We start from the raw sequence: 56,506 nt of genomic DNA, 5'->3' as shown, positions 1-56,506 counted from the left end.
CGCGCTGCTGGTCGACAGCGAGGTGCCGCATCTGCAAAAGCTGCGCCAGCAGATGGGCCAGTTCGACGAGCTGCGCGAGCTGCTGGAGAGAGCCATTATCGAGGCGCCGCCGGTATTGGTACGCGATGGCGGCGTGATTGCGCCCGGCTATAACGAAGAGCTGGACGAGTGGCGCGCGCTGGCGGATGGCGCCACCGACTATCTGGACAAGCTGGAAATCCGCGAGCGTGAAAAGCTGGGGCTGGATACGCTCAAGGTCGGCTTCAACGCGGTGCACGGCTACTATATTCAGGTCAGCCGCGGGCAGAGCCATCTGGTGCCGATCAACTACGTACGCCGCCAGACGCTGAAAAACGCCGAGCGCTATATTATCCCCGAGCTGAAAGAGTATGAAGACAAGGTTCTGACCTCGAAAGGCAAAGCGCTGGCGCTGGAGAAAGCGCTTTACGATCAGCTGTTCGATCTGCTGCTGCCGCATCTGGAAGCGCTGCAAAACAGCGCCTCCGCGCTGGCGGAGCTGGACGTGCTGAGCAATCTGGCCGAGCGCGCCTGGACGCTGAACTTTACCTGTCCGACCTTTAGCGACAAGCCGGGTATTAAGCTGGTCGGCGGCCGTCATCCGGTGGTCGAGCAGGTGCTGAAAGAGCCGTTTATCGCCAACCCGCTGACGCTGTCGCCGCAGCGCCGTATGCTGGTGATCACCGGGCCGAACATGGGCGGTAAAAGCACCTATATGCGCCAGGCCGCGCTGATAGCGCTGATGGCCTTTATCGGCAGCTATGTGCCGGCGGAAGAAGCGGTTATCGGGCCGATCGACCGCATCTTTACCCGCGTCGGCGCGGCGGACGATCTCGCATCCGGTCGCTCCACCTTTATGGTGGAGATGACCGAAACCGCCAATATTCTGCATAACGCGACGGAATACAGCCTGGTGCTGATGGATGAGATCGGACGCGGCACCTCAACCTACGACGGACTTTCTCTTGCCTGGGCCTGTGCGGAGAGCCTGGCGAACCGCATCAAGGCGATGACGCTGTTTGCCACGCACTACTTCGAGCTGACCACGCTGGAGGAGAAAATGGAAGGCGTGGCCAACGTGCATCTGGACGCGGTGGAGCATGGCGACACCATTGCCTTTATGCACAGCGTCCAGGATGGCGCGGCCAGCAAGAGCTACGGGTTGGCCGTTGCCGCGCTGGCGGGCGTGCCGAAAGAGGTGATCAAGCGCGCGCGGCAGAAACTGAAAGAGCTGGAGGCCAGCTCCGTCAGCGCCGCCGCAGGCAGTGCCGAAGGGCCGCAGCTGCCGCTGCTGGTTGAGGAGACCTCGCCGGCTGTCGAAGCGCTGGAAGCGCTCGATCCCGATACCCTGTCGCCACGCCAGGCGCTGGAGTGGATCTATCGTCTGAAGTCGCTGGTTTAAGGCTGTTTGATATGCGCTTGCCTATGCTGACGGCCTGCACTATGCCGGAAGATCGCTATAAATTAGCGCTATCAGACCTGATACCCTATTTCGCCAGATTCTGGCGAAATAGATAAGAACGGTGTTCAAGGCCATGCTGTTTTAAAACTAGCGGAGAGTGCTTTACGACACTCTCCGCTAACGTCACAAATCAGATTATCACTGTAATTTCTCTGGTACGGCTGTCGCCTATATCTGCTTCATTCGTTCTTTTAACGTCTCGATAATAAAAGAATTTACTGACGTTTCGTTCTCAGCGGCGGCATGGTTCAAACTTTCGCCAAAGGACTCAGGGTAACGCAGCGTGAAAGTTTTCAGCTTCTCTTGCTGTGCATAAGGTTCGATACCCGCCGCACGACAGTCATCAAGATATTCACGTAACGAGGTTTCCCCCTCATTTATTAAACCCTGTACGCTGTCTGCTACAAAATCACAATAGCCGGTCAAGCCCAAAAACTTACCACGAAAAGCGTTTAACTCCGGCACGAAAGTGACAATTGCTGGTTGCCCGGCAATTTTAATGGTGTTCGATGGCAGAGCTTTGGTCATGGTTTTACTCCTGTACTTTCAAGCCATTCTCGCAGGCTGGCTACAGCGCCTTTATCTGTATCCGGTGATGGATGTGGGCGATGGAAACTGGCAATACTGCCGTTCAGGAAAAACTTGCAGCGCGAACCGCGACCTTCCTTAACTTCACCACCCAGAGCTTTAATCAGCGACTCAATCTCGCTCCACTTAATGCCCGACTGGACAGGCATTTTAAATATCCGTTCGAGCGTCCCTTTTTGCCTCTTCCTGAGTGATGCTATCTGCTCTTTCATTCCCTTGCCCTGTGCAGTCACTTTATGAAGTCATGCTAACACGAACTTTAATGCAGTCAAGAGATGCAGTCACGCATCTGCCTTAATCTTAAAAACGCACTCTCACCGCATAGCCGCAGACACCCGCCTTCTGTCACAGCCTTGCTTGCTCAATGGAACCATCGCCCTCTTCTCTCCCACGTAATGACAGTGATAAAGCGCCGCCCGCGCCGCGCCGTTTTGTCCGCGTCATTTCATCTAATCCAGTGGAGAGCGTTATGAATATGAGAGTGAGTCCCGGAGGGCCAAACAGCGAGGCGATTAACGCGGGGCAATTTTCCGCGCGCTTTAGCAAAACGCAAAGCAGCGATCTCGCTGCCGCGCCGGAAAAATCCAGCCTGCTGCAGTATGGCGGCGCGGAGGGTAAAACCAGCCAGAAAGCCTCAACCGCGTCGCTGAGTTCAGATTATAAAACGCTGATCGATTCGCTGGTGAAACAGGGTCAGGAAGAGTTAAGTAAAATCAAGGAACAGCTGGCTCAGCAGCGCTCTTCTGGCAGCAACGCCGCTGGCGGCAACGGCACAACCGGCAACTTGCAAAACGTGATGTCGCAGCTGCAGATGCTGCTCGACAGTATCGCCAAATTGCTGAAGCAGAGCCAGGAAGGCCAGCAGTCGTCCGGCAACAGCAGCACCGACACCCAGCTTAGCAGCGCGCTGTCGCAGCTGAAGGAGCTGCTCTCTTCGCTGGGCGCCACGGCCACCACGGGCGCTGGCGCGACGACCGGCACTGCCGACGCCACGGGTAACAGCAGCGCACAACCGATGCCGACCAGCGAGAAGGACACCAGCGTCCCGCCTTCCAGCGGCACCCTGTTTAAAAATATGGATGGCGATAATCGCTCTGCCGATCAGATTATCAACGACAACCCGGTGTTGAAAAACCTGGGCAATCAGAAAGATATCAAGCAGAGCGAGCTGAAAAAACAGTTTGGCGACTGGACGGCCAACAATCCCGATGAAAAAAGCCGCGCGCTGGCGGCGAAAAATATGTCCTACTTTTTAAATAACGTGAAGGCGCTGGATAACCGCGAAGGCGGCGATCGCGGCAAGATCTCGACCAACGGTAAAATCGAAGGACTTACCAAAAGCGGCGACGCGCGCCACGGCACCGAAGCGGCGATAGTTAAAGACGTGGCGGAACAGGGACTGGACAAAGCGTTTCCCAAAGACGGCAGGCTGACCACCACCAACGACGAAATGGTTAATCTGAACGGCACCAATAAAAGCGGTTTTCAGGGTATCTGCCTGAAGCTGGGCAAAGCGTTGGCCTTTATTCCGGGCCTCAGCAATGTCCTGACCGGTATGGGTCGCGCGGAAAGCACTAATCCCTGGGATGTGATTAAGGGCGGCATCGTGGGCGGCGTGAAAACCGCGTTCGACGCGCTGAAAGGCGTCGCGCAAGGGCTGCTGACCGGCAAGGTCAGTCCGGTGCAGATGCTGATGAGCGCTTATAAAGGCGCGGTAATGGATACCTACGCTATGCAGGATGTGAAGTCCGACGCGAAGGACAAGGCCAAAGAGATCGTCTGATCGACAGGCAATAAAAAAGCGGTGGTTTTCACCACCGCTTTTCTTAGTCACTCAGCGCATGTTATTCGCGAAACAGGGCTTCAATGTTCAGTCCCTGAGCCTGCAGGATTTCCCGCAGACGACGCAGACCTTCAACCTGAATCTGACGAACACGTTCACGGGTCAAACCAATTTCACGACCCACATCTTCCAGCGTTGCCGCTTCATAGCCCAGCAGGCCAAAGCGACGCGCCAGCACTTCACGCTGTTTGGCGTTCAGTTCGAACAGCCATTTGACGATGCTCTGCTTCATGTCATCGTCCTGGGTGGTATCTTCCGGACCGTTATCTTTCTCGTCGGCCAGGATATCCAGCAGCGCTTTCTCAGAGTCTCCGCCTAACGGCGTGTCAACCGAGGTGATGCGTTCGTTGAGGCGCAGCATACGGCTGACGTCATCAACAGGTTTGTCCAGCTGTTCGGCGATTTCTTCCGCGCTTGGCTCGTGATCCAGCTTGTGGGCCAGTTCGCGTGCGGTACGCAGATAGACGTTCAGCTCTTTAACAATATGGATTGGCAGACGAATAGTACGGGTTTGGTTCATGATTGCCCGTTCAATGGTCTGACGAATCCACCAGGTAGCGTAAGTAGAGAAACGGAACCCACGTTCAGGGTCAAATTTCTCTACCGCGCGGATCAGGCCCAGGTTACCTTCCTCAATCAAATCCAGCAAAGCCAGACCACGATTGCTGTAACGACGAGCGATCTTCACTACCAGACGCAAGTTACTTTCGATCATGCGGCGACGAGACGGAACGTCGCCACGCAGAGCACGACGAGCGAAGAACACCTCTTCCTCAGCCGTAAGGAGCGGAGAATAACCAATCTCTCCCAGGTAGAGCTGCGTCGCATCCAATACGCGTTGCGTGGCGCCTTGTGACAACAGCTCTTCTTCAGCTATATCGTTATCAGCAGGTTCGTTTCCGACAAGAGCCTTCTCATCAAAAATCTCAGCTCCGTTTTCGTCGAATTCCGCGTCTTCATGTAACTCGTTAACTTTCAGCGTATTCTGGCTCATAAGCGGCTCCTACCCGTGATCCCAGGGCAGAACACCAGGGTTCTGCCGGTTTATCGCTGCGGCAAATAGCGCAACGGGTTTACGGATTTCCCCTTGTAACGAATTTCAAAATGCAATCTAACCGAACTGGTGCCGGTACTGCCCATGGTCGCAATTTTCTGACCCGCTTTTACTTCCTGCTGCTCGCGGACCAGCATAGTATCGTTATGGGCATATGCACTCAGGTAGTCATCATTATGTTTGATGATAATCAAGTTGCCATAACCGCGCAGCGCATTCCCGGCGTACACAACGCGCCCTGAGGCGGTTGAAACAACGGGCTGTCCACGCGATCCCGCGATATCGATGCCTTTATTGCCGCCTTCGGAAGCAGAGAAGTTATCGATGATCTTCCCGTCGGTCGGCCAACGCCAGCTGCCTACCGGAGTAGAGCTGTTCGTTGTGCTGCTGACGGTCGGAGCAGTTACCGGCGCTGTCGTCGTTGCGACATTATTTGTACCGGCTGAAGGTAACATTTTTCCTTCACTTGGTTTACCTGAATCCTCAGAATACGTAATAACTGGCTGACGTGCAACCGTTGTGCTCTTCATTTGCGCAGTGGTCGGCTGAGTCGGTACGCCGCCGGCGGTCGCATCGGCAGCGGTGATTGCATTGCCGCCGGTAAGCGTGCCACCGGAGCCGTTACTAACCTGCAACTGCTGGCCAACGTTGAGGCTGTAAGGCGCAGGGATGTTATTTCGGTCTGCCAGATCGCGGAAATCGTTGCCGGTAATCCACGCGATATAGAACAGCGTGTCGCCGCGTTTTACGGTGTAGGTTTCGCCGCTGTAGCTACCTTTCGGAATATTCCCATACGAGCGGTTGTAGACGATCTTGCCATTTTGCATAACAACATTTTCATTTCGTGCGCTGCTGGCCACAGGCGCGACGTTGCCGGAACCGGAGACGATCGGCGGCGGCTGAGTAATCAGTCCGCCGCCGCTGTTGGCGCTGCTGTTACCGCCGACCGAACTGATTGGCGCCTGTGTGTTATCGCTGGAACAGCCAGCTAACCAAAATCCAACCAGCGAAACCGCCGCAATACGGCGTAATTTTACTACCGGGCTTCCCGTGCTCATTGATATCCCCCGCTACGACAAAACGATGAAAACTGTACGACTACGCTCGGCTAAAGCTGCGCCAACAGCATTAAATTCTGAATCATAGGATAGTAACAATATCGACCGCCGCGTGCCATTAACAGATAGAGGTCATTAACAGATACGTACAATTGCCTCGCGGTCAGGCCAGATCGCCCTGCACCAGCGGCACAAAGCGCACCGGTTCAATGGTTTCCACCAGAAACTCGCTGCCTTTGCGGGTAATACGCTTGAGCTGCTGCTGCTCTTCGCCTACCGGCAGCACCATGATGCCGCCTTCATCGAGCTGGTTCATCAGATCGACCGGGATTTCCGGCGGCGCGGCGGTCACGATAATGGCGTCAAAAGGCCCGCGGGAAGGCCAACCCTGCCAGCCATCGCCGTGACGGGTAGAGACATTGTGCAGATCGAGCTGTTTCAGCCGCCGCTTCGCCTGCCACTGCAGGCCTTTAATGCGCTCGACGGAACAAACATGCTGAACAAGATGCGCCAGGATAGCGGTTTGATAGCCGGATCCGGTGCCGATTTCCAGCACCCGCGACTCGGGCTTTAGCGCCAGCAGCGAGGTCATTTTCGCTACGATATAGGGCTGAGAGATGGTCTGGCCGGAACCGATCGGCAGTGCCGTATTGTCCCAGGCTTTATGCTCAAAAGCTTCGTCGACGAAACGCTCGCGCGGCACCGCTTCGATCGCCTTGAGCAGCGCTTCATCGGTTATGCCCTGCTGGCGAAGCTGGGCGAGCAGCGTTTCAATACGGCGGTTTACCATTCGTTTTCAACTCCCGAACTGGCTAACCATGAAGCGACGACCTCCTGCGCGGCATGCGCGGTGAGATCGACGTGGAGCGCGGTTACCGACACAAAGCCTTCCTCGACGGCCGCAAAGTCCGTATCGGGCCCGGCGTCGAGTTTTTCACCCGGCGGCCCAATCCAGTAAAGCGTATGGCCGCGCGGATCCTGCAGCGGGATCGCCTGGTCGCTGGGATGGCGGCTGCCGCAGCGGGTCATGCGGATGCCTTTGATTTCGCTCAGCGGCAGATCCGGCACGTTGACGTTCAGGATGCGGCCGGTGCGCAACGGTTCGCGCTCAAGCGCGCGCAGCAGAGAGCAGGTGACAGCGGCGGCCGTGGCGTAGTGCTCATGACCGTCCAGTGAGACGGCCAGCGCAGGCAGGCCCAGATGTCGGCCTTCCATCGCCGCCGCAACGGTACCGGAATAGATGACGTCGTCGCCCAGGTTTGGCCCGGCATTGATGCCGGAAACGACGATATCAGGGCCGGGCCGCATCAGCGCGTTGACGCCTAAATAGACGCAGTCGGTAGGCGTTCCCATCTGAACCGCAATATCGCCATTGGGGTAGTTAAAAGTGCGGAGCGGCGTTTCCAGCGTCAGCGAGTTAGAGGCGCCGCTGCGGTTGCGGTCAGGCGCCACAACCTGAACTTCTGCGAACTCACGCAGCGCGGCCGCCAGCGTCTGGATACCCGGCGCGTGGATACCGTCGTCGTTACTCAGCAATATTCGCATCTGAAATTAAACCCCTTTTTATCAATCCATTGAGCATCATAGCCTCGCCGGACGCGGTCAGGCGACGGCCGCTTTTCCGGCTACTCGCCAACCTCCGCCTCGCCGTCCGGCTGATTAAGCAGTTCGCGCACCAGGCTGGTGGCGAAGCTGCCCGCCGGCAGCCAGAAAGAAATCTCCAGCGTGACGTCGTCCCACCAGTTCCAGCGCAGATCGCGCGGCACCACCAGCGCGGCGCGCCGCGCCGCCTCGACACGTTCGCGTGCCAGCAGCTCGATCAGCGTCGCCTCGTTCGCCAGGCTCTGCTGTTCGAACGCAAGCGCTTCGCCCTGCGTGCCCGGCTCGCCGCTGCCCGGCAGCGGCGCCGTGACGCGCAGCTCGTTGTTATCCGTACGCGCCTGCAGCGTGCTTAGCTCTTCTTCCATAGCGACAAACCAGCTGCCGCGTCCGGTAAGCTGCAGCGCATCGCCGGGGATCACGCGGGTCAGCGAGCCTACTTTTTCCAGGCGATCGCTGACCACCTGGTTAAATAATGCGCTGCGTGCTGCAGAAAGCAGGAAGCTGCGCTTGTTACGCTCGCGCACGCGGATTTCATCCGCCGCCCAGCGTCGCGCCATCACCAGGTTGTTGTTGGCATGGCCGAAACGCTGCTCGCCGAAGTAGTTCGGGAAGCCGCCCTGCGCTATCTGCTGCAGACGCTGCTCAACGCTCTCGCGATCGGAAATCTGGCGCAGAATAAGCGTAAAGGCGTTGCCCTGCAGCGCGCCGGTGCGCAGCTTGCGGCGATGACGCGCGCTCTCCAGCACCTCGCAGCCTTCCAGCTGAAACGCGGCGAAATCCGGCGTCTCTTTGCCCGGCACGCGCAGACAGAACCACTGTTCCGTTACCGCATGACGATCCTTCATGCCGGCAAAACTGACGTCGCGCGGATGAATTTTAGCGAACTTCGCCAGCGCTTCGGCCACAAAGCGAGTGTTACAGCCGTTCTTACGGATGCGCACCAGCACCTGTTCGCCGTCGCCATCCGGGCGATAGCCCAGATCTTCGATCACTACAAAGTCTTCCGGGTTCGCCTTGACCACGCCGCTGGCGGCAGGCTGGCCGTAGAGCCAGGCGAGCATCAGGCGTCAGCCTTAATCAGCAGCGCCACGGCTTCACAGGCGATGCCTTCGCCGCGTCCCGTAAAGCCCAGCTTTTCGGTGGTGGTGGCTTTGACGTTGACGCAGTCCATGTGGATGTCCAGATCTTCGGCGATATTGATGCGCATCTGCGGCACGTGCGGCAGCATCTTCGGCGCCTGAGCAATGATAGTGACGTCGACGTTGCCCACGCGATAGCCTTTTTTCTCAATCTGGCGCCAGGCTTCGCGCAGCAGTTCGCGGCTGTCGGCGCCTTTGTAAGCGTCGTCGGTATCCGGGAAGAGCTTACCGATATCGCCCAGCGCCGCCGCGCCCAGCAACGCGTCGGTCAGCGCGTGTAGCGCCACGTCGCCGTCGGAATGGGCCAGCAGCCCTTTCTCATAAGGGATCCGTACGCCGCCGATAATCAGCGGGCCTTCGCCGCCAAACGCGTGTACATCAAAACCGTGGCCGATACGCATCATGCGCTCTCCTTATTGTGTAATTGAGTCAGGTAAAACGCGGCCAGCGCCAGATCTTCCGGTCGCGTCACCTTGATATTGTCGCTGCGGCCCGCGATCAGCTCAGGATGGTAGCCGCAATACTCCAGCGCGGAGGCTTCGTCGGTAATGATAGCGCCCTCATGCAACGCTCGCTGCAGGCAGCTGCGTAGCAGTTCAAGAGGAAACAGCTGCGGCGTCAGCGCGTGCCAGAGCGCCTCGCGCTCCACGGTATGGGCGATAGCCGGACTGGCAGGCTGCGCGCGTTTCATGGTGTCGCGTACCGGCGCGGCCAGGATGCCGCCGACCGGGCTGGTGGCGGTAATCGCCAGCAGGCGCGCGAGATCGTCAGGATGCAGACAGGGACGCGCCGCGTCGTGCACCAGCGCCCAGCGGGCTTCCGGCGCCGCTTCCAGTCCCGCCAGCACCGAATCGGCGCGCTCTTTACCGCCCGCCACCCAGCGCACGCGAGGATCCTTCGCTATCGGCAGCGTGAAGAACCAGGGATCGTCCGGCGTGATGGCGACGATAATCTGGTTTACCAGCGGGTGCGCCAGCAGACCGTCAATCGCGTGTTCAAGGATCGTGCGACCATTGATATGAAGATATTGCTTGGGACAGGCCGCCTGCATCCGGCTGCCGACACCGGCAGCGGGCACGACGGCAATCACCTCGGTACCTGCCATAGTCATGTTTTATCGTTGTTGATTGGCCTGCGCTTTTTTGCTGCGATCCGGCACAAGGCGATAGAAGGTCTCGCCGGGCTTGATCATGCCCAGCTCATTGCGCGCGCGCTCTTCGATAGCTTCCGATCCCCCATTGAGGTCGTCGATTTCCGCAAAAAGCCGATCGTTGCGCGCTTTTAATTTGGCGTTACTGCTCTGCTGCACCGCAACATCGTCGTTAACGCGCGTATAGTCATGTAGGCCGTTCTTGCCCAGCCAGAGCGAATATTGCAGCCAGCCGAGTAGTACAAGTAACAGCAGCGTCAGTTTTCCCATCCCCGCCCCCTGAAAAACGGCTCAATCATCCCATAACTTTTCTCCCGACTCCACTGCGGCCGCGAAATAGCGGTCGTTTGGCGAATCGGTGAGCGTTTAACGGCGTAAAACAGCGCCGCCGGGCAACCTTCTGTTACCACCAGGCGCATTCAGACATCAGATTTTGCCGGGGAAAAAGCAAACCCTGCCGCAACGAGCGCGTTTACCAGCCGCTCAGCCAGGTAAACAGCAGCCAGAAGAGACCGATCACCACCACGATGGTCAGCAGCAGCGTCCAGATCAGGTGACCGCGCAGCAGCACGCTGGCGACGATGCCGACCAGCACGGAAACGGGCAGCAGCGCGAGGAAGAAGGGCCAGGTATAGAGGAAGAAAAACAGCGTGTTGGAGCCATAAAGCATAAAAGGGATCGCGAGCGCGAACCAGTAGCAGGCGAAGCCTGCCACTCCACCAGGAAAAGACCAGGCCGGTTCTTCCTGGCGATCGTCTTTGCGGGCCAGCATGGGCGTAACGTTATGCATAAGTATCCTGTTGACGCGTAATACGGCCCGCTCTGAGGCGATTCGCCGTGGCTATCTCAGGCCCTGATAATATCGCGCTCACGCAGCAGATCTAACACTTGCAGGCGTAAATTTGTTACCAATTGTTCGCCATCCAGATGGATTTCTGGTCGTTCCGGCGCCTCGTAAACCGCGTCGATACCGGTGAAATTACGCAGTTCGCCGGCCCGCGCTTTTTTGTAGAGTCCTTTGGGATCGCGCGCTTCGCAGATAGCCAGCGGCGTATCGACAAATATCTCAATAAAGCGCCCTTCCCCGACCATATCGCGCACCATCTGCCGCTCTTCCCGATGCGGCGAGATAAAGGCGCTCAGCACGATTAAGCCTGCGTCGACCATCAGCTTCGCCACTTCGCCAACGCGACGAATATTTTCTTTGCGATCGGCGTCGCTGAAGCCCAGGTCGCGACAAAGCCCGTGGCGCACGTTGTCGCCGTCCAGCAGATAGGTGCTGGCGCCAAGCTGATGCAGCGCCTGCTCCAGCGCGCCCGCTACGGTGGATTTACCGGAGCCGGAAAGCCCGGTAAACCACAGTATCGCGCCCTGATGACCGTGCAGCTGCTCGCGTTCCGCACGCGTTACCGCGTGCGAGTGCCAGACGACGTTTTCATCGTGAGCGGCCATTATTGACCGCCTGAAATATCGCGCGCGCCCCAGTGCGGGAAGTGACGACGCACCAGCGCGTTGAATTCCAGCTCAAAGGCGCTAAAGTCGCTGGCGGTTTGCACGCTATCGGCCTTCGCTTCGCGGATCATGCCTGCGCCGACCGTGACGTTGCTCAGCCGATCGATAAAGATCATGCCGCCGGTTACCGGGTTTTGCTGATAGCTGTCCAGCACCATCGGCTCGTCGAAAGTGATATCGACCAGGCCGATACCGTTCAGCGGCAGGTTATCTACCTCGCGGCGATCCAGGCTGTTGATTTCGACCTGATAGTGAATCTTCTCCACGCGCGCGCGCGTTTTTTTACCGGCAATTTTGACGTCAAAGCTTTGGCCCGGCGACAGCGGCTGCTCGGCCATCCACACCACATCCACGCTGGCCGCCTGTACCGGCTTCAGATCGGCGTCGACGGCCACCAGCAGATCGCCGCGGCTGATATCGATTTCATCTTTCAGCACCAGCGTGATCGCTTCGCCCGCCTGCGCTTCCTGCAGATCGCCGTCAAAAGTGACGATGCGCGCTACGGAGGATTCGACGCCGGATGGCAGCACTTTCACGCGCTGACCAACCGCCACCACGCCGGACGCCAGGGTACCGGCATAGCCGCGGAAATCCAGGTTCGGGCGGTTAACATACTGCACCGGGAAGCGCATCGGCTGCTGCTCCACCACGCGCCTGACCTCGACGGTTTCCAGCACGTCCAGCAGCGTTGGGCCGGTATACCAGCTCATCGCCTGGCTCGCTGAGGCGACGTTTTCGCCTTCCAGCGCCGACAACGGCACAAAGCGGATATCCAGATCGGCCGGCAGCTGCGCGGCGAAATCCAGATAATCCTGTTTGATCTGCTCAAACCTTTCTTCGCTGTATTCCACCAGATCCATTTTATTGACGGCGACTACCAGATGCTTAATACCCAGCAGCGTAGAGATAAAGCTGTGGCGGCGAGTCTGATCCAGCACGCCTTTACGGGCATCGATCAGCAGGATCGCCAGGTCGCAGGTGGAAGCGCCGGTCGCCATGTTGCGGGTGTACTGCTCGTGTCCCGGCGTGTCGGCGATGATAAATTTGCGCTTTTCGGTAGAGAAGTAGCGGTAGGCCACATCGATAGTGATGCCCTGCTCGCGTTCGGCCTGCAGACCATCCACCAGCAGCGCCAGGTCGAGCTTCTCGCCCTGAGTGCCGTGGCGCTTGCTGTCGCTGTGCAGCGAAGAGAGCTGATCTTCATAAATCTGACGGGTATCGTGCAGCAGGCGGCCGATCAGCGTGCTTTTGCCGTCGTCGACGCTGCCGCAGGTCAGAAAGCGCAGCAGGCTTTTGTGCTGCTGGGCGTGCAGCCAGGCTTCCACGCCGCCCTGGTCGGCAATTTGTTGTGCAATGACGTTGTTCATCTCGGCTCCTTAGAAATAACCCTGGCGTTTCTTCAGCTCCATCGAGCCGGACTGATCGCGGTCGATAACGCGCCCCTGACGTTCGCTGGTGGTCGACACCAGCATCTCTTCGATGATGCCCGGCAGCGTCTGCGCTTCGGACTCCACCGCGCCGGTCAGCGGCCAGCAGCCAAGCGTACGGAAACGCACCATGCGCTGCTCGATCACCTCGCCAGGCTGCAGGTCGATGCGATCGTCGTCGATCATCATCAGCATGCCGTCGCGCTCCAGCACCGGACGAGGTGCGGCCAGGTAAAGCGGCACGATTTCGATATTTTCCAGGAAGATGTACTGCCAGATATCCAGCTCGGTCCAGTTAGAGAGCGGGAAGACGCGAATGCTTTCGCCTTTGTTGATCTGGCCGTTGTAGTTGTGCCACAGCTCGGGACGCTGGTTTTTCGGGTCCCAGCGATGAAAACGGTCGCGGAACGAGTAGATACGCTCTTTCGCGCGGGATTTTTCCTCGTCGCGACGCGCGCCGCCGAACGCGGCGTCAAAGCCATATTTGTTCAGCGCCTGCTTCAGCCCTTCGGTTTTCATGATGTCGGTGTGCTTGGCGCTGCCGTGCACGAACGGGTTGATGCCCATCGCCACGCCTTCCGGGTTTTTATGCACCAGCAGCTCCGCGCCGATCTCTTTGATCGTGCGGTCGCGGAATTCATACATCTCACGGAATTTCCAGCCGGTGTCCACATGCAGCAGCGGGAAAGGCAGCGTGCCGGGATAGAACGCCTTGCGCGCCAGGTGCAGCATCACCGATGAGTCTTTGCCGATAGAGTACATCATCACCGGATTGCCGAACTCTGCCGCCACTTCACGGATGATATGGATACTTTCCGCTTCCAGTTGACGCAGGTGGGTGAGTCGTTTTTGATCCATAACTTTTCCTCAAGCCAAATTCACAACGGCGGAAGAGCTAACCGCCCGCTGCGCTGAATGTTGAAACCACGCCAGCTGCTGATGCAGGTTAACCACTTCCCCAATCACTAACAGGGCTGGCGTTGGCGCACGTTGTGCAAGTTGTTCTAATTCCTGTAGCGTGCCGGTCAGCACCTGCTGATCCTGGCGCGTACCGCGACCGATCACCGCAACCGGCGTCTGCGCGTCGCGGCCATGCGCGATAAGCTGCGCGGAGATTTCCGCCGCCTTTACCGTGCCCATATAGATAGCCAGCGTCTGGCGGGCGCGAGCCAGCGACGGCCAGTCCAGTCCTTCGCCGTCGGCGCGGCAGTGGCCGGTGATAAAGAGCACGCTCTGGGCGTGGTCGCGGTGCGTCAGCGGAATACCGGCATAGGCGGTCGCGCCTGCCGCTGCGGTGACGCCCGGCACCACCTGAAAAGGAATGCCCGCTTCTACCGCAGCCTGTAGCTCTTCGCCGCCGCGTCCAAAGATAAAGGGATCGCCGCCTTTCAGGCGCACTACCCGCTTGCCCTTTTTCGCCAGCTCGACCAGCATACGGTTGGTCTCTTCCTGCGGCACGCTGTGCGCGCTGGCGCGTTTGCCAACGCAGATGCGGTCGGCATCGCGACGCACCAGATCGAGGATCTCATCGCTGACCAGATGGTCATAAAGCACCACGTCGGCCTGCTGCATTACCTGCAGCCCACGCAATGTCAGCAGCCCGGCGTCGCCAGGCCCGGCGCCGACCAGGATAATTTCGCCCTGGCTGGCTTCCGGGTTATCCAGCTGATCGGCCAGCGTCTGCTCCGCGCCGACCAGATTGCCGGCAGCGACCTGACTGGCAAAAAGGCCGTTAAACGCCGTTTCCCAGAAGCGGCGGCGCTGCGACATTTTGGTCAAGCGCTCTTTAACCCGATCGCGCCAGCTACCGGCAAGCGCGGCCATCTGGCCCAGGTTGCCCGGCAGCAAAGCTTCCAGCTTTTCGCGCAGCAGTCGCGCCAGCACCGGCGCCGTGCCGCTGGAAGAGATAGCCACCACCAGCGGCGAGCGATCGACAATCGAGGGAAAGATAAAGGAGCATTTAGGCTGGTCATCGACCACGTTTGCGAACAGCCGGCGCTCGCTGGCATCGTCAAAAACGCGGCTGTTGAGTTCGCTGTCGTCGGTGGCGGCGATCACCAGATAAACCTGGTCAAGCTGCGCGCTTTGATAGTCGCTGGCGATCCACTCCACTTCGCCGCTCTCTTTCAGCGCCGTCAGCTCTTCGCACAGCGCCCGCGCGGCAATCTGTACGCGCGCGCCTGCCCGGCGCAGCAGCTCGATTTTACGTGCGGCCACATCGCCGCCGCCGACTACCAGCACCGGTTTGTTCCGGATGTCTGCAAAAAGGGGAAGATAATCCACGTCAGCCTTGCTAAATAACAAAAAGTTAACGGCGACTATAGGGCGACGGCGAAGGCTTATGAAATTACTAATTGGAATGAGTAGTTACCGAATGGAATAACGTAGCGGCAAAGCTACGCACAAAATGTGCTTAACAGAGGAATTTCAGGGGCTTTCAGAAGGATTGTAATTGTGCGGAGCCGGTCACACTTTCATACTGGAGCCGCAAATATTTCCGCTGTATCAAGACAGGATGACGATTAAGGACGCCACATGTTTTCCCGACTTTGCCTGAGCGCGCTACTGGCGCTGGGCTCATTTTCTCCGCTTTACGCGGCGGCCAAAGAGGGCCAGTTCGCCGAGCAGCAGCTGCGGCATATCGCCGCGTATTTTCCGGGCCGCATGGCTGGCAGCCCTGCCGAGATGCTGAACGCCGACTATCTGCAGCAGCAGTTCCAGCAGTGGGGTTATGAAAGCAATAAAAGAGATTTTACCGCCCGCTATCAATACAGGTCGCAGGATGGACACGTTAGCGACCACAGCGTTACCACCACTTCCGTTATCGCCGCGCGCGCAGGCGAGGTGCCGCAGCAGATTGTGGTTCTGGCGGAGGCCGACACTTATTTGCCGTTAAGCGACGAGGATCGGCAAAAAAACCGCGGCGGCCTGACCTTGCAGGGCGCGGATGAAAACGCTTCCGGTCTCGGCGTGATGCTGGAGCTGGCGGAACAGCTAAAATCGGTGCCGCTGCACTACAGCCTGCGCTTTGTGGCGCTGAGCGGCGGCGCGCTGCACGCCGAAGAGGATTACCTCGCCCGCATGAAGCCGGAAGAGAAAAAGAATACGCTGCTGGTGATTAAGCTGAACAACCTGATTGTGGGCAACAGGCTCTGGTTTAACAGCGGCGCCAACACGCCTGAACCTGTGGCGCGACAGACGCGGGATCGCGCGCTGGCGATTGCCCGTGCGGCGCATATTTCGGCCGCTACTTTGGGCAAAGCGGTAAAAAGAGAACCCGCCGTGGAGACGTTCGATAAGGCCGGTATTCCGCTACTGAGCGTTCGCGCCGCCAACTGGGATATCCGAGGACGGCAGCTGCACACCACCAACGTTCATTTTCCGCTGGGAAGCTGTCAGCAGCAGGCGAGCTGCGACAGCCTCGCCTGGATCGATCGCTGGCTACCCAACCGTATTACTCGCCGTACGCAAGAGAGCGTCAGGATCCTGCTGCCGCTGATCCGCGAGTTAGCTAATCCCCAACCTGAAGCCTGAGGAATCTTATGTATATTGTCAGTCTGACCTACAACCAGCCAATAGAAGAAGTAGAAGCGGCGCTGGCGGCCCATCTCGCCTGGCTGGATCACTATTTTAACGACGGCACTTTTATTGCCGCAGGCCGTAAAGATCCGCGTACCGGCGGCGTGATTCTGGTAAAAGATATCGATCGGGCACGGCTGGATGAGATTCTGGCGGAAGATGCGTTTCAGAAGGTGGCTGATTACGAGGTAACTAAGGTCAACGTCACGCGCGGCGCGACAGACTTTTCCGCGCTGGTGGGAATGTAGTTACTTGTCTGAATGCGAAAATGTTCACAGGAACGCCCCTTAATCGGGGCGTTTTTTATTACTCGTGCAGGCCGCACTCGCGCTTGAGGCCGAAAAAGCGGGTTTCTTCTTCCGCCATGCCCGGCTCCCATTTGCGTGTGGTATGCGTGTCGCCGACGGAGAGATAGCCCTGATCCCATAACGGATGGTAGCCCAGGTCATGCTCTTTCAGATACTGATGCACCTGGCGGTTATCCCAGTCGATAATCGGCAGCACTTTAAACACGCCGCGCTGGATGGCCAGCACCGGCAGATTAGCGCGGCTGCCGGACTGTTCACGGCGCAGCCCGGCGAACCAGGTCTGGGCGTTCAGCGTCTGCAGCGCGCGGTTCATCGGTTCGACCTTGTTGATGTCGTTGTAGCGTTCAATGCCTTCCACGCCCTGCTCCCACAGCTTGCCATAGCGCGCTTCCTGCCAGGCCGCGCTCTGCTCGGCGCGAAACACCTTCAGGTTCAGGCCAAGCTTGTCGGTCAGCTCGTCGATAAACTGATAGGTTTCCGGAAACAGATAGCCGGTGTCGGTCAGGATCACCGGAATATCCGGCTTCGCCTGGGTGACCAGGTGCAGGCTTACCGCCGCCTGAATGCCGAAGCTGGAAGAGAGCACCGCTTCGCCAGGCAGATTCTCCAGCGCCCAGATCACGCGATCCTGGGCGGAGAGTTTCTCCAGCCTGGTGTTGATTTCCGCCAGCGCCATTACGCGCTCAACTTTAGGCAGTTCGTTCAGTGCCGAGAGATCGAGTAGAGCCATTTCGCGCCTCCGTTATGCCCAAAAATCGCGGGCCGGATCCAGAACGGGTTCCACCACGCCAGCGCGAATGGTGAAATCGCCAAAGCCTTCGTCCGCTTCACGTTCTTTTGACCAGCGACCCAACAGATGATCAAGGATAGTTAGAATTTCATCTTCGGTGATATTTTCGCGGTACATACGCGGGATGCGCGTCCCCGTGCGGTTGCCGCCCAGGTGCAGGTTGTAGCGTCCCGGCGCCTTGCCGACCAGACCGACTTCCGCCAGCAGCGCGCGGCCGCAGCCGTTAGGGCAGCCGGTAACGCGCAGCACGATATGTTCGTCGCCGACGCCGTGCGCCGTCATCAGCTCTTCCACATGCGTCACAAATGACGGCAGGAAACGCTCAGCTTCCGCCATCGCCAGCGGACAGGTCGGAAACGCCACGCAGGCCATTGAGTTTTCGCGCTGCGCGGTGACGCTTTCCATCAGGCCGTGCTCACGCGCGATGCGTTCGATCGCGGGCTTCTGCTCTTCCGGCACGCCCGCTACGATCAGGTTCTGGTTGGCGGTCAGGCGGAAGTCGCCGGTGTGCACTTTGGCGATCTCGGCCATGCCGGTTTTCAGCGGGCGGCCTGGATAATCCAGCAGACGGCCATTTTCGATAAACAGCGTCAGATGCCAGTTGTTGTCGATGCCTTTCACCCAGCCAAAGCGATCGCCGCGCGTGGTGAATTCGTAAGGTCGAATCGGCTCAAAGGTCAGACCGGCGCGACGCTCGACTTCCTGCTTAAAGGTTTCCACGCCCACACGCTCCAGCGTGTATTTGGTTTTGGCGTTCTTACGGTCGGTACGGTTGCCCCAGTCGCGCTGCGTGGTGACCACCGCTTCCGCCACATCGAGAATTTTTTCTACCGGCAGATAGCCAAATTCGCTGGCGGTGCGCGCATAGGTCGCCTTGTTGCCGTGCTCGATAGAGAGTCCGCCGCCGACCAGCAGGTTAAAGCCAACCAGCCTGCCGTTTTCGGCAATGGCGACAAAGTTCAGGTCGTTGGCGTGCAGATCCACATCATTATGCGGCGGCACCACTACGGTGGTCTTGAACTTACGCGGCAGATAGGTTTCGCCCAGGATCGGCTCTTTATCCGTGGTAGCGACCTTTTCCTGGTCCAGCCAGATTTCCGCGTAGGCGCGGGTTTGCGGCAGCAGATGCTCGGAGAGCTTTTTCGCCCACTCGTAAGCTTCCTGATGCAGCTCGGACTCGACCGGGTTAGAGGTACAAAGCACGTTACGGTTAACGTCGTTGGCGGTCGCCAGCGCATCCAGACCGACTTCATGCAGCATCTGGTGCGCAGGCTTGACGTTGCCTTTCAGAATGCCGTGAAACTGGAAAGTCTGGCGGTTGGTCAGGCGAATGCTGCCGTAGAGCGTATTGTCCGCAGCGAATTTGTCGATCGCCAGCCACTGCGTCGGCGTGATGATGCCGCCAGGCAGACGGCAGCGCAGCATCATCGCATGACGCGGCTCCAGCTTCTGCTCGGCGCGCTCGGCGCGAATATCGCGGTCATCCTGCTGGTACATGCCGTGGAAACGGATCAGCAGGAAGTTATCGCCGGTAAAACCGCCGGTCAGGCCGTTATCCAGATCTTCCGCAATCGTGCCGCGCAGGTAGTTGCTCTCTTTTTTCAGGCGCTCGGCGTCGGTCAGTTTGCCTTCAACCACCAGCGGGCCGGGATATTTTTCATTGCTCATAAGACTGTCTCATTTATATTCGTTAGTGCCGCCGGCGGGCCGCCGACGGGGCGAAGCGGCCTGACTAGTAGACGTCTCGCTGATAGCGGCGTTCGATGCGCAGCTCGCTCAGGAACTCGTCGGCGGTCTCAATATCCATGCCGCCGTACTGCGCGACCACTTCCAGCAGCGCCTGCTCCACATCTTTCGCCATGCGGTTAGCGTCGCCGCAAACGTAGATATGCGCGCCTTCCTGAATCCAGCGCCAGACCTCCGCACCCTTAGCGCGAATTTTGTCCTGCACGTAGACTTTCTGCTGCTGATCGCGCGACCAGGCCAGATCGATATTGGTCAGCAGGCCGTCTTTGACGTAGCGCTGCCACTCCACCTGATAGAGAAAATCTTCGGTAAAATGCGGATTGCCGAAGAAGAGCCAGTTTTTGCCTTCCGCGCCGTCGTTGTCGCGCTGCTGCATAAAGGCGCGGAACGGCGCGATGCCGGTGCCGGGCCCAATCATAATCACCGGCGTTTCCGGATTGGCCGGCAGACGGAAATTGTCGTTATGTTCAATAAAGACGCGAATTTCGCCATCCTCTTCCAGCCGATCGGCCAGGAAGCTGGAAGCGCCGCCCGCGCGGGCACGGCCATCGATTTCGTAACGCACCGCGCCGACGGTGATATGCACTTCGCTCTCGCTTTCCGCCTGGGAGGAAGCGATGGAATAGAGGCGCGGCGTCAGCGGACGCAGCAGTTCGATCAGCTGCTCCGCACGCAGCTCGATCGGTGCCTGGCGTACCATATCCACAATCGGCGTCGTCTGCGCATAGTGCTGCAGACGGCTCTTATCGCTGACCAGAGACAATAACTTTTCGTCACGGCTGAGTTTGCCGTACTGCTCGACGATCTGCGTGGTGTTGACCGTCAGCTCAAAATGCTTTTGCAACGCTTCGTTAAGCGAAAGCGTCGCGCCGTTAACGTCTACCGGCTCGTCGCCTTTCAGCCACAGCAGCTCGACCAGCTCTTTAACCAGCTCAGGATCGTTTTCATACCAGACGCCCAGCGCATCGCCTGGCTGATAGCGCAGGCCGGAATCGCCCAGATCGATTTCGATATGGCGCACGTCTTTGTCGGAGTTGCGGCCGGTGATTTTCTGATTGACGGCCAGGCTGGCGGTCAGCGGCTCCTCTTTAGTGTAGGGGCTGCTGAAAACTTCGTTCACCGTGCCGGTAGCGTTTGCCACGGCAGCGGCTGGCGATTCAGTCGGCACGCGCGCCTTAAGCACCTCGACAATCTTTTTACGCCACTGCTCCGCTTCCGCCGCGTATTCCACATCGGCGTCCACGCGATCCAGCAAGCGCTCGCCGCCCAGCTCGCCCAGCTTGCTGTCGAAATCTTTACCGGCCTGGCTGAAGAATTCATAAGAGGTATCGCCCAGCCCAAAGACGGCGAAGGCGGTGTTGTCCAGCTTCGGCGCTTTCTTCGACATCAGGAATTTGTGCAGCGCCACGGCCTCTTCCGGCGGCTCGCCTTCACCCTGAGTAGAGGTGATGACCACCAGCAGCTTCTCCTGCGCAATCTGCTTGAATTTGTAATCGCCCGCGTTAACCAGGTTTACGTTCAGCTTCGCCGCCAGCAGATCGTCGCGCAGCTGCTCGGCGACGCGACGCGCGTTACCGGTCTGCGAAGCGGAAAGCAGCGTAATGGTCGGCACATCGACCGGCGCGGGCGCGCTGGCGACCGTGGTGCCCGGCGCCTGATTGACCATGCCCCAGAAGTAGCCGGAAAGCCATGCCAGCTGCGTGGCAGAGAAATCGCCGGTGGCCGCCTGAAGGCGGGAAAGCTGTTCCGGATTAAGCGGAAGCAGAGAAGCGGGAGATGCCTGAGTCGTCATTGCTTTGAGAGTTCCAGTATCGGTGGTCCGGGCCGTAAAGACAGCAAGATAGCGTTAGGGTAACGACTGGCATAATAACCCTTAAAGAAGGGTTGGTAATATTAAATAACCAAAACGACTAAACGGTTTTACAACTAAGGGATAGTGCTGAAACAGGTTAATCAACCTTTTACCAATCAATGGGTTAAACGCACATCTTTTTACGTGCAGGGCAACCTGTGCTGAAAAGCCGCGAAACGGGTGCGAAAAAAGGCTTTTTCGGGTAGACTCCGCCCGTTTTTTTAAGAAATAACCGGGACTGTCATATGGCTACCACGCTGTTTAAAGATTTCCAATTCGAGGCGGCTCACCATCTGCCTAACGTGCCGGAAGGCCACAAATGCGGCCGTCTGCACGGGCACTCTTTCCTGGTGCGGCTCGAAATCACCGGCGAAGTGGACGCGCATACCGGCTGGATCATGGATTTTGCCGAGCTGAAGGCGGCGTTCAAACCGCTTTACGATCGGCTGGATCACTACTATCTGAACGAAATTCCGGGACTGGAGAATCCTACCAGCGAAGTGCTGGCGAAATGGATTTGGGATCAGATGAAGCCGCAGCTGCCGCTGCTTAGCGCTGTGATGATCAAAGAAACCTGTACGGCGGGCTGCGTCTATAAGGGCTGATTCTTTGGCAGCACGCGTCACCGCTTTGGGGACGCAGGAAAAAATGACAGGGATTAATTGAAAAGGCGGCTGCAGAGCCGCCTTTTTGTTGCCTGCCGTTTATGCAGGCAACGGCAAAAAAGCCCTAATCAGGCGATATTCAGGTACTTATGCGTCTGCATCGACAGGCGCCAGTTGCGCGCGATACAGGTTTCGATACACAGCTTCGTCGCGTCATCTTTTTGGCTAATCGGCTGCAGCGCGATAATGCGTGGCTTGTCGTCATTCAGCGTCGCCAGCAGCTCGTCCAGGGCATCCACATCACGCTGACGCGCTACCGGATGCTTCACCTCGTCGGCGCGCACCAGCGCCTGGTTCAGCACATCATAACCACCGCGCATATTGACCTTAGGAGAAACGGTTACCCAGGTTTTTTCGCTGCACTGAACCTGGTGCGTGCCGCTGGTTTCGATCTGGCAGCTAAAGCCCTGCAGCTCCAGCGCCTGCGTCAGCGGCGTCAGATCGTGAATGCAGGGTTCGCCGCCGGTGATCACCACGTGACGCGCCGTCCAGCCATGCTGTGCGATGACCTTCAGCAGCGCATCCGCATCCGCCGCGCCCCAGGCATCGGTTTCAACCATTTTCAGCAGAATATCGCCCAGCGAGGTTTCCCGATCGGCCAGCTTATCCCAGGTGTGCTTAGTGTCACACCAGCTGCAGCCCACCGGGCATCCCTGCAGGCGGATAAAAATTGCCGGAACGCCGGTGTAAAATCCTTCGCCCTGCAACGTCTGGAACATTTCATTAATCGGGTACTGCATTACGCACTCACTGGCTTAAAAATAGGGGCGCAGAGTATGACAGATAGCGGCTTTTTAACCAAATCACATCGTGCTGGGGAACCCGACAATCCTGTTGTTCCACTCAACTCTGTCACTCTTTTTTTGAGGTTACTCCATGAATATGCCAGTCGGCGGTTTATTGAATCGCGTATTGCTGAATGTCAGCAACGAGGCGTCGGACGCGTTCCTGCCGCAACAGTCCGGGACACGGGCAAACCAGGCAAACAGCATCAGCTTTGGCTCGCCCGCGACCAGCAATCTGCCGGAGCTAACCAAAAGCGCGCAGGAGAATACCAGCAGCGCGGGCAACGCCTCGTTCAATCAGTTTATGCAGCAGATTGGCAGGCTGTTGCAAACGGCGCTGTCCGCTATCGATTCGCTGGCGCAGCAGGTAAGCAAAGCTCACACGTCACCTGACAGCGCTAAGACCACCAGCAATAGCATCGCTGCGCCAGCACAAATGGCAACGGCATCTGCCACGGCAGACGGCAACAACACCGCCGATGTTGCTGCCGCTTCCGCAGCTGACGGCAGCAAATCGGTGAGCGGCAACAGCGCTCTCGATCCAGCCAGAAACAGCCTGACGTTTGAAAATAAGGGCGATAAGCCTCTGACTATCGCTTTTACGCCCAATGCCGATGGCAGCGCAAAACCTGACGATCTCACCCTGGAACCGGGCGAAACCAAAACGCAGAACTTTGACGCCAACTGGTCAGGGAATTTTCGCAGCACGGCCGGCGACGGCGCCAATGCCACTTTGGGCGAGGTGAAATTTGACGGCGGCAGCGGACAAACTTATTACGACGTCAGCTATATCGAAGGCAATAATGCCGCTATGACCATTGGCCCGGCAAAAGGCGACGGCAGGGTTTCCGGCACTTTAGACGATTTGGTCGCCAATGCGCCAGACAGCATCAAAGCAAAAGATGCGGACGGCAATGTTTACGGCCTGAAAAAATCCACCACCGCCAATCAACAGGATCCGGCGGTAGTGGACTACTACCGACAGCATGTTGCCGCCGATAAGGGCTATGTTATCCCTTCCGATGATGCCAGCACGCTGGGCAGCAGTTCGAAAAACCTGAAAGTCGAGCTGAAGGGCTGAATACGGCAGGCGAACAGACAATAAAAAAGCCTCGTCCGCAGACGAGGCTTTTCAGGCATTCCCAACCGTTAACGGCCGGGAAAAGCGAGGCTTACTGACCTTTAACTTCTTTCAGGCCGTTGAACGGCGCACGGCTGCCCAGCGCTTCTTCGATACGGATCAGCTGGTTGTACTTGGCAACGCGGTCAGAACGGCTCATAGAACCGGTTTTGATCTGGCCTGCTGCAGTACCTACCGCCAGGTCGGCGATGGTAGCGTCTTCGGTTTCGCCGGAACGGTGAGAGATAACCGCCGTGTAGCCCGCGTCTTTCGCCATTTTGATAGCTGCCAGGGTTTCGGTCAGAGAACCGATCTGGTTGAACTTGATCAGAATGGAGTTAGCGATGCCTTTATCGATACCTTCTTTCAGGATTTTGGTGTTGGTCACGAACAGGTCGTCGCCCACCAGCTGGATTTTGTCGCCCAGCACTTTGGTCTGGTAGGCGAAGCCGTTCCAGTCGGATTCGTCCAGGCCATCTTCGATAGAGACGATTGGGTACTGTTTGGTCAGATCTTCCAGGAAGTGGGTGAACTCTTCGGAAGTGAAGGCTTTGTTGCCTTCGCCAGCCAGCACGTATTTGCCGTCTTTGTAGAATTCAGAGGCCGCGCAGTCCATCGCCAGGGTGATGTCTTTGCCCAGCTCGTAGCCTGCCGCTTTTACCGCTTCAGCGATAACGGCCAGCGCTTCGGCGTTGGAACCCAGGTTTGGCGCATAGCCGCCTTCATCGCCTACCGCGGTGTTCATGCCTTTAGACTTCAGCACTTTCGCCAGGTTGTGGAACACTTCAGAACCCATACGAACCGCTTCTTTCAGGGTTTTCGCGCCAACTGGCTGGATCATGAACTCCTGGATGTCGACGTTGTTGTCGGCGTGCTCGCCGCCGTTGATGATGTTCATCATCGGCAGAGGCATAGAGAATTTGCCTGGGGTACCGTTCAGCTCGGCGATGTGCTCATACAGCGGCATGCCTTTCGCAGCGGCAGCGGCTTTGGCAGCGGCCAGAGAGACGGCCAGGATGGCGTTAGCGCCAAATTTGGATTTGTTTTCGGTGCCGTCAAGATCGATCATGATCTTGTCGATGTTTGCCTGGTCTTTGGCATCTTTGCCGGTGACCGCGTCAGCGATTGGGCCATTTACGGCTGCAACAGCTTTGGTCACGCCTTTACCCAGGAAACGAGATTTGTCGCCGTCGCGCAGTTCCAGCGCTTCACGGGAACCGGTAGAAGCGCCTGATGGTGCGGCCGCCATACCGACAAAACCGCCTTCCAGATGCACTTCTGCTTCAACGGTCGGGTTGCCACGAGAGTCGATGATTTCGCGACCGATGACTTTAACGATTTTGGACATTAGTTTTTCCTCAGTACAAGTTAACTTAAACTCAGACAAACAACGCGCGAATAGTTCGCGCGCTGCTATGAAAACTACTTATTTCGCCAAACGCTTCTGATGCTCGCTGGCTGCTTTAACAAAGCCGGCGAAAAGTGGATGACCGTCACGCGGTGTCGAGGTGAATTCCGGATGGAACTGACACGCAACAAACCACGGATGGTTCGGGATCTCGATGATCTCGACCAGTTGGTCATCGCCGGAACGGCCGGCCACGCGTAAACCAGCCGCTTCGATCTGCTTTAACAGCATGTTGTTGACTTCGTAACGATGGCGGTGGCGCTCAACGATAGTGTCGCTGCCGTACAGCTGGCGTACCACACTCTCCGGCGTCAGCTGACACTGCTGGCTGCCCAGACGCATGGTGCCGCCCAGATCGCTCTTCTCTGAACGAACCTCAACGTTGCCCTCTTCGTCGCGCCATTCGGTGATCAGCGCCACAACAGGGTACTTACAGTCTGGCACAAATTCCGTGGAGTTTGCGTCCGCCATGCCGGCGACGTTACGCGCGAACTCCATCAGCGCAACCTGCATACCCAGGCAGATGCCCAGATAAGGAATGTTGTTTTCGCGGGCGTAGCGCGCGGTCATGATTTTGCCTTCCACGCCGCGATAGCCGAAGCCGCCAGGGATCAGGATAGCATCCAGATCTTTTAAGATTTCCACGCCGCGGCTTTCCACATCCTGCGAGTCGATCAGCTTGATGTTGACCGTTACGCGGTTTTTCAGGCCGCCGTGCTTCAGCGCTTCAATCACGGATTTGTAGGCGTCCGGCAGTTCGACATATTTGCCGACCATGCCGATAGTGACTTCGCCGCCCGGATTGGCTTCTTCGTAGATCACCTGTTCCCATTCGGCCAGGTTGGCTTCCGGCGCGTTCAGGTTAAAGCGTTTGCAGATATAGTCATCCAGGCCCTGCGATTTCAACATGCCTGGAATTTTGTAGATGGAGTCGACATCTTTCAGCGAGATAACCGCTTTTTCCGGCACGTTACAGAACAGCGCGATTTTCGCGCGTTCGTTGGCGGGAACAGCGCGGTCGGAACGGCAGATCAGCACGTCCGGCTGGATACCAATAGAGAGCAGCTCTTTAACGGAGTGCTGCGTCGGCTTGGTTTTCACCTCGCCCGCCGCCGCCATATAAGGCACCAGCGTCAGATGCATATACATGGTGTGTTCACGACCGACATCAACCGCCATCTGGCGAATAGCTTCGAGGAACGGCAGCGATTCGATATCGCCGACGGTACCGCCGATCTCCACCAGCACCACATCGTGGCCTTCGCCACCTTCAATGATGCGTTCTTTGATGGCGTTGGTGATGTGCGGGATCACCTGAATGGTCGCGCCCAGATAGTCGCCGCGACGCTCTTTGCGCAGCACTTCCGAGTAGATACGGCCAGTGGTGAAGTTGTTGCGGCGGCTCATTTTGGTGCGGATGAAGCGCTCGTAGTGGCCCAGATCGAGATCGGTTTCCGCGCCGTCGTCGGTGACGAACACTTCGCCGTGCTGGGTTGGACTCATGGTGCCCGGATCCACGTTGATATACGGGTCCAGCTTCATGATGGTCACATTAAGACCACGTGCTTCAAGAATGGCGGCCAGGGAGGCTGCGGCAATGCCTTTACCCAGAGAGGATACGACCCCGCCGGTCACAAAAATATAGTTCGTTGTCATGCTGAACCTGAGAAAGTAGGTTTAAAGACGATGGAATAACCAGGACGGGAAAACAGTATACCGGAATCCCCTCTGCGCCACAATTAATCGTTTCCGGTTATCTGCCAGCCATCGTATTGACCGGCACGAGAGTACCCGATTCCATCGCCGCGGAAGTTGATAACGATCACATTTTTGTTGAATCGAGTCAGCCGGTTATTCGCCTTCAGGAATTTTCAGAGGCTTTCGCGGGATTTGATCTGCAGCCAGGCCGCTTCCATCTGCTCCAGCGTGGCGTCCTGCATCTGCAAGCCCTGCGCGGCGATAATCTGCTCAACCTGGCGGAAGCGCCGCTCAAATTTATCGTTGGCTTTCTGCAGCGCCGTTTCCGCCTTGCTGCCCAGATGACGCGACAGGTTCACGGTGGCGAACAGCAGGTCGCCAATCTCCTCTTCCAGCTTCTGCTGGTCGATCACCGCCTGCTGCGCTTCATGCATGACTTCGTCGATTTCTTCGTAGACTTTGTCCAGCACCGGCCCGAGGGTATGCCAGTCAAAGCCGACGTTGCTGCAGCGCTTCTGGATTTTGTGGGCGCGCATCAGCGCGGGCAGCGCGCGAGGAATATCGTCCAGCGCCGAATGCTGCGCTTTGTCGGCGCGCTCGCGGGTTTTAATCGCTTCCCAGTTCGCCAGCACTTCGCTGCTGTCCGTGACTTTCTCGTCGCCGAAAATATGCGGATGGCGGCGCTCCAGCTTGTCGCTGATGGTCTGGCAGACGGTTTCGAAGTCGAAGCGCCCTTCTTCCTGCGCCATTTGGGCATAAAACACTACCTGGAACAGCAGATCGCCCAGCTCGCCCTGCAGATCGTCAAAATCTTCGCGGCTGATGGCGTCCAGCACCTCGTAGGTTTCTTCGAGCGTATAAGGCGCGATGCTGGCAAAGGTTTGTTCGCGGTCCCACGGACAGCCTTTTTGCGGGTCCCGCAGGGTTTTCATAATGCCCAGCAGGCGATCGATTGCGTTCATAACCATGTCCATTTGTTAGAAATTGAGGAAAACAGAAGGTGACTATGCTGCATGGCGGCGCAAGATTGCTGTGGGCCGGACGCAGCGCTGGCCCACAGGGTAAACTTCAGGAAGCAATCAGGGCAAGCACTGCCGCGATGCAAAATGGCCGCGCCACCTTGCCGATTAATGCAATCTTCGCGCGTCGATGATATCGGGCACCTGATTCAACCGCGCCAACACCCTTCCCAACACCTGCTGATTATAAATTTCGATATCCATATCGATGGTGGCGAGCTGTTTTTTGGTATCGCTCCGGCTGGAAACGCCCAGCACGTTGACCTTTTCGTTAGCGAGGATAGTGGTGATATCGCGCAGCAAACCGCTGCGATCGTTGGCGGTGACGCGCACCACCAGCGAGTAGCCGCTGGAGTAGCTTTCGCCCCAGACCGCGTCGACGATGCGCTCCGGCGCGTGCGACATCAGCTCGGTCAGCTGGTCGCAGTCGGCGCGGTGAATGGAGATGCCGCGGCCCTGGGTGATAAAGCCGGTGATATCGTCGCCAGGGATCGGCTGGCAGCAGCGGGCGATATGGTGCATCAGATTGCCGACGCCTTCGACCACCACGCGTCCGCTCTCTTTGCTGCGCGGCACGGAGGATTTCAGCGTCAGCTGGCGCAGCGCCTCGCGATCTTCTTCTTCCGCGCTCGGCTTATTGAGCTTCGACTGCAGGAAGTTGCTCATCTGGTTCAGACGAATATCGCCGCCGCCAATAGCGGCCAGCAGCTCGTCCAGCGTGTTGAAGTTGTAGCGCGGCAGCAGCAGCTTTTCCGCATCCTTCAGGCTGATATCCAAATGATCCAGCTCGTTGTCGAGGATCTGCCTGCCCGCGACGATATTCTTGTCGCGATCCTGCTTGCGGAACCAGGCGTGAATCTTCGAGCGTCCGCGGCTAGTGGTGACGTAGCCCAGGTTAGGGTTAAGCCAGTCGCGGCTCGGATTCGGCTGCTTTTGGGTAATGATGTCGATCTGATCGCCCATCTGCAGCTGATAGGTAAAGGGTACGATGCGGCCGCCGATTTTTGCGCCGATGCAGCGGTGGCCGATATCGCTGTGAATATGGTAGGCGAAGTCCAGCGGCGTGGAGCCGGCCGGCAGATCCACTACGTCGCCTTTCGGCGTAAAGACGTAGACGCGATCGTCAAAGACCTGGCTGCGCACCTCGTCCAGCATTTCGCCAGAGTCCGCCATCTCTTCCTGCCACGCGATCAGCTTGCGTAGCCAGGCGATGCGCTCTTCATGCCCTGAAGCGCCACGCGCGCTGCCGCCGCCGCCCTCTTTATATTTCCAGTGCGCGGCCACACCCAGCTCGGCGTCCTCATGCATCTGACGCGTGCGGATCTGGATTTCCACGGTTTGGCCCTTCGGCCCCAGCACCACGGTATGAATAGACTGATAGCCGTTGGGCTTGGGATTGGCGACATAGTCGTCAAACTCGCTGGGCAGATGGCGATAAAGCGTATGCACGATGCCTAACGCACCGTAGCAGTCCTGCAGGCGCTCGGCGACGATACGCACGGCGCGCACGTCGAACAGCTCGTCGAACGACAGCGATTTTTTCTGCATCTTGCGCCAGATGCTGTAGATGTGTTTTGGTCGACCGTAAACCTCCGCCTTCACGCCCTGCCTGACGATTTCGTCGCGCAGCGACTGCACGAAGGTTTCAATATACTGTTCGCGATCGATGCGGCGCTCGTGCAGCAGTTTGGCGATGCGCTTGTACTCTTCGGGATGCAGATAGCGGAAGCAGAAGTCTTCCAGCTCCCACTTCAGCTGGCCGATGCCTAAGCGGTTGGCGAGCGGCGCGTAGATATTGGTGCACTCTTTAGCGGCCAGCACGCGCTCATCTTCCGGCGCATCTTTGACTTCCCGAAGATGGGCGATGCGTTCGGCCAGCTTGATCACCACGCAGCGGAAATCTTCAACCATCGCCAGCAGCATACGCCTGACGTTATCGACCTGCTCGGAGGCCATTGAGTCGTTGTGGGTCGCTTTCAGCTGCCGGATAGCGTCCATATCGCGTACGCCGTGTACCAGCGAGACGATAGCCTTGCCGTGCTTTTCTTCCAGCACCGCTTCCGACACCACGCCGGCGTCCGCCAGCGGAAAGAGCAGCGCGGCGCGCAGGCTTTCGCTGTCCATGCTGAGCATGGAGAGGATCTCCACCATTTCAACGCCGCGCCAGAGCAGAAGCGTGGCATCGGGATGCGTGCGGGTGGCTTCTTCGCAATAGCGCCAGGTGTCAGCCAGTCGTTCACATGACTGTGGATTCGCAATCCCCAGACTGGCGATCCACTGGTCGAGCGCAAACTCGCCGGCCGTATTCAGATGAGCACTTCTTACCGCAACCATATCCTCTCCAAACCTCCTTCCGGGAAGCTATATTCGGCTGAATAACACCATGGATTCGACGTGCCCGGTATGCGGAAACATATCAAGCAGGGTAATCCTTTCTGAGCGATAGCCAGCGGCCAGTAAAATCTGGCTGTCCCGGGCAAGTGTAGTCGGATTACAGGAAACATAGACCACACGTTCCGGCGCAAGTTTAACAATATGCGGAATCACTTCTGCCGCGCCGGAGCGTGCCGGATCCAGCAATACCTTGTTAAATCCTTCCGCCGCCCAGGCCTGAGCCGACACGTCTTCTTCCAGATTATGCTGGTAAAACGCAATGTTATTCAGATTATTCAGAGCCGCATTATACGCACCCTTTGCCGCTAATGCTGCAACGCCTTCCACACCGGTGACATTTTTCGCCCGCTTTCCTGAAGGAAGCGTGAAGTTTCCCATGCCGCAGAAAAGATCCAACAGCCGATCGGTCGGCTGTAAATCGAGCCATGCCATCGCCTGTGCGACCATCTTTTGGTTCAGCTCGCCGTTGACCTGAATAAAGTCGCGCGGGCTAAAAGTGAGCTTCAGATCGTCGATGTGGTAGCACGGCGCCTCGCCGCTAACCTGCTCCAGCGTTTCGCTGTCGGGCGCCAGAAAAAGCGCCACCCGCTGGCTATGCGAAAACTGTTCCAGTTTTTGCCGATCCGCCGCGCTGAGCGGATCGAGATGGCGCAGCAGCAGCAGCGGGCCGTTGTCCGCCAGCACCAGTTCGACATGACCCAGCCGCCTGACGGCCTGCAGGCTGCTCAGCAACTGGTGCAGTGGCGCAAGCAGCGCATCAAGTTCGGGCTTCAAAACGGGGCAATGCGTAATGGCGACCAGATCGTTAGAGTTCGCCTGGCGGAAGCCCATCTGCAGCGTCTGGCTGCGCGGCTGATAGTTGAGTCCTAAACGCGCGCGGCGGCGATAGCCGTAAGAGCTGCCCGCGATAATCTCATCTACCGCTGCCGGTTCGCCGGTTTGCTGGCTTAACAGCCGCGACAAAGCTTTGGCCTTGCTGCGCTGCTGCAGTTCGGGCGACGCGTGCTGTAGCTGGCAGCCGCCGCAGCAACCAAAGTAAGGACAGGCTGGCGCAACCCGTTCCGGGCTGGGCGAGAGGATACGTTTTGCCCGCGCGCGCGCCCAGTTGCGCTTCTCTTCGACAATTTCCACTTCCGCCTGTTCGCCGGGCAGCGCGCCGCTGACGAAGAGCGCTTTGCCCTGATGATGCGCTACGCCCTGGCCTGCGCCGTCAAGGTCGGTAACCGTCACGGTTATGATCTGGCGGGTCGTCACGCGCCGTTTTGCAGAGTAGAATTGCGCCATTACTTTTGTCTCGACAGTGGTTAAACCCGCGTAGCCTACACCAGCATCAGGATTAATTCGACCGGCAGCGCCACAGGATAATTATGACCAAATACAGCCTGCGGGCACGAATGATGATCTTGATTCTGGCGCCCACGCTGATGATCGGGCTGCTGCTGAGCACCTTTTTTATCGTGCATCGCTATAACGAACTGCAGCGCCAGCTGGTGGACGCGGGCGTCAACATTATCGAGCCGCTGGCGGTGGCCAGCGAATACGGCCTGACCTTTCACAGCAAAGAGTCGGTGCGTCAGCTGGTCAGCCTGCTGCACCGGCGCCATTCCGATATCGTGCGCGCCATTACCGTTTTCGACGCGCAGAATCAGCTTTTCGTCACCTCCAACTACCGCGCCAGCGCCGACAAGCTGCGTATGCCCGCCGACGCCAGGCTACCCGCCACCTTCAGCTATCAACGCCTGGGCAATTCGGTGATCCTGCGCACGCCGATCCTGTCGGAGAGTTACTACCCGGATGAGTCACCGAATGAGGAGGCCAAGCCCAACGGCAATCCGCTCGGCTATGTCGCCATCGAGCTGGATCTGCAGTCGGTTCGCCTTCAGCAGTATAAAGAGGTGTTTGTCTCCACGCTGCTGCTGCTCTCCTGTCTCTGCCTGGCGATGCTGTTCGCCTATCGGCTGATGCGCGACGTGACCGGCCCGATCCGCGATATGGTCAACACCGTCGATCGCATTCGCCGCGGCCAGCTCGACAGCCGCGTCACCGGCCATATGCTGGGCGAACTCGATATGCTGAAGAACGGCATCAACTCGATGGCGATGTCGCTAACCGCCTATCACGAAGAGATGCAGCAGAATATCGATCAGGCAACTTCGGATCTGCGCGAAACCCTGGAGCAGATGGAGATTCAGAACGTCGAGCTGGATCTGGCCAAAAAGCGCGCGCAGGAAGCGGCAAGGATCAAATCGGAGTTTCTGGCCAATATGTCGCACGAGCTGCGCACGCCGCTTAACGGTGTAATCGGCTTTACCCGCCAGACGCTGAAGACGCCGCTGAATATTACCCAACGCGACTATCTGCATACCATTGAGCGCTCGGCCAATAATCTGCTGAGCATCATCAACGACGTACTCGATTTCTCTAAACTGGAAGCGGGTAAGCTGGTGCTGGAAACCATCCCGTTCCCGCTGCGCGCCACGCTGGACGAGGTCGTGGTGCTGCTGGCGCCCTCCGCCCATGAAAAAGGGCTGGAGCTGACGCTGAGCATTCAGCCCGACGTGCCGGACAACACTATCGGCGATCCGCTGCGGCTGCAGCAGATCGTCGTCAACCTGCTGGGCAACGCCATTAAGTTTACCGAGAGAGGCAATATCGACATTCGTATCGAAAAACGGTCGCTGAGCAACAACCGGGTCGATATTGAAGTACAGATCCACGATACCGGCATCGGCATCGCGGAAAAGCAGCAGTCGCAGCTGTTTCAGGCTTTCCGCCAGGCCGACGCCAGCATCTCCCGACGGCACGGCGGCACCGGCCTGGGCCTGGTGATCACCCAGAAGCTGGTCAACGAGATGGGCGGCGAAATCTCGTTTCACAGCAGGCTGAATCAGGGGTCGACCTTCTGGTTCCATATCAATCTGGCGCTCAACCCGAACGCCGCGCAGGATCCGCGCGCGATGGCCTGCTTACAGGGCAAAACGCTGGCGTATGTAGAAGCTAATCCGGCCGCCGCTCAGGCAACGCTGGATTTGCTGGCGACCACGCCGATGATCGTCAGCTACAGCGCGACGCTGGAAGGCCTGCCGCAGCAGCGCTACGACACGCTGCTGCTTGGGCTGCCGGTCAGCCGGGAGCCGTCTCGCCAGCTGCCCTGGCAAGCGATTCCGGCGCTGGAGCTGGCGGATAATGTGATTATGGCGCTGCCCTGCCAGCTGCAGACCTGGGCGGAGGAGCTAAAAGAGCGAGGCGTCAGCAGCTGTCTGCTGAAGCCGGTTTCGCTGTCGCGGCTGTTGCCCGCGCTGCTCGATCACCATACCCGCGAGAGTAACGATCGGTCAGGCCGCAAAAAGATGCCGCTGACGGTAATGGCCGTCGACGATAATCCGGCTAACCTGAAGCTGATCGGCGCCCTGCTGGAAGAACAGGTAGAGCGCGTGGTGCTGTGCGACAGCGCTATGGCGGCGATTCAGCAGGCGAAGACGCAGAGGCTGGATGTGATCCTGATGGATATTCAGATGCCGGAAATCGACGGTATTCGCGCCAGCGAACTGATTCGCGAGCTACCGGCGCACGCCTCAACGCCTATCGTCGCCGTCACGGCGCACGCGCTGGACGGCGAAAGAGGAGAGCTGATCAGAGCCGGGATGAACGACTATCTGGCCAAGCCGATTGATGAGGCCAGGCTGGAAACCCTGCTGGCGCACTATGTTCCGCAGCGCGCCAGCAAGCCGGCCACCGCGCCGGACGCGCTTTCCGCTTCGCTGGACTGGGATCTGGCGCTGCGTCAGGCGGCGAACAAGCCGGATCTGGCGCGCGAACTGCTGCAAATGCTGGTGGATTTTCTGCCCGAGGTGCAAAAGCAGGTGGAAAGCTATATGGCGGAAGAGAAGGTCAGCGAGCTGCGCGACATTATTCATAAACTGCACGGCAGCGCCAGCTATAGCGGCGTACCGCGCATGAAACAGCTGTGCCAGCAGCTGGAGCAAAGCCTGCGCGGCGGCCAGGCTATCGCTGACGTCGAGCCGGAGCTTTTCGAACTGCTGGACGAGATGCAGAACGTAGCGCGGCTGGCGCAGGCGAAGCTGGCCGAGTGATTACAGCTTCTGCCCCATCGCCAGCGTGGCGGCAATATTGCGCGCGGCCATACGGACGTTTTCCGCCGCGCCGGATAGCGCATCCTCCAGCGTGCAGATGCTGTAGATCACGCTAAAGACCGCGTCCAGACCGTGCTGGTGCACGATTCCCACGTCTTTGGTCAGGCTGCCGGCAATGCCGATCACCGGCTTGTTATAGCGTTTGGCGACTTTCGCCACGCCAATCGGCACCTTGCCGTGAATGGTCTGGCTGTCGATGCGACCTTCGCCGGTAATCACCAGCGCGGCGTCTTTCACCAGCTCGTCCAGGCCCAGCGCCTCGGTCACGATTTCAATGCCGCGCCGCAATTCCGCGCCGCAGAAAGCGTGCAGCGCGGCGCCCATTCCGCCCGCCGCGCCGCCGCCGGGAATCGACAGCACGTCGATATCCAGATCCCGTCGGATGATCTGCGCGTAGTGCGCCAGCGCCTTATCCAGCTGCTCTACCAGCTCCGGCGTGGCGCCCTTCTGCGGGCCAAACACGGCGGAAGCGCCCTCTTCGCCCAGCAGCGGATTGGTTACGTCGCAGGCGACCTCGAAGCGACACTCTTTGATGCGCGGATCGAGCCCATCGATATCTATGCTCGCCAGCGCGCTAAGGCTGCCGCCGCCAAATCCGATCTCATTCCCCTGGCTGTCCAGCAGCTTCGCCCCCAGCGCCTGCACCATACCCGCGCCGCCGTCATTGGTCGCGCTGCCGCCGATACCGATAATAAAGCGCTGTACGCCCTTATCCAGCGCGCTGCGGATCAGTTCGCCGGTGCCGTAAGAGGTGGTGATCAGCGGATCGCGCCGCGCGGCCGGCACCAGCTCCAGTCCGCTGGCCGCCGCCATTTCGATATAGGCGCAGCTGTCGTCACCGGAAAGCCCGTAGAATGCCTCCACTTCTTCACCCAGCGGGCCGGTGACGTTCAGACGCACGGTTTTGCCGCCCGTAGCCGCCACCATCGCCTCGACCGTGCCTTCGCCGCCGTCCGCGACGGGAAGTTTGACATAGTGAGCCTCAGGAAAAATCTCCCGGAATCCCTGCTCGATTTGCGTGGCAACCTGCTGAGCCGACAGGCTTTCTTTATATGAGTCCGGTGCGATTACTATTTTCATACCTTAATCCGTGCGCGGTTGAATTGGCCTGCGCCAGGGGCGTCCGGCTTAACGCGTTAAGCCGGACACGGAGCTATTTGATTTCCACTTTCGCCAGCTTCTCATAATAGCAAGCCAGCGCGCTGTGGTCGGCGGTGCCCAGGCCATCGGCCTTCAGCGCCTGCATCATCTCCATTACCGCCGCGGTCAGCGGCAGCTGCGCGCCCACGCCGTGCGAGGTATCCAGCGCGTTAGCCAAATCTTTAATATGCAGATCGATACGGAAGCCCGGTTTGAAGTTGCGGTTCATCACCATTGGCGCTTTGGCATCCAGTACCGTGCTGCCCGCCAGACCGCCGCGGATCGCCTGATAAACCAGCTCGGGATTAACGCCCGCTTTGGTGGCCAGCGTCAGCGCTTCCGACATGGCCGCGATATTCAGCGCCACGATCACCTGGTTAGCCAGCTTGGTAACGTTGCCCGCGCCGATTTCGCCGGTGTGCACCACGGAACCCGCCATCGCTTTCATGATGTCGTAGCATTTATCGAACAGCTCTTTGTCGCCGCCGACCATCACGGATAGCGTGCCATCGATAGCTTTAGGCTCGCCGCCGCTGACCGGCGCATCCAGCAGCGCAATGCCTTTTTTCGCCAGCTCTTCATGGATTTCGCGGCTCGCCAGCGGCGCGATGGAGCTCATATCGATGACGATGGTGCCCGCTTTCGCGCCCTCGATAACGCCGCCCTCGCCCAGCAGCACTTCTTTTACGTGCGGCGAGTTCGGCAGCATAGTGATAATGACGTCGCTCTGCTCCGCCACCGCTTTCGCCGAGTCGGCGGAGGTGGCGCCCTGGCTGACCAGCTCGGCCACGCTGTCGGCGTTATGATCGCGCACCACCAGCGAATAGCCCGCTTTGATTAAATTTTTGCTCATGGGCTTGCCCATGATACCCAGACCTATAAATCCGATTTTCATCTTTGTCTCCTGAACAGTGGGTTATTTTTTAAAGCGATCGCACAGAGCCTGCGTGGCGCCACGGAAAACGCCCAGATCGCTGCCTACCGCGACGAAACCTGCGCCCCATTCCAGATAGCGGCGCGCATCGGCTTCCACCGGCGCCAGAATGCCGCTCGGCTTGTTGGCCGCCTTCGCGCGTTCGAAAATATATTTGATGACCTTCAGCACTTCCGGATGCGCCGGCTGCCCCAGGTAGCCCAGCGCGGCAGAGAGATCGCCCGGCCCGACGAAAATGCCGTCCACGCCTTCCACCGCCGCGATGGCGTCGATGTTGTCCACGCCCTGCTGGGTTTCTATCTGCACCAGCACGGTGACGTTATCGTTGATAATGGTGTTGTACTGCGGCACGGTGCCGTACATGTTGCTGCGGTGAGAAACCGAAACGCCGCGAATGCCCATCGGCGGATAGCGCGTGGAGGCTACCGCGCGCACCGCTTCCTCTTCCGTTTCCACAAAGGGGATCAGGAAGTTGGAAAACCCGATATCAAGCAGGCGCTTGATAATCACCGGCTCGTTGGTCGGCGGCCTGACGACCGGCGCGCTGACGCTGCCTTTCAGCGCCATCAGCTGCGGAACAAAAGTCGTGATATCGTTCGGCGCATGTTCGCCATCCAGCACCAGCCAGTCGAAGCCTGCCAGCCCAAGCACTTCCGTGGTCAGCGGGTTAGCCAGCGCGCACCAGCTGCCGATTAGGGTTTCGCCCGCCAGCAGGCGCTGACGAAAACTGTTCGGCGTATTTACATAGCTCATCGGTTTCTCCAGAAATAGGGTTAGCGCACCAGGCAAGGGCGTTTGTTGTCAAAAGTCCAGTCCGGCACCAGGAACTGCATGGCCTGCGCGTCGTCGCGCGCGCCCAGACCGTGTTTTTGGTAGAGCTCGTGCGCTTTCATTACGCGATCCATATCCAGCTCCACGCCCAGGCCCGGCTTGTCAGGCACCTGCACCATGCCGCCCTTGATCTGCAGCGGCTGCTGCGTCAGGCGCTGATTGCCTTCCTGCCAGATCCAGTGAGTGTCGATAGCGGTGATTTTGCCCGGCGCCGCCGCGGCCACGTGAGTGAACATTGCCAGCGAGACGTCAAAGTGGTTATTGGAGTGAGAACCCCACGTCAGGCCGAAGTCATGGCACATCTGCGCCACGCGCACGGAACCCTGCATTGTCCAGAAGTGCGGGTCCGCCAGCGGAATATCGACGGACTGCAAGGAGAGCGTGTGTCCCATCTGCCGCCAGTCGGTGGCGATCATATTGGTGGCGGTCGGCATGCCCGTGGCACGACGGAATTCAGCCATTACCTCGCGGCCGGAATAGCCCTGTTCGGCGCCGCACGGATCTTCCGCGTAGGCCAGCACCTCTTTTAACTGTTTGCCCAGCGTTATCGCCTCATTCAGCGACCAGGCGCCGTTAGGATCGAGCGTGATGCGGGCTTCAGGGAAACGCTTCGCCAGCGCGGTCACCGCTTCGGCCTCTTCGCTGCCCGCCAGTACGCCGCCCTTGAGCTTAAAGTCGTTGAAGCCATATTTTTCGTAAGCCGCCTCAGCCAGCCGCACCACCGCTTCCGGCGTCAGCGCCTCTTCGTGGCGCAGGCGATACCAGTCACAGCTGTCGTCAGGCTGACTCTGGTAAGGCAGCGTGGTTTTACGGCGGTCGCCGACGTAAAAGAGGTAGCCCAGCATTTCGACCCGATCGCGCTGCTGCCCGTCGCCCAGCAGCGAGGCGACGTTGACGCCCAGATGCTGACCCAGCAGATCCAACAGCGCCGCTTCAATACCGGTCACTACGTGAATAGTGGTGCGCAGATCGAAAGTCTGATTGCCGCGGCCGCTCGCATCACGATCGGCAAAGGTATTGCGCACATGGCTCAGCAAATTTTTATATTCGCCGAGGGTGTGGCCAATCAGCAGCGCCGCCGCTTCCTCCAGCGTCTTACGAATTTTTTCGCCGCCGGGAATTTCGCCTACGCCCGTATGCCCGGAGTTGTCTTTGATAATAACGATATTGCGGGTAAAGAAAGGCGCATGCGCGCCGCTAAGGTTCAGCAGCATACTGTCATGGCCCGCGACCGGGATAACCTGCATTTCTGTTATCAGTGGCGTGTTACTCATCACTTATTCCTTCTGTAGAGTTCAGCGTCCAAAAGCCGGGCGCTTGCGATCGAATGTCCAGCCGGGGATCAGATACTGCATAGCGGCGGCATCGTTGCGTGCGCCGCCAGGCAGCGTTTTATAGAGCGCATGGGCTTTCTCGATTTGCGCCCAGTCCAACTCCACGCCCAGCCCCGGCGCGTCCGGTACGGCGATTTTGCCCTGGCGGATCTGCAGCGGCTGTTTGGTCAGGCGCTGATCGCCTTCCTGCCAGATCCAGTGGGTGTCGATGGCCGTCGGCTTGCCCGGCGCGGCGGCGCCAACGTGAGTAAACATCGCCAGCGAAATATCGAAGTGGTTATTGGAGTGACAGCCCCAGGTCAGTCCCCACTCGTCGCAAAGCTGGGCCACGCGCACCGCGCCGCTCAGCGTCCAGAAATGCGGATCGGCCAGCGGGATATCGACGGCGTTCAGCATCACCGCGTGATTCATTTCGCGCCAGTTGGTGGCGATCATATTGGTCGCTACCGGCAATCCGGTGGCGCGGCGGAACTCCGCCATCACTTCACGCCCGGAGTAACCTTGCTCCGCGCCGCAGGGATCTTCGGCGTAGGTCAGAATGCCCTGCATATCCTTGCAGAGCGCGATAGCCTCATCCAGCAGCCAGGCGCCGTTGGGATCGACGGTGATGCGCGCCTCGGGAAAGCGCTTTTTCATCGCCTTCACCGCCTCGATTTCCTGCTCGCCAGGCAATACGCCGCCCTTCAGCTTGAAATCTTTAAAACCATATTTATCCTGTGCGGCCTCCGCCAGCCGAACCACAGACGCGCTGTCCATCGCCTTTTGATGGCGCAGCCGGTACCAGTCGTGCGTGGCGTTCTCGCCGGTGAGATAGGGCAGATCGGTTTTCTCGCTATCGCCGATATAGAAGAGATAGCCCAGCACCGTGACTTCATCACGCTGTTTGCCCGGCCCCAGCAGCTCCGCTACCGGCACGTTGAGGCACTGGCCCAGCAGATCCAGCAGCGCGGCCTCCAGTGCCGCCACCGCGTTCACCCGCAGTTCAAACGTCCAGGCGCCTTTACCAAAGGTGTCGAAATCGGCGGTCTGATTACCTTTGTGCACTTCCTGCACCAGGCTGTTCATGCGCGCCACTTCACGACCTTTCACCAGCGGCACCGCCGCCAGCAGCGTCTGCAGAATGGTTTCGCCGCCGGGCGCTTCGCCCACGCCGGTGTGGCCGGCGCTGTCGGTCAGCACCACGATGTTGCGGGTAAAGTAAGCGCCATGCGCGCCACCGATATTCAGCAACATGCTGTCATGCCCGGCGACCGGAATGACTTTCATATCGGTAATTAACGGGCTGCTTTGCGTGGTCATAGATCGTCCTTACAGAGATTTCAGTTCGATACGCTTGATGTCGCGCACCAGCACCAGATAGCTCATTACCGCCACAAAAGCGTGGATACAGACGTAAATCAGCGCGCCGTTATAAGAGCCGGTAGTGGCGATGATGTAGCCGATGACCACTGGCGTCACAATCCCGGAGATATTGCCGAACATATTGAACAGGCCGCCGCTGAGGCCGCTGATCTCTTTCGGCGCGGTATCCGCCATCACCGCCCAGCCGAGCGCGCCGATGCCTTTACCGAAGAAGGCCAGCGCCATAAAGAACACCACTACCCATTCAGTTTCGACGTAGTTGCACACCACCATAGTGATCGAAAGCAACATTCCCAGCACAATAGGCGTCTTACGAGCGATATTCAGCGAGCCGGTTTTGCGCATCAGCCAGTCGGAGATAATGCCGCCCAGCACGCCGCCCAGAAAACCGCAGATAGCGGGAATCGAAGCGACCATCCCGGCTTTCAGAATGGACATGCCGCGCGCCTGCACCAGATAAACCGGGAACCAGGTGATAAAGAAGTAGGTCAGCGCGTTGATGCAGTACTGGCCCAGATAGATACCGATCATCATTCTGGAAGTGATCAGCTGTTTGATTTGATGCCTTTTCTCTGCCCAGGTGACTTTCTTCTCGGCTTTTTTGGCATCCATATTGATCAGCGCGCCGCCCTGCTCCATATACTCCAGTTCAGCTTTGTTGACGCCGGGATGGTCGTTGGGATCGTGGATAACTTTTAGCCAGATAAAGCTGATGATGATGCCCAAACCGCCCATAAACCAGAACACGTGCGCCCAGCCAACCTCCGAAGTCAGCCAGCCCATAATCGGTGCGAAGATAACCGTGGCGAAATATTGCGCGGAGTTAAAGATAGCGACGGCGGTACCGCGCTCCTGAGCGGGGAACCAGGCGGCGACGATGCGGCTATTGCCCGGAAAAGAGGGCGCTTCCGCCAGGCCGACCAGGAATCTGAGCATAAACAGCGTAACGATGATGCTGAAGCCGCTGAGCAGATCGACAAAGCCCTGCAGCAGCGTAAACAGCGACCAGAGGAAGATGCTCCAGAAATAGACGCGTTTTGAACCAAATCTGTCCAGCAGCCAGCCGCCGGGGATTTGGCCAATCACATAAGCCCAGGAGAAGGCGGAGAAGATATAGCCCAGACCCACAGGATCCAGCCCGATCTCTTTCGACATGGCGGAACCGGCGATGGCAATCGTGGCGCGGTCGCCATAGTTGAACGAGGTGACAATAAATAACATCACCACTATCCAGTAACGAGCATTAGTTCTTTTTTGCACGGCGCTCGCGGTACTGCTGATTGAATTCATGATGCACTCCTGAAATATAGCGGTCAGGCAAACTCACTCTGGACTGCATACACATCGCGTTGGGTATCAGAATGATGTCAGGTTAAACACAGCGATTAAGTGGCAGAATAATCACAACGTTCATAACGCTCGTCCCGTTTGTAAAAAAGTATAGGGAGGCTAAAACAGGAAAGCATCGTGCGGATGCACCATTAAATTGGGGTGATAACGGTAATGTTATGGCATTCGCTCAATCCGCTGCGCAGTGGCTCACGGAATGCGGCGGTTATGCGGCGGCGGTCACATTCCCTTTTCCTTTGTGAGCCTTCTCACTCTCGCCTGTCGATTTGCCAGAAAATCCACCTGATGTTACGGCAGCATGTCGGACATCTGCATAATGTTTTCCCGTTCTGGCCTCCCTATACTGTCCCACAGCAGAATAATTTCATCCTGAAACGCTTTTCTCCCACCTTTTTAAAATAAAAAGCCGATTCATTTATCTCAGGACTTGTCGAGCAATGAACATTTCCAGAAACGATCCACCGCTTTATATAAAGGTGCATGAGAATGATAATGTCGCCATCGTCGTTAATAATAATGGATTAACGGCTGGCACAACTTTTCCATGCGGGTTGCAATTAAAAGAGCATGTTCCACAGGGTCATAAAGTCGCTTTAAAAGATATTGCCCAGGGCGGCGATATCGTTCGCTACGGCGAAGTTATCGGCTATGCGGTACGGGATATCGTGCGCGGCGGCTGGATTGACGAGTCGCTGGTGGTACTGCCGGAAGCGCCGGAGCTGGCCAGCCTGCCGTTGGCCAGCAACGTGCCGCCAGCGCTGCCGCCGCTCGAAGGTTATACCTTTGAAGGCTACCGCAACGCTGACGGCAGCGTCGGCACGCGCAATCTGCTGGGCATTACCACCAGCGTGCATTGCGTGGCGGGCGTGGTCGACTACGTGGTGCAGATTATCGAGCGCGAGCTGCTGCCGAAATATCCCAATGTCGACGGTGTCGTGGCGCTGAATCATCTTTACGGCTGCGGCGTGGCGATTAACGCGCCTGCCGCAGTGGTGCCGATCCGTACCATTCATAACCTGGCGCTGAACGCTAACTTCGGCGGCGAGGTGATGGTGGTGAGTCTGGGCTGCGAAAAGCTGCAGCCGGAACGTCTGCTGGAAGGCACGCCCGACGTCCAGGCGATCTCGCTTGGCGACGAGGACGTGGTGAGGTTGCAGGATGAGAAGCATGTCGGTTTCGAGTCTATGGTGCAGGATATTCTGCAGGTCGCCGAGCGCCATCTGCAGCGACTTAACCAGCGTCAACGTGAAACGGTGCCGGCGGCGGAGCTGATTGTCGGTATGCAGTGCGGCGGCAGCGACGCCTTTTCCGGCGTGACCGCCAATCCAGCCGTCGGTTTCGCTTCTGACCTGCTGGTGCGCTGCGGCGCGACGGTGATGTTTTCAGAGGTGACGGAAGTGCGCGACGCGGTTCATCTGCTGACGCCGCGCGTGGTGAATAAAGAAGTAGGCCAGCGGCTGCTGGAAGAGATGGCCTGGTATGATGACTACCTTAATATGGGTAAAACCGATCGTAGCGCCAATCCTTCGCCCGGCAATAAAAAAGGCGGGCTGGCCAACGTGGTTGAGAAAGCATTGGGCTCTATCGCCAAATCGGGACGCAGCGCCATCGTCGAAGTGCTTTCGCCGGGCCAGCGTCCGACCAAACGCGGACTGATTTACGCCGCCACGCCGGCCAGCGATTTTGTCTGCGGCACGCAGCAGATGGCATCGGGTATCACGCTGCAGGTGTTTACCACAGGACGCGGCACGCCTTACGGCCTGGCGGCTATTCCGGTGATCAAAATGGCGACGCGCAATGCGCTGGCCGACAGATGGCACGATCTGATGGATATCAATGCGGGCACCATCGCCACCGGCGAAGAGACAATTGAGCAGGTAGGCTGGCGGCTGTTTGAACTGATTCTGGATATTGCCAGCGGCAGAAAGCAGACGTGGTCCGATCGCTGGGGCATTCGCAACGCGCTGGCGGTGTTTAATCCGGCGCCGGTGACCTGAATTTCCGGGCCTTCTCCTTCTGGCGAAGGCCCATTCCTCTTAATCCAGCAGCGTCAGCCAGTGCTCAACCCACGGCGAAGAAACCTCTTCCGGCTCCGGGTTTTCGTTGGCGTCGATCGTTAATACGTCGCCGATTCGCTTTGCCTTGTGCTCCTGCAGCAGCGCGTCAAACTTTTTGCCTGCGCCGCAGAAATCATCATAGTTGCTGTCGCCCAGCGCGATAATGCCGTAGCGCAAACCGGGTTGATGGCCCAGCTTGTCTTTGATGCCATAAAACAGCGGCGCGATATTGTCAGGAAGATCGCCCTGCGCTGTGGTTGAGGTAATCACCAGCGCCACGCCGTCGGCATAGCGTTGCCACTGCTCCAGCGTCGGATCTTCGAAAATTTCCACCTGATGTCCGGCAGCCGTAAGCAAAGGCTCCGCCTCTTCCGCTACCAGCAGCGCGTTACCGTAAACCGTTCCTACAAAAATGCCTGTCTGCGCCATGCTTTTCTCCTGCCGCTTATTCCGAGACGCTATCCTGCAGGCTGGAAGCCGCAAACTCAACCCCGGCGAGCGCGTCCTGCCAGCCAAATTGCGTTATCGTTTCCTGCCAGACCCGATCCAGGCCCGCACGCAGCCGCAACGGCTCGCCCGTTACCGGATGCGTCAAACAGAGTTCGCTGGCATGCAGCATCAGCCGATTGATACCAAAATGCTGAAGCGCGCTGCGATTTTGTCGCAGATCGCCATGCGCGCTGTCGCCGATAATCGGATGCCGCAGATGTGACATATGACGCCTGAGCTGGTGCTTGCGGCCGGTCTGCGGCTGCAGCTCCATCAACGTGTAGCGCGAGGTATCGTAGCGGCTGACCGGCACCGGCAGCTCCGCTTTCGCCAGCGCGCGCCAGTGGGTTACCGCAGGCTGTGGCGCTTTGTCCGCCTCGCTGAACTTGTCGGCGATCTTGTCCAGCTCTTCGCTTAAGGCGTAATCCAGCGTCGCTTCGCCATCCAGCCAGCCTCTGACCACGGCGTGATAGGTTTTTTGCAGCTGATGCTGTTCAAACTGCTGTGAGAGCAGCCGTCCGACCTCGCTGGAGAGTCCCATCAGCAGCACGCCCGAAGTGGGACGATCAAGCCGATGAACGGTGAACACGTGCTGCCCAATCTGGTCACGCACGGTTTGCATCACGAAAACGCTCTCATGCCTGTCCAGCCAGCTGCGGTGCACCAGCCAGCCGGAAGGTTTGTTAACCGCGACCAGCCATTCGTCCTGATAGATAATCTCCAGCATCAGACGTCATGCTCGAACAGCTGGTCGAGCTGGTTCAGAACGTGCAGCAGATGGGCGCGACCGGGAATAGCGCCTTCCAGCGCCATCTCGTAATAGGGCGCGATGGTCAGTTTCACCGGCAGCACGGCCTGGGCATCCAGCAGCGCCTGCATCCGGGGTAAAAATACCCACTGCAGCCACTGAACCGGCATCATGGTATCAACGCAAAAAGGCTCGGTGCTTTCAAAAGCTTCGGCGTTTGGCGCGCAGCTCTGCCAAAGCCCCGCATCGTGCAGCGCCTGCTCAATGGCCTGCAGACGGTCGCGAATTTCGAGTTCCCTGCTCATCCGGGCTCTCCTGTTCAGGTTTAAAGGGCCGCAAGCATAGCATTACCGCCAGCCACCCGATAAGTATGGACGAAAAAAAGGGAGCACTGTAAAAACAGTGCTCCCGGTTCGTTCGCAGCTATCCCGCTACTTTTGTTGCTCCCTGCTCATCCCTGATAACTTTTCCCTGAAGTTTTCCCTACAAACTCACCATCAATGGCGATGTCCCTGAGCATCCTGGCCTACCGCACTCCGGCTGTAGCTTTCTCCGTCCTGGAGGTGTCCCTGTTTCTCGATCCTGAGATATCCTGCGCCAGCCTGAAGCCCTTATCCAGGTTTCTTCAGATGCCGCCTGACTTATTCCTTAAGTCACCTTCCGTTGTGGCAGGTTTAAGTTTGCCTTAACAGCGCCAGCAAACAATAGGGTAAAAGAGTTTTTTTGACCCTGTGCAGGTTTTACTTAAAACTGCGAATAACAACATTATGATTTATTTTACTTTTGCTCAGATAACCTGACTCTTTTCCTAAGATTAAAAAGCGATCTCTTACAGACTCTGTAAGAGATATCTCACACGGAAGCGCTCTTTTTACCTTTCAGTATCAATAACATGAGAAACAAGAAATTGTTCCAGCGTGGCAGCCAGCACCTTACGCCCTTTCGCGCCGAGTTTCTCCAGAATCACTTCTCCGGTCAAATTGCACACCGACACGATCTCAAGTTCAGATTGGGTGGTGGCAATAAAGAGCGTAGGCGACTGTTTAAGGCGGCGCTGCATAACCAGATGCCCGATCAAATTCTCCTGCACTCGCTCAAAATCCTCCTCGCTCCATACCTGCAGCAAGGTACAGGGCTGGCCGTCGATCCGCACGTGCATATCGCCGGCAAACTGCGTGGTGTACCAGGCGACTACGGCAGGCTGTATCCGTATATCCAGCGCGCGCTCAATGTTTTCCAGGTTTTTCGCCAGGGTAAAAGGCTGCGGCAGCCAGCGAACCTCTTCGCCAGTGGTTTGCTGCACGCAGGGCGAAGGAATACCGTAAAGTTCGCTGCTGGCGGGCGGATGACCGCACGCTTCGATCCAGCTATCGCAATAGCGGCGAGTAAAATCGACCAGGGCACGGGCAGTTTCATCAATCATTCTTTTTTCACTCTCTGATGCCTGAGTTACACTAAGGCTATCTATTTTCAGTTACGTTGACCGGCCGGTGCCGGTCACGGACGATTGACCACTTAGCCTGTAAAAACAGGCGATAAGGGAATGCAATGTCTTCAGATACACATCAGGCGCTGAGCGGCCTGACGCTGGGAAAACCCACAGAATATCATGACCAGTATCAGCCTTCTCTGCTGCAGGCCGTGCCGAGAAGCATGAACCGCGAGCCGCTGGGGCTTTATCCCGACAGCCTGCCTTTCCACGGCGCCGATCTCTGGACGCTGTATGAGCTCTCCTGGCTCAACGCCAAAGGGTTGCCGCAGGTGGCGATTGGCGAAGTCAGCCTGGACGCCCGCAGCGTCAATCTGATCGAATCGAAAAGCTTTAAGCTCTATCTTAACAGTTTCAATCAAACCCGGTTCGCCGACTGGGGAGAAGTTCGCGCCACGCTGGAGCGCGATCTCAGCGCCTGCGCGCAGGGTGAAGTTAGCGTAGCGCTGTTCCGCGTGCAGGAGATCGAGGGCCAGCCAATCGGTCATTTCAGCGGCACCTGTATTGATGAACAGGATATTGAAATCGACAGCTACACGTTCAGCACTGATTATCTGCAGCAGGCTACGCAGGCGGAAATCGTGGAAGAGCAGCTGGTCAGCCATCTGCTGAAGTCCAACTGTCTGATCACCAATCAGCCGGACTGGGGCTCGGTGCAGATCAGCTATCGCGGCCCTCGTATCCAGCGGGAAGCGCTGCTGCGCTATCTGGTTTCGTTTCGCCACCACAATGAGTTCCACGAGCAGTGCGTAGAGCGCATTTTCAACGATATCCTGCGCTTCTGTCAGCCGGAAAGTCTGAGCGTCTACGCACGCTACACGCGTCGCGGCGGCCTGGATATTAATCCGTGGCGCAGCAACGGCGCGTTCAAACCCGGCCTGTCGCGGCTGGCGCGCCAGTAAAGTTTGCGCGCCGTCGCGCATAACCGCACGATAACGTTGATAACAGTTCAGGAAGAAGGCTAATCTGAAGCGGGCATCGGGTGCCCGGGAACACTTTTTCTCCGTCACCGCCGCCGTTTACCCGGCGCGCTTTTGACGGAGAGCGACCAACGCCCGGACGGGTGTAAAGGAGTTAACTTGATCACACATATCAGCCCACTGGGCTCCATGGATCTGCTGTCTCAGCTGGAAGTCGATATGCTGAAGCGTACCGCCAGCAGCGACCTTTACCAACTCTTTCGCAACTGTTCCCTTGCCGTGCTGAACTCCGGCAGCCAGACCGACAGCAGTCACGAACTACTGTCCCGTTTTGAAAACTTCGATATTAACGTGCTGCGGCGCGAGCGCGGCGTCAAGCTGGAGCTAATCAATCCTCCTGAAGAGGCTTTTGTCGACGGCCGCATTATCCGCTCGCTGCAGGCGAACCTGTTTGCCGTACTGCGCGATATTCTGTTCGTTAACGGCCAGTTCGACAGCGGCTTCCAGCAGCAGGATGTGGATGACTCGGTGCGCGTCACCAACCTGGTCTTCTCTATTTTGCGTAACGCCAGAGCGCTGCATGTCGGCGAGCTGCCGAACACGGTGGTGTGCTGGGGCGGCCATTCCATTAACGCCGTCGAATATCAATACTGCCGCAATGTAGGCTCACAGCTGGGCCTGCGCGAGCTAAATATCTGTACCGGCTGCGGCCCTGGCGTAATGGAAGCGCCAATGAAGGGCGCCGCCGTCGGCCACGCGCAGCAGCGCTACAAAGAGAGCCGCTTTATCGGTCTGACCGAGCCTTCCATCATCGCCGCCGAGCCGCCGAACCCGCTGGTCAACGAGCTGATTATCATGCCGGATATCGAAAAGCGTCTGGAGGCCTTCGTGCGCATCGCCCACGGCATTATTATTTTCCCTGGCGGCGTGGGCACGGCGGAAGAGCTGCTTTATCTGCTTGGCATCCTGATGAATCCGCACAACCAGCATCAGGTGCTGCCGCTGATTCTGACCGGGCCAAAAGAGAGCGCCGACTATTTCCGCGTGCTGGACGAATTTATTGTCAGCACGCTGGGCGAAGCCGCGCGTCAGCACTACACCATCATTATCGACGACGCGGCGGAAGTGGCGCGCCTGATGAAAAACGCGATGCCGAAGGTCAAAGAGCATCGCCGTGAAACGGGCGACGCCTATAGCTTTAACTGGTCGATACGCATCGCGCCGGATTTACAGGTGCCGTTTATGCCGACTCACGAAAACATGGCCAACCTTAATCTCTATCCTGACCAGCCTGCGGAGCAGCTGGCGGCTTCGCTGCGCCGCGCCTTCTCCGGTATTGTTGCGGGCAACGTCAAGGAACCGGGGATCAAAGCCATTAAGGAAAGAGGCCCTTATAAGATTCACGGCGATGCAGAGATCATGCGCCGCATGGACGATTTGTTACAGGGATTTGTTGCCCAGCACCGCATGAAGCTGCCGGGAACGGCCTACATCCCCTGCTACGAAATCATTAAATAACCCTCAGCAGAGCGGCAGCCGTGCCGCTCAGTATCCAGCTATGACTATTCATTTATTGATTATCGATGCGCTGAATTTGATTCGCCGCATTCATGCCGTGCAGGATTCGCCCTGCCAGGAAACCTGTCTTCACGCTGTGCAGCAGCTGATCCTGCACAGCAAACCGAGCCACGCGGTGGCGGTGTTCGACGACGATGAGCGCCACGAAGGCTGGCGCCATCAGCTGCTGCCGGACTATAAAGCCGGACGCGCCCCAATGCCCGATACGCTAAAAAACGAAATGCCGCAGATCCGCGCTGCCTTTGCGGCGGCAGGCGTAGCCTGTTGGCAAGCGCCGGGCGAAGAGGCGGACGATCTGGCCGCCACGCTGGCGAGCAAGGTGGCCAACAGCGGCCATCAGGCAACCATAGTCTCAACCGACAAAGGCTACTGCCAGCTGCTGGCGCCAGCTATTCAGATTCGCGACTATTTTCAGAAGCGCTGGCTGGATCTGCCGTTTATTGAAAAGGAGTTTGGCGTGGCGCCCGCGCAGCTAACGGATTACTGGGGTCTGGCGGGCATCAGCAGCAGCAAAATCCCGGGCGTAGCGGGCATTGGCGCGAAAAGCGCCGCGGAACTGCTGAACACCTATGGTTCGCTGGCGGCAATTTATGAACGTTTGCCGGAAGTGGCGGACAAGTGGCGCAAAAAGCTGGAGCAGCAGCGAGAGATGGCGCATATCTGCCGGGAAGTGGCGACGCTGAAAACCGATTTGCAGCTGGCAGGCAATCTGAAAGAGCTGCGCCTGCCGTAAAAAAACCGCCGACCCAGGCCAGCGGTTACGTCAGCTTTAGCGCTCGTCGCGACGGCCTGGCGTGGCGCTCCAGATACGGCGGATATGCACCGTAACCTCTTCACGGTCGTGATAGAGCTGTCGGGCCTGAATCTGCGCGTTGATGCCGTTGGCCTTCAGCTTCTCGTCAATCATCGCCAGGTTTTGCGACACCTCTTCATAGCGCTTTTTCATCGGCAGCTTGAGGTTGAAAATGGCTTCGCGGCACCAGCCGTTTACCAGCCAGTCCGCCATCAGGTTAGCCACGCGCACCGGTTTTTCCACCATATCGCATACCAGCCAGTAGATGTTGCTGCGCGTTGGGCGATATTTAAATCCATCTTCACGATGGTGAAACACCTGGCCGGTATCCATCAGGCTCGGCGCCATCGGGCCATTATCAATAGCGTGTACCATCATGCTGCGTTTCACCAGCTGATAAGTCCAGCCGCCGGGACAGGCGCCCAGATCCACCGCATACATGCCGCTGCCCAGGCGTTCGTCCCACTCGTCGGCGGGAATAAAGACGTGAAACGCCTCTTCCAGCTTCAGCGTTGAACGGCTTGGCGCATCGGCGGGAAACTTCAGGCGCGGGATGCCCATAAAGAATGGCGAGTTGTTCTGCGGCAGCGAGTAGCCGACGTAGCAGAAGCCCGGCGCAATAAAAAAGACATGGACTACGGGACGCTTGTTGCTTTCATAATTCAGCAGCACGCCCGCAGAGCGCAGGCTGGCGCGCAGCGGCACGGTAAATTTCCGGCAGAACTTCAGCAGCTCTTTGCTCTCGTTGGTGTCCGGTACTTCGACCCGTAGCTCGCCGCCCTTTTCCACTACGCCGCTCAGCATCCCGGTGACCGGCGTAACGCGATCCTCCTGCGGCAGATCTCGCAGCAGCTCGCCTACCACAATCATCTGGCGCGCGAAAATCAGCTCGCTAAACGGCAGCTCGCGCAGCAGCTTTTCCGCGTCTTCTGGCTGGTAGCACTCAAACAGCACGTAAGCGGAATCTTCTTTCACACGCGCAAAGCCGAACACCTCTCTGGCCGCCGCTTTGGCGGTGATCTCCGCCGCACACTCTTTCTCAAAGCCCTGACGGCAGTAGAGTAAAATTTTATTCATGGCGTTCTGCCCTTTTCTTCAGACGCAGCGCGCCAATCAACATTAAAACCCAGCCGATCAGGAAGCAAAAGCCGCCCACCGGCGTAACATAAACCCACAGCTTAAGATGGGAAAGCGCCAGACAGTAAAGGCTGCCGCTGAAAAGCACAATGCCCAGCGCCAGCAGCGCGCTGCTCCAGTAGAACCAGATGTTCGCCCTGCTGCGCATCATCGCCGCCAGTCCCAGGATCGCCAGCGTGTGAAAACCCTGGTATTCCAGGCCGGTTTTCAGCCAGGCCATCTCGCCCGGCCCCAGCGACTTACTTAATACGTGGGCGCCAAACGCGCCCAGCATGACAAAAACAAACCCGCTGATGGCCGTAAAAATCAGCATTGCACGACTCGACATTCTTATCATCCTCTGAGACAACACACGCCGCCGCCCTGGCCACGCATGGATAAATAGGGATCAGCTTTCGTAGCGAAAGCGAAACTTTTCCTGCTCGCTGGCCGCTTTCGCCAGGATCCACTGACGAAAGGCGGCTATTTTACCCAGTTCTGCCTGACTGTCATGACAAACCAGATAAAAAGCGTTTTTACTTACCAGCACATCGTTAAACGGACAGGCAAGCCTGCCGGCTTCAATTTCTGTTTGCGCCATGACGTTGTTCGCCAGCGCCACGCCCTGACCGTGAATCGCAGCCTGCAGCACCATCGCGCTGTGGCTGAAAATCGGGCCGTGCTGTACGTTGATATTCACGCCCAGCTGACGCGTATAGGTTTGCCAGTCGCGGCGGGAGGCGTCATGCAGCAGCGTAAAGCGCGCCAGATCGGCGGGCGTTTTCAGGGGATTATCGCCGGTCAGCAGCAGCGGCGAGCAGACGGGCAGCAGGTATTCCGCGTAGAGTTTCTCTACCCGCAGTCCCGGCCAGTTGCCGCGACCATAGAATATCGCCACGTCGACATCGTCCGCCAGCTTCTCTTCCTCGCGGTCGACGGCCTGAATGCGCACATCAATTCCCGGATAAGCTGAGTTAAAGCTGGAAAGACGCGGCACCAGCCATTGAATAGCGAAGCTGGGCAGCAGACTGACGGTCAGCGCGCCCTTCGCGCTGCGTGCCTGCAGCTTGCGGGTAGCGTCGTTCAGCGCGGTGAAGATTTCTTTGATATCCAGATAGTAGCTCTGCCCTTCCTCCGTCAACAGCAAAGAGCGATTGCGCCGCCGGAACAGCTTGAGCCCCAGAAAATCCTCCAGCGACTTTATCTGGTGGCTGACCGCCGCCTGGGTGACGAAGAGCTCTTCGGCCGCTCGGGTAAAGCTGAGGTGTCGCGCAGCGGCGTCAAAAACACGCAGGGCGTTTAAAGGAGGAAGACGTTTCGACATGATTACCGGCTACATAGTGATGGCTGCAGACATAAGGCTACTGACGCAGCTTTACGTATTAGTTTTTGTTATCCGAGCCATTATAATTTGTCCGTTGAGGATGCACCAGCAAATACCTATAGTTGCCGCACTTCCTGAGCCGGAACGAAAAGCAGTTTGAAATTAAAGCGATTGCGCGGAGTTTCAGAAGGCTTTTGGCTTGTGGTCGTGATGTTGTGTTTGCAATTGATCTGCCTTTTGCAGATTGGGTAGCCTGGCTACCGCTTTTAGATTTACCCTGTCTGTCCATAGAGATTTAGTAGCACCGCAAACTGCGGTGCTTTTTTTTGCCTGTGGCTTACTGGCCCATTTCAACCATTTCTTTCACGTCGGAACGGTTAATCTGTTGTTTATTGCCGTTAGCGTCTTTGTAGCTGATCATGCCGGTATCGTCATCCACGACTGGCTTGCCGTCGGCAACGATAGTGCGGCCGTCATTGGTATGCATCACATAGTTGCTTGAGCACGCAGCCAGGGTAAACGTCATGGCGCAGGCGGCCATAATAGCAGCAAATTTTTTCATCTTTATATCTCCTTGCAGATAGTAATGCGATAAACCACCCGCAGTGCGCGACCCCACGACCAAAAGCGGGTAAATTGCCTGTCGCAGAGAGGCTTATTTGCGGGTAATAGTTTAAACCTTGCATAAATCAGAATAACCTGCTTTTCAGACATTGCCAAGAAAGCGCCAGTAATTCAGTTGGCTTCGGCAAAAACAGCATCAATTCACCCTTTGTTCCGAGGAGAGCATGAGCGCATTTTCCCCCGTTGAGTTTCGGCAGCAGTTTCCCGCGCTGGCCGAATCCGGCATCTACCTTGACAGCGCCGCTACCACGTTAAAACCCGCTGCGGTTATTGCAGCCTCCGAGGCGTTCTATCGCCTGGGCGCCGGTACCGTCCATCGCAGCCAGTTCGCCGCCGCGCGCGAGCTGACCGACCGCTATGAAAGCGCCCGCGGCCAGGTGGCGCAGCTGCTGAACGCGCCGCTCGCCACCGATATCGTCTGGACAAAAGGCACGACGGAAGCGATTAACCTGGTGGCTCAGGGCTATTTTCGCCCGCGCCTGCAGCCCGGCGACGAAATCATCGTCAGCGAAGCGGAGCACCACGCTAACCTGGTTCCCTGGCTGATGGTGGCGGAACAGACCGGCGCGAAGGTAGTGAAATGGCCGATCGGCGACAAGCTGCTGCCGGAAACGGCGATGCTGGAAACGCTGCTTAACGCTCGTACCCGCGTGCTGGCGCTGGGCCAGATGTCCAATGTCACCGGCGGCTGTCCGGATTTGGGTAAAGCGATTGAACTGGCGCACCGGGCCGGGGCGAAAGTGATGGTGGACGGCGCGCAGGGCATCGCGCATACGCCGCCGGACGTCACGGCGCTGGATATCGATTTCTACGCCTTCTCCGCCCATAAACTTTACGGGCCAATGGGAACCGGCGTGCTGTATGGCAAAACGGCGCTGCTGGAGGAGATGCAGCCGTGGCAGGGCGGCGGCAAGATGCTGACTTCGGTCAGCTTTGCAGGCTTTACGCCGCAGGCGGTGCCGTGGCGTTTCGAGGCCGGCACGCCTAACGTGGCGGGCGTAATCGGCCTCAGCGCCGCGCTAAGCTGGCTGGCGTCGCTGGATATGGCGGCGGCGGAGAGCTGGAGCCGCGGACTGGCCGACGTGGCGGAAGAGCGGCTGGCTGCCCTGCCCGGCTTTCGCAGCCTGCGCGCCAGCGGCTCCAGCCTGCTTGCTTTCGATATCGCGGGCGTTCACCACAGCGATATCGTGACGCTGCTGGCGGAAAGCGGCATCGCGCTACGCGCCGGTCAGCACTGCGCTCAGCCTTTATTGCAGGCGCTCGGCCTTAGCGGCACGCTGCGCGCCTCTTTTGCGCCCTATAATACGCTTAACGATGTTGAAGCGCTGGTCAGCGCCATGACCACCGCTCTGGAACTTTTGGCAGATTAATGATGACGACTTTACCGGCTCCACATCCTTTCGGCACGCTGATTACTGCCGACAGCCTGAAACAAACCTTCTCCGCTTTTACGCAGTGGGAAGAGCGCTATCGCCAGCTGATTTTGCTGGGCAAGCAGCTGCCCGCGCTGGCGGACGAGCTGAAAACGGCGGAGATTGAGCTGAGCGGCTGTGAAAACCGCGTCTGGCTGGGTCACCGGCAACAGCCGGACGGTCGCCTGCATTTTTACGGCGACAGCGAAGGCCGCATCGTGCGAGGACTGCTGGCGGTGCTGCTGGTTAGCGTGGAAGGAAAATTGCCCGAAGAGGTTTTACAAAGCGATCCGCTGGCGCTGTTTGACGATCTCGGCCTGCGCGACCAGCTGAGCGCCTCGCGCAGCGCCGGGTTAACGGCGCTGGCGGAAGCGGTAGTAAAAGCGGCAAGCGCGGCAGGCTAAGCATGTCCGGGCAACAGCGGAATGCGGCGTCAGGCGCGCGCCGCTTTCGCCATCATTTTCTTCAGCACGTGAGAAACGGCAACAAAGCCGAAGGTAGCGGTGACCATCGTCGCCGCGCCGAAACCGGAAGCGCAATCCATCCGCTTCGGCCCTTCCGCCGTACTGCGCGAAGCGCAGACGGAACCATCCGGCTGCGGATAGACCAGCGCCTCGGTTGAGAAAACGCAGTCGATACCCAGCTTGCCCTTGCTGTTCTTCACGATATTGAAATCGCTTTTCAGCCGTTCGCGCAGCTTTGCCGCCAGCGGATCCTGAATAGTTTTCGCCAGATCCGCCACCTGGATTTGGGTAGGATCGATCTGACCGCCCGCGCCGCCGGTAGTCACCAGCGGGATCTTGTTGCGACGGCACCAGGCCAGCAGCGCTGCCTTTGGCCGTACGCTGTCGATAGCGTCGATAACATAAGTAAAGCCGCCGCTCATCAGCTCAGCGGTGTTGTCAGCGGTAATGAAATCGTCCACGCAGGTCACTTTGCATTCCGGATTGATAGCCAGAAGACGCTGCGCCATCACCTCGGTTTTCGCCTGGCCTATGGTGTTTTTCAGCGCGTGGATCTGCCGGTTGGTATTGGTGACGCAGACGTCGTCCATATCGATCAGCGTGATCGCGCCAATGCCGGTACGCGCCAGCGCCTCGGCCGCCCAGGAGCCGACGCCGCCAATGCCTACTACGCAGACATGCGCGTCGGCAAACAGCTGCAGAGCAGACTGACCATATAAACGTGCCGTGCCGCCAAAGCGCTGCAGCCAGGCGTCGGAAAGAGCCGTCATGATTTACCTCGGAATTCAGAAAACGGGCCGGTCGCGCCGGCCCGCAGGCATTATCGGCTAACCAGCGTCGCCCCGCCGTTGCCATTTTGTGCCATAGAGAACGGCGAAACGCCGGCGCCCGGCGCCGCTTTCAGCACCCAGACGCGGCCGTAGTGATTGTACCAGCCTGCCATATGGCCAGCCTGCTCGCCAATGCCCTGATAGATGTCGAAATGCTGGCCTTTAATTGCGCCGCCCACGTCCAGCGCCACCATAACGCGCATCTCATATTTACCGTTGAATTTGCCTTTATCGTTCAGCAGCGGCACTTCCGCCAGCAGGACGGTGCCGGGCGGGATCAGCGAGCGATCGGCGGCGACGGAAGCTTTAGCGATCAGCGGCACCGCGCTCGCGCCACGCACCGGCGCGAACTCTTCCGGCTTGAAGAAGACAAAGGAAGGATTCTGCTCCAGCAGTTCGCGCACCTCGGCCGGGCTATGATTTTCGCCCCACTCGCGGATAGCCTGCATCGACATATCTTCGCGCTTCACCTCGCCCCGATCGATCAGCACCTTGCCGATGCTGCGGTAAGGATGCCCGTTTTTGCCGCCGTAGCCAAAGAACATCAGCGGGCGACCATCGCCGTAGTCGACATAGCCGCTGCCCTGCACGTCCATAATAAAGTTATCCATCAGCGAGTTGCTGTAACCGATAACGTAACGCTCGTCCAGGCCGCCGCTGTAGATCTCCGCCCGCGTTGGCAAACGGCGCTTGCCGCGTGGCGGCATACGATATAAAGGATACTGAAACTCGCCCTGGCGAGTGTAGCGGGCATGGATAACCGGCGTGTAATAACCGGTGAACTGCACGTTGCCGTAGTTGTCGGTGCCTTCCATCTGCCAGGCATTCAGGCCGAACTGACGCAGCTGGCGCGTATCGCCGCCCGCCATCAGCCAGCTCTTCAGCGCGTCGTAGGTCGACAGCTGGCGCGAAAACATCGCGGGCGAGGCGGACTGGATCTCCGACACCTGGTCGGCGAAATCTTTGCCGTTGACCGGTCGCCCTTTGGCGTTAGGTTGATTAACAAGCCCCAGCGGCTGCTGCAGCTTGCCGTCTTTATACTGCTGACCGCGATCGGTAGGTTTAGAGGAACATCCCGCAAGCAGGGCAATCAGCGCCCCGGTAACCATATACTTCGCCCAACGTCCTTTCATTGCTCTCTACCTCTGTGCGGAATTGCAGGCCGAAGATAGCAAAGCGTCTTACAGATTAAAACGGCCCGGCAAAAAAGAAGCGCCATTTTTGCACAACAATGCAACAAGCGGTCGAGAAAATAAGCAGAAAGGCCGATTTCAGGCGGCAATTTGCAAAAAGGGGTTGCAACAAAATCATCGGAGAGTATAGTGCGCATCCACGGACGC

Annotated in this window: 54 protein-coding genes (1 of these 54 running past the window's edge); 13 read left to right on the top strand and 41 right to left on the bottom strand. The window is 58.1% G+C overall.

The genetic code is table 11. The features are described from left to right. A protein-coding gene (mutS, locus tag MKZ79_RS11060) for a DNA mismatch repair protein MutS (RefSeq protein ID WP_336142075.1) crosses the window boundary here: on the top strand, positions 1-1,420 show its 3' portion. 1,133 nt of this gene lie to the left of the window's left edge; only the last 1,420 of its 2,553 coding nucleotides appear in the window; its start codon lies beyond the left edge, outside the window; it ends in the stop codon at positions 1,418-1,420. Positions 1,421-1,648: 228 nt separating this feature from the next. Here the strand turns inward: mutS and MKZ79_RS11055 are convergent, their stop codons facing one another. Then, positions 1,649-2,008 (bottom strand): type II toxin-antitoxin system HicB family antitoxin, encoded by a 360-nt coding sequence (locus MKZ79_RS11055; RefSeq protein ID WP_336142074.1) that lies wholly within the window; start codon positions 2,006-2,008, stop codon positions 1,649-1,651. Next, on the bottom strand, positions 2,005-2,280 hold the full coding sequence (locus MKZ79_RS11050) for a type II toxin-antitoxin system HicA family toxin (RefSeq protein WP_336142071.1): 276 nt from the start codon (positions 2,278-2,280) through the stop codon (positions 2,005-2,007). Before MKZ79_RS11050 ends, MKZ79_RS11055 begins: the two co-directional genes overlap by 4 nt. Positions 2,281-2,537: 257 nt before the next feature. On the opposite strand from MKZ79_RS11050, the gene MKZ79_RS11045 reads away from it, so the two are divergent. Then, positions 2,538-3,851, top strand: coding sequence for a hypothetical protein (locus tag MKZ79_RS11045; RefSeq protein ID WP_336142069.1), 1,314 nt, complete (start codon positions 2,538-2,540; stop codon positions 3,849-3,851). A gap of 61 nt (positions 3,852-3,912) precedes the next feature. Here the strand turns inward: MKZ79_RS11045 and rpoS are convergent, their stop codons facing one another. The 13 genes from rpoS to cysG form a co-directional block, all read right to left on the bottom strand. Continuing rightward, on the bottom strand, positions 3,913-4,905 hold the full coding sequence (gene rpoS / locus MKZ79_RS11040; protein WP_147199549.1) for an RNA polymerase sigma factor RpoS: 993 nt from the start codon (positions 4,903-4,905) through the stop codon (positions 3,913-3,915). Between the two features lie 50 nt (positions 4,906-4,955). Next, positions 4,956-6,023, bottom strand: a complete 1,068-nt coding sequence (nlpD, locus tag MKZ79_RS11035; protein WP_336142066.1) for a murein hydrolase activator NlpD — start codon at positions 6,021-6,023, stop codon at positions 4,956-4,958. Between the two features lie 163 nt (positions 6,024-6,186). Further along, positions 6,187-6,813: a protein-L-isoaspartate(D-aspartate) O-methyltransferase gene (locus tag MKZ79_RS11030; protein WP_336142065.1), complete on the bottom strand. Its 627-nt coding sequence runs from the start codon at positions 6,811-6,813 to the stop codon at positions 6,187-6,189. After that, positions 6,807-7,568, bottom strand: a complete 762-nt coding sequence (surE, locus tag MKZ79_RS11025) for a 5'/3'-nucleotidase SurE (RefSeq protein ID WP_336142064.1) — start codon at positions 7,566-7,568, stop codon at positions 6,807-6,809. The genes MKZ79_RS11030 and surE overlap by 7 nt, the downstream gene beginning before the upstream one ends. A gap of 80 nt (positions 7,569-7,648) precedes the next feature. Continuing rightward, positions 7,649-8,686, bottom strand: coding sequence for a tRNA pseudouridine(13) synthase TruD (gene truD, locus MKZ79_RS11020; RefSeq protein ID WP_336142062.1), 1,038 nt, complete (start codon positions 8,684-8,686; stop codon positions 7,649-7,651). After that, entirely contained in the window at positions 8,686-9,165 is a 480-nt protein-coding gene (ispF, locus tag MKZ79_RS11015) for a 2-C-methyl-D-erythritol 2,4-cyclodiphosphate synthase (protein WP_336142198.1), read from the bottom strand. Before ispF ends, truD begins: the two co-directional genes overlap by 1 nt. After that, positions 9,165-9,875, bottom strand: coding sequence for a 2-C-methyl-D-erythritol 4-phosphate cytidylyltransferase (gene ispD / locus MKZ79_RS11010; protein ID WP_336142060.1), 711 nt, complete (start codon positions 9,873-9,875; stop codon positions 9,165-9,167). The genes ispF and ispD overlap by 1 nt, the downstream gene beginning before the upstream one ends. Positions 9,876-9,878: 3 nt before the next feature. Then, the gene (ftsB, locus tag MKZ79_RS11005) at positions 9,879-10,184 is read right to left on the bottom strand and encodes a cell division protein FtsB (protein ID WP_336142057.1); all 306 of its coding nucleotides are present in this window, start codon (positions 10,182-10,184) and stop codon (positions 9,879-9,881) included. Positions 10,185-10,386: 202 nt separating this feature from the next. Further along, positions 10,387-10,704 (bottom strand): DUF3561 family protein, encoded by a 318-nt coding sequence (locus MKZ79_RS11000; RefSeq protein ID WP_336142055.1) that lies wholly within the window; start codon positions 10,702-10,704, stop codon positions 10,387-10,389. A 56-nt stretch (positions 10,705-10,760) separates the two neighbouring features. Further along, the gene (gene cysC, locus MKZ79_RS10995; protein ID WP_336142050.1) at positions 10,761-11,366 is read right to left on the bottom strand and encodes an adenylyl-sulfate kinase; all 606 of its coding nucleotides are present in this window, start codon (positions 11,364-11,366) and stop codon (positions 10,761-10,763) included. After that, positions 11,366-12,793 carry a sulfate adenylyltransferase subunit CysN gene (cysN, locus tag MKZ79_RS10990; protein ID WP_336142048.1) on the bottom strand — a complete coding sequence of 476 codons (1,428 nt, stop codon included), beginning with the start codon at positions 12,791-12,793 and terminating at the stop codon, positions 11,366-11,368. The genes cysC and cysN overlap by 1 nt, the downstream gene beginning before the upstream one ends. Positions 12,794-12,802: 9 nt before the next feature. Further along, complete coding sequence (cysD, locus tag MKZ79_RS10985; protein ID WP_336142047.1) at positions 12,803-13,711, bottom strand: sulfate adenylyltransferase subunit CysD; 909 nt, start codon at positions 13,709-13,711, stop codon at positions 12,803-12,805. Positions 13,712-13,720: 9 nt separating this feature from the next. After that, a complete protein-coding gene (gene cysG, locus MKZ79_RS10980) occupies positions 13,721-15,136 on the bottom strand; it encodes a siroheme synthase CysG (protein WP_336142046.1) in 1,416 nt (471 codons plus the stop codon). Between the two features lie 252 nt (positions 15,137-15,388). Here cysG and MKZ79_RS10975 point away from each other — a divergent pair, with 252 nt between their 5' ends. Together MKZ79_RS10975 and MKZ79_RS10970 are read left to right on the top strand one after the other, a co-directional pair. After that, a complete protein-coding gene (locus tag MKZ79_RS10975; protein WP_336142044.1) occupies positions 15,389-16,387 on the top strand; it encodes an aminopeptidase in 999 nt (332 codons plus the stop codon). Between the two features lie 8 nt (positions 16,388-16,395). Further along, positions 16,396-16,680, top strand: coding sequence for a YciI family protein (locus MKZ79_RS10970; protein WP_336142042.1), 285 nt, complete (start codon positions 16,396-16,398; stop codon positions 16,678-16,680). A 58-nt stretch (positions 16,681-16,738) separates the two neighbouring features. Here MKZ79_RS10970 and MKZ79_RS10965 read toward each other — a convergent pair whose 3' ends face one another. The 3 genes from MKZ79_RS10965 to cysJ all read right to left on the bottom strand — a co-directional run bounded on the left by MKZ79_RS10965 (position 16,739) and on the right by cysJ (position 21,068). Continuing rightward, entirely contained in the window at positions 16,739-17,470 is a 732-nt protein-coding gene (locus MKZ79_RS10965) for a phosphoadenylyl-sulfate reductase (protein ID WP_336142039.1), read from the bottom strand. Positions 17,471-17,482: 12 nt separating this feature from the next. Then, positions 17,483-19,198: an assimilatory sulfite reductase (NADPH) hemoprotein subunit gene (gene cysI, locus MKZ79_RS10960; protein ID WP_336142038.1), complete on the bottom strand. Its 1,716-nt coding sequence runs from the start codon at positions 19,196-19,198 to the stop codon at positions 17,483-17,485. 64 nt (positions 19,199-19,262) lie between these two features. Further along, positions 19,263-21,068, bottom strand: coding sequence for an NADPH-dependent assimilatory sulfite reductase flavoprotein subunit (gene cysJ / locus MKZ79_RS10955; RefSeq protein ID WP_336142036.1), 1,806 nt, complete (start codon positions 21,066-21,068; stop codon positions 19,263-19,265). 305 nt (positions 21,069-21,373) lie between these two features. On the opposite strand from cysJ, the gene queD reads away from it, so the two are divergent. Next, positions 21,374-21,733, top strand: a complete 360-nt coding sequence (gene queD, locus MKZ79_RS10950; RefSeq protein WP_336142031.1) for a 6-carboxytetrahydropterin synthase QueD — start codon at positions 21,374-21,376, stop codon at positions 21,731-21,733. 128 nt (positions 21,734-21,861) lie between these two features. Here queD and queE read toward each other — a convergent pair whose 3' ends face one another. Next, positions 21,862-22,533: a 7-carboxy-7-deazaguanine synthase QueE gene (gene queE / locus MKZ79_RS10945; RefSeq protein WP_336142029.1), complete on the bottom strand. Its 672-nt coding sequence runs from the start codon at positions 22,531-22,533 to the stop codon at positions 21,862-21,864. Positions 22,534-22,669: 136 nt separating this feature from the next. Here queE and MKZ79_RS10940 point away from each other — a divergent pair, with 136 nt between their 5' ends. Next, complete coding sequence (locus MKZ79_RS10940; protein ID WP_336142026.1) at positions 22,670-23,659, top strand: hypothetical protein; 990 nt, start codon at positions 22,670-22,672, stop codon at positions 23,657-23,659. A 91-nt stretch (positions 23,660-23,750) separates the two neighbouring features. Here MKZ79_RS10940 and eno read toward each other — a convergent pair whose 3' ends face one another. The 5 genes from eno to rlmD all read right to left on the bottom strand — a co-directional run bounded on the left by eno (position 23,751) and on the right by rlmD (position 31,501). Further along, positions 23,751-25,046 carry a phosphopyruvate hydratase gene (gene eno / locus MKZ79_RS10935; RefSeq protein ID WP_336142024.1) on the bottom strand — a complete coding sequence of 432 codons (1,296 nt, stop codon included), beginning with the start codon at positions 25,044-25,046 and terminating at the stop codon, positions 23,751-23,753. Between the two features lie 78 nt (positions 25,047-25,124). Next, entirely contained in the window at positions 25,125-26,762 is a 1,638-nt protein-coding gene (gene pyrG, locus MKZ79_RS10930; RefSeq protein ID WP_336142021.1) for a glutamine hydrolyzing CTP synthase, read from the bottom strand. A gap of 215 nt (positions 26,763-26,977) precedes the next feature. After that, positions 26,978-27,766, bottom strand: a complete 789-nt coding sequence (mazG, locus tag MKZ79_RS10925) for a nucleoside triphosphate pyrophosphohydrolase (RefSeq protein WP_336142017.1) — start codon at positions 27,764-27,766, stop codon at positions 26,978-26,980. Positions 27,767-27,931: 165 nt separating this feature from the next. Beyond that, positions 27,932-30,157, bottom strand: a complete 2,226-nt coding sequence (gene relA / locus MKZ79_RS10920) for a GTP diphosphokinase (RefSeq protein WP_336142014.1) — start codon at positions 30,155-30,157, stop codon at positions 27,932-27,934. 27 nt (positions 30,158-30,184) lie between these two features. Then, the gene (rlmD, locus tag MKZ79_RS10915; RefSeq protein WP_336142013.1) at positions 30,185-31,501 is read right to left on the bottom strand and encodes a 23S rRNA (uracil(1939)-C(5))-methyltransferase RlmD; all 1,317 of its coding nucleotides are present in this window, start codon (positions 31,499-31,501) and stop codon (positions 30,185-30,187) included. 83 nt (positions 31,502-31,584) lie between these two features. Between rlmD and barA the strand changes: the two genes are divergently transcribed. Beyond that, the gene (gene barA / locus MKZ79_RS10910; RefSeq protein WP_336142008.1) at positions 31,585-34,311 is read left to right on the top strand and encodes a two-component sensor histidine kinase BarA; all 2,727 of its coding nucleotides are present in this window, start codon (positions 31,585-31,587) and stop codon (positions 34,309-34,311) included. Here the strand turns inward: barA and MKZ79_RS10905 are convergent, their stop codons facing one another. From MKZ79_RS10905 to MKZ79_RS10880, 6 genes are all read right to left on the bottom strand, one after another. Next, on the bottom strand, positions 34,312-35,451 hold the full coding sequence (locus MKZ79_RS10905) for a glycerate kinase (RefSeq protein WP_336142006.1): 1,140 nt from the start codon (positions 35,449-35,451) through the stop codon (positions 34,312-34,314). Between the two features lie 73 nt (positions 35,452-35,524). After that, positions 35,525-36,406, bottom strand: a complete 882-nt coding sequence (garR, locus tag MKZ79_RS10900; RefSeq protein WP_336142005.1) for a 2-hydroxy-3-oxopropionate reductase — start codon at positions 36,404-36,406, stop codon at positions 35,525-35,527. Between the two features lie 21 nt (positions 36,407-36,427). Continuing rightward, positions 36,428-37,198, bottom strand: a complete 771-nt coding sequence (gene garL / locus MKZ79_RS10895) for a 2-dehydro-3-deoxyglucarate aldolase (protein WP_336142003.1) — start codon at positions 37,196-37,198, stop codon at positions 36,428-36,430. 20 nt (positions 37,199-37,218) lie between these two features. After that, positions 37,219-38,550 (bottom strand): glucarate dehydratase, encoded by a 1,332-nt coding sequence (gene gudD / locus MKZ79_RS10890; protein WP_336142001.1) that lies wholly within the window; start codon positions 38,548-38,550, stop codon positions 37,219-37,221. Between the two features lie 21 nt (positions 38,551-38,571). Next, a complete protein-coding gene (locus tag MKZ79_RS10885) occupies positions 38,572-39,909 on the bottom strand; it encodes an enolase C-terminal domain-like protein (RefSeq protein WP_336141998.1) in 1,338 nt (445 codons plus the stop codon). 9 nt (positions 39,910-39,918) lie between these two features. Next, positions 39,919-41,262, bottom strand: coding sequence for an MFS transporter (locus tag MKZ79_RS10880; RefSeq protein WP_336141997.1), 1,344 nt, complete (start codon positions 41,260-41,262; stop codon positions 39,919-39,921). A 497-nt stretch (positions 41,263-41,759) separates the two neighbouring features. Between MKZ79_RS10880 and garD the strand changes: the two genes are divergently transcribed. After that, positions 41,760-43,319 carry a galactarate dehydratase gene (garD, locus tag MKZ79_RS10875; protein ID WP_336141994.1) on the top strand — a complete coding sequence of 520 codons (1,560 nt, stop codon included), beginning with the start codon at positions 41,760-41,762 and terminating at the stop codon, positions 43,317-43,319. A 39-nt stretch (positions 43,320-43,358) separates the two neighbouring features. Here the strand turns inward: garD and MKZ79_RS10870 are convergent, their stop codons facing one another. From MKZ79_RS10870 to syd, 4 genes are all read right to left on the bottom strand, one after another. Beyond that, positions 43,359-43,808 (bottom strand): flavodoxin, encoded by a 450-nt coding sequence (locus MKZ79_RS10870; protein WP_336141993.1) that lies wholly within the window; start codon positions 43,806-43,808, stop codon positions 43,359-43,361. 16 nt (positions 43,809-43,824) lie between these two features. Then, positions 43,825-44,595, bottom strand: coding sequence for a tRNA pseudouridine(65) synthase TruC (gene truC, locus MKZ79_RS10865; protein WP_336141991.1), 771 nt, complete (start codon positions 44,593-44,595; stop codon positions 43,825-43,827). Next, positions 44,595-44,921 (bottom strand): YqcC family protein, encoded by a 327-nt coding sequence (locus tag MKZ79_RS10860; protein WP_336141990.1) that lies wholly within the window; start codon positions 44,919-44,921, stop codon positions 44,595-44,597. The genes truC and MKZ79_RS10860 overlap by 1 nt, the downstream gene beginning before the upstream one ends. A gap of 566 nt (positions 44,922-45,487) precedes the next feature. Further along, complete coding sequence (gene syd, locus MKZ79_RS10855) at positions 45,488-46,039, bottom strand: SecY-interacting protein (RefSeq protein ID WP_336141988.1); 552 nt, start codon at positions 46,037-46,039, stop codon at positions 45,488-45,490. A gap of 125 nt (positions 46,040-46,164) precedes the next feature. Between syd and queF the strand changes: the two genes are divergently transcribed. The 3 genes from queF (at position 46,165) to xni (ending at position 49,336) form a co-directional block, all read left to right on the top strand. Beyond that, positions 46,165-47,007 carry an NADPH-dependent 7-cyano-7-deazaguanine reductase QueF gene (queF, locus tag MKZ79_RS10850; RefSeq protein ID WP_336141986.1) on the top strand — a complete coding sequence of 281 codons (843 nt, stop codon included), beginning with the start codon at positions 46,165-46,167 and terminating at the stop codon, positions 47,005-47,007. A gap of 177 nt (positions 47,008-47,184) precedes the next feature. Beyond that, complete coding sequence (ppnN, locus tag MKZ79_RS10845) at positions 47,185-48,543, top strand: nucleotide 5'-monophosphate nucleosidase PpnN (RefSeq protein WP_336141984.1); 1,359 nt, start codon at positions 47,185-47,187, stop codon at positions 48,541-48,543. Positions 48,544-48,583: 40 nt separating this feature from the next. Further along, complete coding sequence (gene xni, locus MKZ79_RS10840; protein ID WP_336141981.1) at positions 48,584-49,336, top strand: flap endonuclease Xni; 753 nt, start codon at positions 48,584-48,586, stop codon at positions 49,334-49,336. A gap of 36 nt (positions 49,337-49,372) precedes the next feature. Here the strand turns inward: xni and rlmM are convergent, their stop codons facing one another. From rlmM to MKZ79_RS10820, 4 genes are all read right to left on the bottom strand, one after another. Continuing rightward, a complete protein-coding gene (gene rlmM, locus MKZ79_RS10835) occupies positions 49,373-50,473 on the bottom strand; it encodes a 23S rRNA (cytidine(2498)-2'-O)-methyltransferase RlmM (protein WP_336141979.1) in 1,101 nt (366 codons plus the stop codon). Then, a complete protein-coding gene (locus tag MKZ79_RS10830) occupies positions 50,466-50,861 on the bottom strand; it encodes a DUF423 domain-containing protein (protein ID WP_336141977.1) in 396 nt (131 codons plus the stop codon). The genes rlmM and MKZ79_RS10830 overlap by 8 nt, the downstream gene beginning before the upstream one ends. 60 nt (positions 50,862-50,921) lie before the next feature. Next, positions 50,922-51,836, bottom strand: a complete 915-nt coding sequence (locus tag MKZ79_RS10825; RefSeq protein ID WP_336141975.1) for a transcriptional regulator GcvA — start codon at positions 51,834-51,836, stop codon at positions 50,922-50,924. A 337-nt stretch (positions 51,837-52,173) separates the two neighbouring features. Next, positions 52,174-52,398 (bottom strand): YgdI/YgdR family lipoprotein, encoded by a 225-nt coding sequence (locus MKZ79_RS10820; RefSeq protein WP_336141972.1) that lies wholly within the window; start codon positions 52,396-52,398, stop codon positions 52,174-52,176. 226 nt (positions 52,399-52,624) lie between these two features. Between MKZ79_RS10820 and csdA the strand changes: the two genes are divergently transcribed. Both csdA and csdE read left to right on the top strand, forming a co-directional pair. Further along, positions 52,625-53,830 carry a cysteine desulfurase CsdA gene (csdA, locus tag MKZ79_RS10815; protein WP_336141971.1) on the top strand — a complete coding sequence of 402 codons (1,206 nt, stop codon included), beginning with the start codon at positions 52,625-52,627 and terminating at the stop codon, positions 53,828-53,830. After that, entirely contained in the window at positions 53,830-54,276 is a 447-nt protein-coding gene (csdE, locus tag MKZ79_RS10810; protein WP_336141968.1) for a cysteine desulfurase sulfur acceptor subunit CsdE, read from the top strand. Before csdA ends, csdE begins: the two co-directional genes overlap by 1 nt. A 29-nt stretch (positions 54,277-54,305) precedes the next feature. Here the strand turns inward: csdE and tcdA are convergent, their stop codons facing one another. The 3 genes from tcdA to MKZ79_RS10795 all read right to left on the bottom strand — a co-directional run. Continuing rightward, positions 54,306-55,106, bottom strand: coding sequence for a tRNA cyclic N6-threonylcarbamoyladenosine(37) synthase TcdA (gene tcdA, locus MKZ79_RS10805; RefSeq protein ID WP_336141965.1), 801 nt, complete (start codon positions 55,104-55,106; stop codon positions 54,306-54,308). A 50-nt stretch (positions 55,107-55,156) separates the two neighbouring features. Beyond that, positions 55,157-56,299 (bottom strand): murein transglycosylase A, encoded by a 1,143-nt coding sequence (mltA, locus tag MKZ79_RS10800; protein ID WP_336141962.1) that lies wholly within the window; start codon positions 56,297-56,299, stop codon positions 55,157-55,159. Next, positions 56,296-56,506 (bottom strand): hypothetical protein (locus tag MKZ79_RS10795; RefSeq protein WP_336141960.1); only part of this gene is annotated, 211 nt, incomplete at its 5' end. The genes MKZ79_RS10795 and mltA, both read right to left, overlap by 4 nt.

Origin of the sequence: Erwinia sp. CGal63, assembly GCF_037026505.1 — a bacterium.
Lineage (GTDB): Bacteria > Pseudomonadota > Gammaproteobacteria > Enterobacterales > Enterobacteriaceae > Erwinia.
This window is presented reverse-complemented; position numbering and strand designations above follow the sequence as displayed.

Excerpts from the sequence above, each read along its gene's own strand:
- MKZ79_RS11055 (WP_336142074.1), bottom strand. The coding sequence starts at position 2,008 with ATGACCAAAGCTCTGCCATCGAACACCATTAAAATTGCCGGGCAACCA.
- MKZ79_RS11050 (WP_336142071.1), bottom strand. The coding sequence starts at position 2,280 with ATGAAAGAGCAGATAGCATCACTCAGGAAGAGGCAAAAAGGGACGCTC.
- MKZ79_RS11045 (WP_336142069.1), top strand. The coding sequence starts at position 2,538 with ATGAATATGAGAGTGAGTCCCGGAGGGCCAAACAGCGAGGCGATTAAC.
- rpoS (WP_147199549.1), bottom strand. The coding sequence starts at position 4,905 with ATGAGCCAGAATACGCTGAAAGTTAACGAGTTACATGAAGACGCGGAA.
- nlpD (WP_336142066.1), bottom strand. The coding sequence starts at position 6,023 with ATGAGCACGGGAAGCCCGGTAGTAAAATTACGCCGTATTGCGGCGGTT.
- MKZ79_RS11030 (WP_336142065.1), bottom strand. The coding sequence starts at position 6,813 with ATGGTAAACCGCCGTATTGAAACGCTGCTCGCCCAGCTTCGCCAGCAG.
- surE (WP_336142064.1), bottom strand. The coding sequence starts at position 7,568 with ATGCGAATATTGCTGAGTAACGACGACGGTATCCACGCGCCGGGTATC.
- truD (WP_336142062.1), bottom strand. The coding sequence starts at position 8,686 with ATGCTCGCCTGGCTCTACGGCCAGCCTGCCGCCAGCGGCGTGGTCAAG.
- ispF (WP_336142198.1), bottom strand. The coding sequence starts at position 9,165 with ATGCGTATCGGCCACGGTTTTGATGTACACGCGTTTGGCGGCGAAGGC.
- ispD (WP_336142060.1), bottom strand. The coding sequence starts at position 9,875 with ATGACTATGGCAGGTACCGAGGTGATTGCCGTCGTGCCCGCTGCCGGT.
- ftsB (WP_336142057.1), bottom strand. The coding sequence starts at position 10,184 with ATGGGAAAACTGACGCTGCTGTTACTTGTACTACTCGGCTGGCTGCAA.
- MKZ79_RS11000 (WP_336142055.1), bottom strand. The coding sequence starts at position 10,704 with ATGCATAACGTTACGCCCATGCTGGCCCGCAAAGACGATCGCCAGGAA.
- cysC (WP_336142050.1), bottom strand. The coding sequence starts at position 11,366 with ATGGCCGCTCACGATGAAAACGTCGTCTGGCACTCGCACGCGGTAACG.
- cysN (WP_336142048.1), bottom strand. The coding sequence starts at position 12,793 with ATGAACAACGTCATTGCACAACAAATTGCCGACCAGGGCGGCGTGGAA.
- cysD (WP_336142047.1), bottom strand. The coding sequence starts at position 13,711 with ATGGATCAAAAACGACTCACCCACCTGCGTCAACTGGAAGCGGAAAGT.
- MKZ79_RS10975 (WP_336142044.1), top strand. The coding sequence starts at position 15,389 with ATGTTTTCCCGACTTTGCCTGAGCGCGCTACTGGCGCTGGGCTCATTT.
- MKZ79_RS10970 (WP_336142042.1), top strand. The coding sequence starts at position 16,396 with ATGTATATTGTCAGTCTGACCTACAACCAGCCAATAGAAGAAGTAGAA.
- MKZ79_RS10965 (WP_336142039.1), bottom strand. The coding sequence starts at position 17,470 with ATGGCTCTACTCGATCTCTCGGCACTGAACGAACTGCCTAAAGTTGAG.
- cysI (WP_336142038.1), bottom strand. The coding sequence starts at position 19,198 with ATGAGCAATGAAAAATATCCCGGCCCGCTGGTGGTTGAAGGCAAACTG.
- cysJ (WP_336142036.1), bottom strand. The coding sequence starts at position 21,068 with ATGACGACTCAGGCATCTCCCGCTTCTCTGCTTCCGCTTAATCCGGAA.
- queD (WP_336142031.1), top strand. The coding sequence starts at position 21,374 with ATGGCTACCACGCTGTTTAAAGATTTCCAATTCGAGGCGGCTCACCAT.
- queE (WP_336142029.1), bottom strand. The coding sequence starts at position 22,533 with ATGCAGTACCCGATTAATGAAATGTTCCAGACGTTGCAGGGCGAAGGA.
- MKZ79_RS10940 (WP_336142026.1), top strand. The coding sequence starts at position 22,670 with ATGAATATGCCAGTCGGCGGTTTATTGAATCGCGTATTGCTGAATGTC.
- eno (WP_336142024.1), bottom strand. The coding sequence starts at position 25,046 with ATGTCCAAAATCGTTAAAGTCATCGGTCGCGAAATCATCGACTCTCGT.
- pyrG (WP_336142021.1), bottom strand. The coding sequence starts at position 26,762 with ATGACAACGAACTATATTTTTGTGACCGGCGGGGTCGTATCCTCTCTG.
- mazG (WP_336142017.1), bottom strand. The coding sequence starts at position 27,766 with ATGAACGCAATCGATCGCCTGCTGGGCATTATGAAAACCCTGCGGGAC.
- relA (WP_336142014.1), bottom strand. The coding sequence starts at position 30,157 with ATGGTTGCGGTAAGAAGTGCTCATCTGAATACGGCCGGCGAGTTTGCG.
- rlmD (WP_336142013.1), bottom strand. The coding sequence starts at position 31,501 with ATGGCGCAATTCTACTCTGCAAAACGGCGCGTGACGACCCGCCAGATC.
- barA (WP_336142008.1), top strand. The coding sequence starts at position 31,585 with ATGACCAAATACAGCCTGCGGGCACGAATGATGATCTTGATTCTGGCG.
- MKZ79_RS10905 (WP_336142006.1), bottom strand. The coding sequence starts at position 35,451 with ATGAAAATAGTAATCGCACCGGACTCATATAAAGAAAGCCTGTCGGCT.
- garR (WP_336142005.1), bottom strand. The coding sequence starts at position 36,406 with ATGAAAATCGGATTTATAGGTCTGGGTATCATGGGCAAGCCCATGAGC.
- garL (WP_336142003.1), bottom strand. The coding sequence starts at position 37,198 with ATGAGCTATGTAAATACGCCGAACAGTTTTCGTCAGCGCCTGCTGGCG.
- gudD (WP_336142001.1), bottom strand. The coding sequence starts at position 38,550 with ATGAGTAACACGCCACTGATAACAGAAATGCAGGTTATCCCGGTCGCG.
- MKZ79_RS10885 (WP_336141998.1), bottom strand. The coding sequence starts at position 39,909 with ATGACCACGCAAAGCAGCCCGTTAATTACCGATATGAAAGTCATTCCG.
- MKZ79_RS10880 (WP_336141997.1), bottom strand. The coding sequence starts at position 41,262 with ATGAATTCAATCAGCAGTACCGCGAGCGCCGTGCAAAAAAGAACTAAT.
- garD (WP_336141994.1), top strand. The coding sequence starts at position 41,760 with ATGAACATTTCCAGAAACGATCCACCGCTTTATATAAAGGTGCATGAG.
- MKZ79_RS10870 (WP_336141993.1), bottom strand. The coding sequence starts at position 43,808 with ATGGCGCAGACAGGCATTTTTGTAGGAACGGTTTACGGTAACGCGCTG.
- truC (WP_336141991.1), bottom strand. The coding sequence starts at position 44,595 with ATGCTGGAGATTATCTATCAGGACGAATGGCTGGTCGCGGTTAACAAA.
- MKZ79_RS10860 (WP_336141990.1), bottom strand. The coding sequence starts at position 44,921 with ATGAGCAGGGAACTCGAAATTCGCGACCGTCTGCAGGCCATTGAGCAG.
- syd (WP_336141988.1), bottom strand. The coding sequence starts at position 46,039 with ATGATTGATGAAACTGCCCGTGCCCTGGTCGATTTTACTCGCCGCTAT.
- queF (WP_336141986.1), top strand. The coding sequence starts at position 46,165 with ATGTCTTCAGATACACATCAGGCGCTGAGCGGCCTGACGCTGGGAAAA.
- xni (WP_336141981.1), top strand. The coding sequence starts at position 48,584 with ATGACTATTCATTTATTGATTATCGATGCGCTGAATTTGATTCGCCGC.
- rlmM (WP_336141979.1), bottom strand. The coding sequence starts at position 50,473 with ATGAATAAAATTTTACTCTACTGCCGTCAGGGCTTTGAGAAAGAGTGT.
- MKZ79_RS10830 (WP_336141977.1), bottom strand. The coding sequence starts at position 50,861 with ATGTCGAGTCGTGCAATGCTGATTTTTACGGCCATCAGCGGGTTTGTT.
- MKZ79_RS10825 (WP_336141975.1), bottom strand. The coding sequence starts at position 51,836 with ATGTCGAAACGTCTTCCTCCTTTAAACGCCCTGCGTGTTTTTGACGCC.
- MKZ79_RS10820 (WP_336141972.1), bottom strand. The coding sequence starts at position 52,398 with ATGAAAAAATTTGCTGCTATTATGGCCGCCTGCGCCATGACGTTTACC.
- csdA (WP_336141971.1), top strand. The coding sequence starts at position 52,625 with ATGAGCGCATTTTCCCCCGTTGAGTTTCGGCAGCAGTTTCCCGCGCTG.
- csdE (WP_336141968.1), top strand. The coding sequence starts at position 53,830 with ATGATGACGACTTTACCGGCTCCACATCCTTTCGGCACGCTGATTACT.
- tcdA (WP_336141965.1), bottom strand. The coding sequence starts at position 55,106 with ATGACGGCTCTTTCCGACGCCTGGCTGCAGCGCTTTGGCGGCACGGCA.
- mltA (WP_336141962.1), bottom strand. The coding sequence starts at position 56,299 with ATGAAAGGACGTTGGGCGAAGTATATGGTTACCGGGGCGCTGATTGCC.